The sequence below is a fragment of the Streptodolium elevatio genome (genome assembly GCF_053592165.1).
In genome coordinates this window covers 42,430-98,772 of sequence record NZ_JBSFVE010000024.1, presented here as the reverse complement: position 1 = coordinate 98,772, position 56,343 = coordinate 42,430, and the positions used below count along the sequence as shown (strand labels likewise).

The window sequence follows — 56,343 nt, the reverse complement described above, 5'->3', positions numbered from 1 at the left end:
CCCAAACGTCGAGGACCATGTCGGTGGTGACGTCCCCCTGCGCGTGGCAGGCCAGTTGCCAGCCTTCGGCGAAGTAGGCCTCGGCGATCGCCCGGTACGCCTCCCGGTCGTAGTTCGTCTCGCCGTGGTGCGAGCACGGCAGTCCGAGGACGACGCGTGTGGCATGCGTGTCCAGGTACGGGAACGACGTGGCGATGTTGCCGTTCCACGGCGACCCGTCCGCCCACGTCTTGATGCCCACCTGCCGCACCATGTCGTCGCCGTTCAGCAGCGGGACGGCGGTCGACAGCGTGGGGTCCGACGCCTCGTACAGCCGCAGGCGCGCGGTCAGTCCGCCTTCCGCACGCAGCGCGTCGACCATGGGGCGGCGGGACGCGTGGAACGCCAGTTCGCCGACGGTGGTCACTCCGACGCGGTTCAGCTCGGCCAGGTTCGTGCGCAGCGTGTCCGGCCCCGGTGGGCGCCGGGCGAGCGCCGACCCGACGATTGCCGCCAGCGCGCCGCCCTCCAGGCCCTTGCCGGTGGGTTCGCCATCGGCGTCGCGGACGAAGTGGGCACCGACCGGGTCGGGCGTGTCGCGGGTGATGCCCGACGCGCGCAGCGCCGCGGAGTTCGCGTACACCGCGTGTGCCGAGTTCGTGATCACGGCCAGCGGGCGGTCCGGCGACAGCGTGTCGAGCCATGCGCGCGTCGGCTCGACCAGGCCCCTCTGGAGCAGGCCGTCCCAGCCGAACAGGTACGCCCCGTGCTCCGGGTCGGCCGTCGCCACCGCCTCGCGTATCGCCGCCACGACGCCCTCGGCGGTACGCACCGTCGTGGGGCGGATGTCGCGGATCGGGCCGTCCGTGCCGAAGCCGAGGCTCACCGGGTGCCCGTGGGCCTCGACGAAGCCGGGCAGCAGGCAGCCGCCGGCGAGGTCCACGACCTCGGTGCCGGGCCCGACCAAGGCTCGGACGTCCGCGGCGTCGCCCACGGCGGCGATCCGGCCGTCGCGGACCGCCAGCGCCTCGGCCTGCGGTCGGGCGTCGTCGACCGTCACCACGGAGCCGCCGAGGAAAACCACATCTGCATCAATGCGCGACAAGGGAGGGCTCCTCGGTCCGGTGCGGGGCCGGCGCCTGTGCGGTGCGGCGCGGGCGGGGTATGGGCAGCAGAGGCGGGGGCGCCGAGGGCGGCGTTTCGTACGCCGTACGCGGTGCGGTCATGGGTCGTACGCCTTCCTCGTCGCTGCGGCGGAGAATGATCACGCTCGCAGGGCACTGGAACCGGAACAAGAACCACATCCGACCGCGATGACGGTGCCAGATGAAACATCGTCTGCGCCCGGCGGCGCCGCCGGGCGCGGGAAGACGCGAGCAAAATGTCACGGAAGCCCATATATGACAGCTAAGTGGACGTGCGACCGATGTGAGGCCGACCACGGCCCGGTCCCGGTCCGGCCCGCGACCGGGCACGATCGGCCTCGTGTACCTTCCGCTCGACCACGACTCCCCCGAGCCGCTGTACCGCCAGGTCCGCCGGCAGTTGCAGAACGCCATTTCGGCCGGCGACTTCGGTGCCCGGCGTCTGCCGTCTTCGCGCGAGCTGGCCGCCTCGCTCGGGGTCAGCCGCAATACGGTCAACCTGGCGTACCAGGAGCTGGTCGCGGACGGCTATGTGACGGCCGAGCCGCGGTCCGGGATGGTGGTCAACCCCGAGCTGGTCGCCCGGCTCGCCGCCGACGACCCGGGGAGCGCGCCGCGCCGTCCGCGTCCCGCGTGGCTGCGGGAGTTGGCGGCACGGCCGCCGCGCGACTCGTACCCGCACATCGCCAAGCCCGCCGACTGGCAGCGCTACCGCTACCGCTTCGTCAACGGGCACCTGCCGTTCGAGACGTTCCCGACCGCCGCGTGGCTGCGCTGCCTGCGTACGGCGCTGACCGCCGAGCACCGCGCCGCGAGCCTCCAGGACAGCCAGGACGCCGACGACCCGCTGCTCCTGCGCGCCCTGTGCCGCGACGTGCTGCCCGCGCGCGGCATCGCCACGACTCCCGACCGGGTGCTGGTCACGAGCGGATCCCAACAAGGCATGCATCTGCTGGCGACCGCGCTCGTCGCCCCCGGCGCGCGCGTCGCCGTCGAGGACCCCGGCTATCCCGACGCCCGGCACATCCTCGCCCGGGCCGGCGCCGAGTTGGTCGGGCTGCCGGTGGACCACTGGGGCGTCGTCCTCGACCCGTGGCCGGACGACATAGCCATGGCCGTCGTCACCCCGAGCCACCAGTACCCGACCAACGCCACCCTGTCGGCACCGCGCCGCGGCCACCTGCTCGACCTCGCCACCGCGCGCGGCTTCCCGGTCGTCGAGGACGACTACGACGGCGAACTGCGGTACGTCGGCCGCAGCACCCCCGCACTCGCCTCCGCCGACCCCGCGGCGGTGGTCTACCTGGGCAGCTTCGCCAAGTTCCTCGCGCCCGGGCTGCGCCTCGGCTACCTGGTCGGCGAACCGGAGCTCATCGCCTACCTGCGCGACCTGCGGCGGTACATGGTCCGGCACCCACCCGGACACCTCCAACGCGCGCTGGCCCTGCTGATCGGCAGCGGCGAGTACCGCCGCTGGGTGCGGACGCTGCGCTCGCTGCTTCGCGAACGCTGGCTCGCCGCGCGCCAAGCCGTCGACCGCCACCTGCCGGGCTGGCGGTACGACCCGGCGGCGGGCGGCGTCAGCCTGTGGCTGCGCGCACCCGCGGGGCTGGACACTCGGCTGCTCGCCGGGCGCGCGGCGGCGGCCGGGGTCCTGATCGAGACCGGTGAGGCGTCGTTCCTGTCCGACGAGGGGCCGTACGACAGCGTGCGCCTGGGGTTCACCGCCGTCCGCACGGCTGACATCGATCCGGGGATCGCCGCACTGGCCACCGAGGCCAGGGCGCTGCTGGGCGGTCGCTGAGGGGGCCGGCCGACGGACATCTGGACCCGTCACGATGCCGATCTCTGGATCTTTACCGGGTCCAGTACGGCCCGCCAGCCTCGATGACCATGACGACCCGAGCACCACTCCCTGGCGTACACCCTGCCGAAGCGAACGCGGAGGCGTGTGCGGAAGCGGCGGCCGACTCGCGCGCGGAGGCGGCGCGCCCGGGAACCTTTCCGGGACCTCTTCCGAGAACTTCTCGGGGGACACGTCCGGGAGCCGCCGTGCGCAGAGCACCCCTGCGCCGGACTACCGGACGGCTCGATACCGGGCGAGTAGCTGCCGGACACCGAACTACCGGACGGCACGTGGCCGGGCGGCGCGGCGCATGACGGCCGGTGTGGAACTCGCCTTGGCCGTCGGGGCCGTCGCCGCCGCGGCCGTCGTCCAGGGCGGCACCGGAGCCGGCTTCGGCCTGATCAGTGCGCCGCTGTTGGCGCTGATCGACCGGTCGTTCGTGCCCGGGCCGGTGCTGGCGCTCACGGTCGTCGTCTGCGGCGTCGGCGCTTGGCGGGAACGCGAGGCGCTGGTGGTCCGCGACCTGCGGGGCGCGGCGGTGGCGAGCGTACCGGGGATGGTGGTCGGCGTGTGGGCGCTGTCGGCCCTCGACGCCACACCGATAGCGCTGGTCACCGGGGTCGTGATCGGGGCCGCCGTCATCGCGGCGTGGTGCGGCCTACGCATCCCCGCGACCCCCGCCGCTCTCTCCTGCGCCGGGGGTCTGTCCGGCTTCCTCGGCACGCTTATCGCCGCGCCCGGCCCCCCGGTGTCGCTCGTCTACCGGCCGCCGGCAGCGCCGCGTCTGCGCGCCAACCTGTCCGCGTACTTCGCGGTGACCTCGGTCGTCGCGCTCGCGCTGCTCGCCGCCACCGGCCGCTTCGGCCGGGCCGACGCCGTGCACGCGGCGGTCCTGCTGCCCGCCGGGCTGGCCGGGGCCGCGATCGGAGGACGCCTCGGCAGCCGACTCACCGGCCGCACGGTCGGCCAGGCCGTCCTGGGCGTCGCGTTCGCGTCGGCGGTTGTCGTCACCGCCAAGGCGGTTGCCGCCTGACGCCGCGATCAGCCGGCGGTGGCCTCGATGCGCGAGAAGGTGCCGTACGGGCCCATCTCGCCCCAGGCCAGCCGTGCGGCAAACGGCGCCATCAGGTCCGTCGGCGGCAGCGGTGCGGCCACCCGATCGGCGGTCTCCAAGGCGGCCAGCGTCACGTGGGGGCGGAAGTTCTCGCCGGCGCCGCTCAGCACCGGCAGGTCGAGGTCTCGTGCGTGTTCGAGCACGCGGCGGTGCGCAGCTTCCAGCGCGGTACGCCGCAGCGCCTCCAGGCCGACGTACACACCACCCTGCGGCAGGTAGAGGTCACCCCGGGCCATCGCGCCGAACTGCACACCGGACGGCCGCACTTCGGTCACGGGCGCGATCGCCGCCACACTCCGGCCCCACAGTTCGGCGGCCGACCCCCGGGGCGCGTCGACGTGCAGCAACGTGATGTGCGGCAGGTACTGCTCGCCGATGCGCATGATGGTCGGCACGCCAGCGGTGATGCGCTCTGCGTACGCGCTCAGGGCGGCGTTGGTGTGGTCGTCGGGCAGCAGGATGATGCCGTACGGCACGGAGGCGGCGTCCCCTCTGTGTCGGGACCCAGGCGGATCCTTCGCGGTGGTGGCGGCCGGTCACAACGTGCCGCCGGTTCCCCGACGTTGCCAGATCCCCGGGCCTGCCGGTACGCGTTGTCCCGATCGCGCATGAGGGCGGTACGTCCGCCGCGCGGGTTCACATAGGCTCATCACCGGACGCAAAACGCAGTGCGCAGGACCGCGCGTACGCGAGACCGCAGGACCGGGCGTACTTGGGACCGGGCGTACGCGGGACCGCACGCACGCAAAACCCGCACGTACGGCAAGGGGAGACGGCAAGTGGATCCGGAGGCCATGTCCAAGCAACCGCACGCCGTCGGTGCGCGGCTGCGCGAAAGCGGGCCCGCGCACAAGATCGTGGCCCCGGACGGCAGCGCCGCGTGGCTGGTCACGCGCTACGAGGACGTCGCGCCCCTGCTTGCCGACCCCCGGCTGTCCCTGTCCAAGCAGCATGCCAAACCGGACGGCGGTTACCGCGGTTTCGAACTGCCACCCGCCCTGGACGCGAACCTGCTCAACATGGATCCGCCGCAGCACACCAGGCTGCGCCGGCTGGCCAGTCCGGCCTTCGGCGCCGGGCACGTTGCCCGCATGCGGCCCGCGCTGGAGAAGGCGGCGCATCGGCTCGCCGACGACCTGGCGGCGGCCGGGGAAGTCGACCTCGTCGCCGACTACGCCGCGCCCTTCTCGGTGCTCGTGATCTCCGAACTCCTCGGTGTTCCGGAGGAGTCCCGCCATCGGTTCAGGGCGTGGACGACCGGCCTACTGGGTGCGGGCGCGACCCGCGAAGGCATGCGCGAGATCGTCGGGGAAATGCTGCGCTTCTTCACCGGGCTGATCGCGGACAAGCGCACAGCGCCCGGAACCGACGTGCTGTCCGCGCTCGTTGCCGCCCGCGATGCCGACGACGACCGGCTCACCGAGGACGAGCTCACCTCATTGGCGTTCCTGCTCCTGTTCGCCGGATTCGAGAACTCGGCGAATCTGATGGCGAGTTGCCTGCACGCGGTACTGACCGACCCGGAACTGCGCCGGAGCGTACGCCCGCCGGCGGACGCCGCCTCCTCCCCCGACGCGACCGCCGCACTCGTCGAGGAGGTCGCGCGCCACGAGTCACCCGCGCTGCTGGCCATCCGCCGCTTCCCCGTCGAGGACATCGACGTCGGCGGCGTCGTGATCCCCGCCGGGGAGACCGTACTGCTGTCGCTGGCCTCCGCCAACCGCGACCCGCGGCGCTTCACCGCACCGGACGCGGTCGACCCGGTGCGGCCGGATCTCGCCCGGCACCTGAGCTTCGGCCAGGGCATCCACTACTGCATCGGGGCGCCGCTCGCCCGCTTGGAAGCGCGGATCGCCGTCGGCGTGTTCCTCGACCGCTTCCCGAACGCCCTTCTGGATCCCGGCAGTCCGCCGCGTTGGCAGCCCTCGCCGCGCGTACGCGGACTGGCGTCGCTTCCGGCGCTCGTCGACGGCTGACCGTCCGGGCCCGCGGCGGCGACGCACCGGACTCACCGGTCGGGGCACACCGTAACAAGATCGACAAATCCGCTCCGCACCCGGCGAACAGCGTTCCGTTTCCCCGTGACATCAGGCCAACTCCCGCGCCACTATTGACACATGGGCACGTCTGGTGAGCACGTTGACCACCGGCCGCGGGTCGCGGTGCGGTTCCGCGGCGCGCGCCAGGACGTCGAATTGCCCATCGTGCGCCTGGAGCAACGCGCCAACGGGCGCTGGTACGCGGTCGTGGAGCTGCCGCGGTGGTCGGACGACGGCCGCGAAGTCGTCCCCTGGGACGAGCAACTGACGCTCCCCCCGGGCAGCTTCCGCCAGTTGCCGGGCGAGGACTACAGCGCGCTGAAGCGCGTACGCCATCCGAACATGAGCCTGTAGCAGCACTCATGGATGTACATCCGGGGCCGGGACATCCGGGCCCGGGAATTCCGAGCCCGGGGTGACGCGGCGTCAGGCAGGCAGCGTGACGCCGCGCGTCGTGACGATGCGGGCGCTGCCCTCGGCCAGTTGGTACGACATCCCGACGACCGCGGCATGTTCCGCCTCGACGAGGTCCGCGAGCACGCGCGATCGGTCCAGCAGGACGTCGACGGTGTGCCGGACGTGCTCGTCGATGATGTCGCCGTCGCGCTCCAGCCCGGCCGCGCGGGCGGCGAGCACGCTGGGCGTCACCCGCTCCACGACATCGCGGACGTAGCCGGAGGTCGGCAGCCCCTCCTTGACCGCGAGCCGGGCGGCGGCGACGGCGCCGCAGGAGTCGTGGCCGAGGACCACGACTAGGCGGCAGCCCAGCACGCCCGTGCCGTACTCGATGCTGCCCAGCACCTCGGCGCCGAGGACGTGCCCCGCGGTGCGGACCACGAAGAGGTCCCCGAGGCCCTGGTCGAAGATGATCTCGGCGGCCAGGCGGGAGTCCGAACAGCCCAGCAGCACCGCGAAGGGCGTCTGGGCGGGCGCCAGGTGCGCGCGACGGGCGGCGTCCTGGTTGGGGTGCTTGGGCGCTCCGTCCACGAAACGGCGGTTGCCGGCGAGGAGCAGCTCAAGGGTCTCGGTGGGCGACGGCGCGGCGGGAGGCGTGGGGATGGACATGGGACGGAGCGTACGAGGGTGGAGATCATCGCGCGCGCCGGACCCGCCCCAGTGCGGCATGGGGAGGATGTGGTATGGCGTTCGGGTGACGGCGGTGCTCGCCGGGCACGTCGCTCCCGTGGCTTCGGCCACTCAGCCGAAACCGACCACCGGTTGCGGCGTGTACGGCGCTTCCAGGCGGGCCGCCTCGTCGTCCGTGAGGTCCACGGACAGCGCGGCCAGTGCGTCGTCGAGGTGGTCCGGCTTGCCGACGCCGACGATCGGTGCGGCGACGACGGGATTGCGCAGCAGCCAGGCGAGCGCGATCCGGGCCGGCGCCTCGCCGCGCTCCTCGGCCACCCGGGCGACCTCTTCGACGATGGGCCGGGCCGCGTCGTCGGCGTACAGCGTGCGGCCGAAGGCGTCGGTGCCGCTCCGCTCGGTCGAGGTACCCCACGGGCGGGCCAGTCGGCCCCGGGCGAGCGGGCTCCACGGCAGTACGCCCACCCCCTGGTCCGCGCACAGCGGGAGCATCTCGCGCTCCTCCTCGCGGTGCAGCAGGTTGTAGTGGTTCTGCATGGAGACGAACTTTGTCCAGCCGTGCCGCTCGGCGGTGTACTGGGCCTTGGAGAACTGCCACGCGAACATCGACGAGGCGCCGATGTACCGGGCCTTGCCCGCCTTGACGACGTCGTGCAGCGCTTCGAGGGTCTCCTCGATCGGGGTACGCCGGTCCCAGCGGTGGATCTGGTATAGGTCCACGTAGTCGGTGCCCAGCCGCCGCAGGCTGTTGTCGATCTCCGTCATGATCGCCTTGCGGGACAGCCCGGCCGCGTTCGGTCCGCCGCGCATGGGGCCGTGCACTTTGGTCGCGATGACGACCTCGTCGCGGCGGGCGAAGTCCTTGAGCGCCCGACCGGTGATCTCCTCGCTGGTGCCGTCCGAGTAGATGTTGGCGGTGTCGAAGAAATTGACGCCCGCCTCGACGGCCTGGCGGATCAGCGGGCGCGCCGCGTCCTCGTCGAGGGTCCAGTTGTGCGTGCCGCGCGCGGGGGTGCCGAAACTCATGCAGCCGATGCAGATCGCGGACACGTCCAGGCCGGTGTTGCCGAGCTTCGCGTACTTCATCCGCCCACCCTAGAGGGTGATCGGGCGCGGTCGCGGGTTCATCGGCGGCGTGGGCGGAACACCGGCACGGCTTCGCCGCCTTCGGGTTGGACGAAGTCGACGACGACCTCCTGGCCGGTGGCGACGGCCCTCGGGTCGGCGCCCAGGATGCGGGCGTGCAGCCATGGTCCTTCGGTCAGTTCGACGATCGCGATCACCGCGGCGGGGGCGTCCTCACCGTCGGCCGGGCGGCCGTGCACGACCGTCCAGGAGGCGATCGTGCCGGTGCCCTGGGCGGGCGTCCAGGCGAGGTCGGCGCCGCCGCAGCGGGCGCAGGCGGTGGTCTGCGGCGCGTTGCCATGGGCGCATTCGGAGCAGCGCCGGATGAGCAGTTCGCCGCGTGCGGTGCCGTCGAAGAATTCCTCCGTGGCGGGGTCCCGTCGGGTGATGCCGATGATCATGTGCGTGCTCCGGGTCGGCGGTGCGGGGTCGGATTCGGGGGTTGGGTGGCTTCGGGGGCGGGTGCGGGGGCGGCTGCGCGTACGGAAACGGACTGGGAGGTAACGGGGTTCACGGGCCGTGCGGGCTCAGGACGAGCGTCGAGTGGTGGTCCAGGATGCCGCCGTTGCCGCTCACCAGGACCACGTCGTTCGCGGGCGCCTGGCGTTCTCCGCCGTCGCCGCGCGCCTGGATGATCCCCTCCGAGAGCGGGGTCATTCCCCACATGTAGTACCCGGAAAGCTGGCCGCCTCCCGTGTTCAGCGCGAACGAGCCGCCGGGGCCCAGGATTCCGCCCGACACGAAGGCGCCGCCCTCGCCCTTCGCGCAGAATCCGTAGTCCTCCAGGGTGACGAGAACGGTGTACGTGTAGCAGTCGTACAGTTCCGCCACCGTCACCTCGGCCGGGGTGATCCCCGCCATCTTCATCGCCGCGGGCCCCGATGTGGCCGCCCCCGTCACCAGGCCGAAGTCGCTGCCCCGGCCCATCTCGTGCCCCGGGTGGCCCTGCCCCCAGCCGAGCACGTGCACGGCCGGGCGCGGCAGGTCGGCCGCGCGTTCCGCGGAGGTGACCACGACCGCGATGCCGCCGTTGGTCACCAGGCAGCAGTCCAGGAGGCGGAAGGGGTCGGCGATCATGCGGGACTGCTGGTGGTCCCGTAGGGTGATCGGCTCGCGCATTTGGGCAAGCGGGTTCGCGGTCGCCCACGCGCGCTGGGCGACGGCGATCTCGGCGAACTGCTCGCTGGTGGTGCCGTACGCGTCCATGTGGCGCCGTGCCGCCAGCGCGTACATGGGGTTGGCGCCGACGATGCCGCCGGCCGCGGCCAGGCCGTGCCAGCCGCGCGGGCTCCTGGGGCGCGCGTACGCCGCACCGGCCGACGCGCGCTCGCGCAGCGGGGCGTCCGCGAACACGCAGGCGACGGCGTCGGCGGTGCCGGACATGACGGCCATCGAGGCGTATTGCACCATCGCTCCGGCGGTCGAGCCGAACGCCTGCATCTCGGTCAACAGGCGCAGGTCCCGCAGCCCGAGGTCGCGTTGCAGGCCGACGCCGAAGCGGCCGGACAGCCCGGCTCCGGTGAGGAGCCCGTCGAGGTCGCGGACGCGCAGTCCGGCGTCGGCGGTGGCGCGGCGCACCGCGTCGGCGGCGAACTGCGCGGCCGTGCGGCCGTGGATCCGGCCCATCTCGGTGATCCCGAGCCCGGCGATGACCGGGCGGCGTCCGGCGGTGGTCGGCATGGCGCTCATGCGGGTTCGGCTCCTCGGCGACGACGGCGACGGTGACGGTGACGGTCGGGCGGGCCCGGATCCCGCTCATGTGTTTCCGGTGGCCCGAGGGCCAGGACGCGCCGCAGCGCCGCGGCCAGGGCGGGCGGTTCGGCCACCGGGACGACGGCGGCGATGTGCGCGTCCGGGCGGATGAGCCAGGCTTCGTCGTCGCCGGTGGCCAGCGCCTCGGCGAGGGTGCCGGTCGGGTCGAGGGCACCGATGTTCGCGACGGTGAGCGGCGCGGGGGTGACATCGCCCGCGGCGCGGCGCAGTTCGTCCGCTGCCGCGTCGTCGGGTGGGCCGCCGCAGAGCAGGGTCAGGCCGGTTCCGCGCACGAGTTGCCGCAGGCGGCTGACCTCCGGGCGCCCGGCCACGGTGACGGGGACGTCGGGGACGATCACGCCGGGTCCGGGGACGCAGTCGCGGCCCTTCTCGGGGCGACCCGCGCAGGGGCGGGTCGGATCGGGGGTGGTGAGCGGCGAGTCGGCGTACCAGAAGGGCTCGGCGAACCGGCCGGAGTCGATCGACGCGGCGGCGGACTGCGGGTTCTCGGCGGCGGCTTCCAGTGTGCGGCGGCGGTGCTCGGCCTGGTCGGGGCCGTGCGGGACGAGGAACCGCATGGTCGCGGCGGTGACGTCGACGTTCTCGCGCGCCGCCGCGTGGCGTTCGTCGTGGTACGAGTCGAGGAGCGCCTCCCCGGCCCATCCGCGCAGCACGAACGCCAGCTTCCAGGCGGCGTTGTCGACGTCGGCGACGCCGGAGTTGAGCCCGCGTGCGCCGAACGGGGCCAGCAGGTGCGCGCCGTCGCCGGCCACGAGCACGCGCCCGACGCGCATGCGGTCGACGAGCCGGGAGTGGAAGCGGTAGACCGAGCGCCACACCAGCTCGTACGGCCGCTCCCCCACGATCCGGCGGATGCGCCGGTCCAGTCCGCCGTCCGCCTCTTCCGCGGCGAGGTCGAATCCGGGCGGCACCTGCCAGTCGATGCGGTGCACGGAGTCGGGGCAGGGGTGGATGAGCACCTGGCGGCCCGGGTTCCACGGCGGGTCGAAGCAGAAGCGCCGTTCGTGTTCCCAGCCCGGCAGTTCGGTGCGGATGTCGCAGATGAGGAACTCGTCGTCGAAGGTCTCCCCGGGGAACTCGAGGCCGAGAGCGGCCCGTACGTCGGCACCGCGCGCGCCGGGGCACGCGACGACGTACGGGGTGTGCAGCACAGCGCCGTTGGCGCAGGTCACGGTGACGCCGCGCCTCCCTTCACCGCTGCCGGTGCCGGTGCCACCGGCACCGCCGACGCCGAGGCCGTTGCCGCGCTTCTGGTCGAGTGCGACGACCTCGTGCGCCCACCGCACCTCGATGCGCGGGTCGGCGGCGATGCACGCGTCCAGGAGCTCTTCGGTGCGGCTCTGCGAGATGTTGACGAACGGCGGCAGCGGCGAGTGTCCGCGTTCGGCGAACGTCCAGGAGAACAGCTCCTGTTCGCGGTAGTACGTGCGGGCGGTGGTCCAGGTGACGCCCTCGTCCGCGATGGCCTCGGCGCCCACCGAGGCCCAGATGTCGAGGACATCGCGCTGCTGGCAGATGGCCTTGGACCCGGCGGCGTCGCGTGCGGTACGCCGGTCGAGCACGATCACCGGCAGGCCCCGCCGCGCGAGCAGCAGCGCCGCCGTCTGGCCCACGGGACCGGCGCCGATGACGATCAGGGGTTCCGGCATGGATGTACGTGCCTCCTCGTCGGCGGGACCGCCTGTCGGCCGGTTCCCGGCGTACGGCCGACAGTTCGCGGACCGGTTCGTGTCGCGCGGTTTCAGTCCTGGAGTGCCGCCCACACCTCGCGGTCGCGCTCGGCGGTCCAGATGCGGGGTCGCTCGACGCCGGACAGTTCGTCCCAGAGGCGGGACACGTCGAACGGGAGGCAGTGCTCGAAGATCGGCCAGCGGCCGTACTGCGGGGCGAGTTCGCGATGCACCGCGGTGAACGCGTCCTTGAGCGTGCCGCCCTCGCGGCGTACGCCGTCTACGAGTTCGATCATGACCTCGAGGAAGTGCCGGGTCTGGGCGACCGCCGCTTCGACGGCGGTACGCCCGCGGGCGACCGCGCCGCGTCCGCCGACCAGTGTCTCGGCCGGGAACTCGGCGACTCTGTCCAGGGTTTCGGTCGCCCAGTCACGATGGAAGGCGTCTCCCGTGTAGAGCGCCGCCTGTGATTCCACGAGGTCGCCGGCGAACAGGATGCGCTCCTCGGGCAGCCACGCGACGATGTCGCCTTCGGTGTGCCCGCGTCCGCAGTATTCGAGGACGAGGGGCCCTCGCCCGACGCCGCGGCCGATGGTGAAGTTGTCGGCGAAGGTGAGGTTGGGCCGGGTGAGTCCCGGGATCGACCCGGGTTCCTTGAACAGGCGCGGCATGCGGGCGTACTCGGACTCCCAGTCTTGCCTGCCTCGTTCGTCGATCAGGTCCCGGGTGTTCCGGTGCGCGAGGACGACCTCGGCGTCGAACGCGCTTGCGCCGAGCGTGCGGACCGCGTGGTAGTGGGAGAGGACCACGAAGCCCACCGGCTTGTCGGTGTGCTCGCGCAGCATCGCGAGCCAGTCGCGGGCGGCGACCGGGGTCGCGAGCGCGTCGAAGCACACGACGAAGTCGTCGGCCTCGATCGCGCCGACGTTGGGATCCCCTTCGGCGGTCAGCGCGTAGACGCCGTCGGCGAGCACCTCCAGCGTGCGCTGCTTCTCGCCGAGGTCGGCGGACGACGCGAACGGCTTGCTCATGGGCGGGCACTCCTCGGCGTGGGCATTCTGCGGTGATAGGCGGCTCTCGCCCTGTGCTCCTACCCAACGCCGTACTTGGCCATGGTTCGTGATGGCCGCGGTCCGCCGAACGGTCGGCGGCCGTTCGGCGGACCGCGCGGCCGCGGGTGCGGGAGGCCGCGGCGGTCGAGCGCGTGCGAGGGGTCCGGCGCGGCAGGGCAACTACGGCAGGGCAACCGCGGCGGGCCGACGGTGGTCCGCGGTTGGCGAGCCGGGATGATGGAGGGGTGACGCGTACCCAGACCTCCGCCCGCGACCGGGTGCTCCAGACCGCCGCGGCGCTGTTCGCGGAGCGCGGGTTCCACGGCACGTCCGTCCGCGACATCGCCGACGCGTGCGGGATGCGGCCGTCGTCGCTCTACAACCACGTGAACGACAAGAACGACATGTTGCTGCACATCGTCGGCCGCTACCTGGACGCCCTGGACCGGGTGCTTCCGGACGAGGCGGGCGGGCCGGGCGACGGGGGCACCCGGCTCGCGGCCATGATCCGGGCGAGTCTGGGCGTGGCCGGGATGTACCCCGACGAGTTCCTGACGCTGTCGAACAGTTGGACGTACATCCGGCGGACGCCGGAGCTCACCGCGGTCGTCGCCCGCCGCGACGCCGGGCGGGCGCTGTGGGCGGACGTGCTCGCGGCGGGCATCGCCGACGGGTCGCTGCGCGGCGGGCTCGACCCGGGCGAGGTGCTGCGCGTGGTCTTCAGCGCGCTGCACGGGTCGCTGGACCGGCGCTTCGACGCCCCGTACGCGTCCGCGGCGCCGTCGGCCGAGGCCGGGACCGATACCGCTTCGGCTGCCTCGCCCTCAGGGGCGGAGACACTCGTCACCCTGCTTCTGGACGGACTCCGCCCGCGCGGTTGAGCACGGTCGGCTCAGCCGCCGGAGACTTCACGGGCCCGGGCGCGGCCGCACGCGGTCGCCGCGGACGGCATCCGGGGACGTGCAGCCGCAGAACGCGAGCGTGCGGCGTACGTCTTCCTGCAGTTCCCCCAGGTACGAAGCCAGCCCGTCGGTGCCGCCCGCGGCCAACGCCCACAGCGCCGGGCGGCCGACGAAGGCGGCGCGCGCTCCCAGCGCGAGCGCCTTGACGACATCGGGCCCGGTACGGATGCCTCCGTCGACGTAGACCTCGGCCCGCGCGCCCACCGCGTCCGCGATCTCGGCCAGGACGTCGGCCGTGGCCACGCAGCCGTCGAGTTGCCGGCCGCCGTGGTTGGAGACCGCGATGGCGTCCGCGCCGGCGTCCACACACTCCACCGCGTCGCGGGCGTGCAGCACCCCCTTGACGACCAGGGGCAGTCCCGACCACTCCCTGACGAGGGCCAGGTCGGCGAAGGTCACCGCGGGGTCGAACGCCGACACCACGGCGCCGAGTTCCACCCCTCGGCCACGAGCCGAGGCGGGTGCGAGGTTGGGGAACGGCATGCCGTCCGGTGGCACGAAGGCGTTCCCGTCCATGCGGGATCTGCGCGGCAGTGCCACACCGTCGACGCACAGGACGATCGCGCGGCTTCCGGACTCCTTTGCGTAGACCGCGAGTTCGCGGGTGAGGCCGCGGTCTCGCAGCATGTACATCTGGGTCCAGCGCAGGGCACCGGGGGCCGCGTCTGCGATCTCCTGCCAGGAGCGGTTCGCCGCCTGGGACGCGACCAGCAGCAGGCCGGTCCGTTCGGCGGCGCGGGCGGAGGCGGCTTCGCCCTCCGGGTCGGCAAGCAGGTGCATCGCGGTGGGTGCGAGCGCGACCGGAGCGGCTACCGGCGCGCCGAGCAGCGTCGTGGCGGTCTCCACTACCGTCATGTCGCGCAACACGCGTGGTTGCAGGGCGAGTCGGCGCCACGCGGCGGTGTTCGCCCGCAGCGTCTCCTCCTGCCCACTGCCGCCGTCGATGTACGCGAGCGTGCCCGCGTCCAACATCGCCGCGGCCGCGTGCCGCCGCGCCGCCGAGAGGTCGGGAGCTTCAGGGCCGACGGCGTTCACCCGGCGCCACCCGCTGGCGTCACCACGCACGGCAGGGAGCGCTGCCCGAGCGCCCAGAAGACCGGGTTGGGCCGAGGCACGAAGTCCGGGGCGAGTTCCAGGGATTCGACCCGCTCGCAGAGCTCGTGGAGAATCGCGGTCGCCTCGGCGCGGGCCAGCGCGGCGCCCGGGCACACGTGTGCGCCGGTGCCGAAGGCCAGGTGGTCGCGGGGGTAGGGGCGGTCGAGCCGGAAGGTGTCGGCGTCGGCGTGCCGCGACGCGTCGCGGTTGGCGGAGGCGATGCCGAAGACGACGCGTTCGCCGCCGGCCACGGGGCATCCGCCGAGTGACCCGTCGGCCAGCGCCTGGCGGGCCAGGATCTGGACGGGCGAGTCGTGCCGCAGCGACTCCTCGACGACGACGTCCACAAGCGCGCGGTCGGCGCGGACCGCGGCGTACATGTCGGGCCGTTCGGCGAGCGTACGCAGGCAGTTGCCGATCAGGTTCCGGGTGGTCTCGTTGCCCGCGACGATCAGGAACATGGTCTGGGTGCGCACGGCGGCGTCGGACAGCCGTGCGCCGTCGGCGGTTTCGCCGTGGATCAGTCGGGTGATGACGTCGTCGGGCGGGTCCGCGGCGGCCCGGCGGCTGTCGATCTCGCGTTGCACGTACGCGGCGAACTCGGGGTGCGTCCGGGCGAGATCGCCGTCGGCGCCGCGGCCCTGGGCGGCGAGGAGTTCGTCGGACCACTGCCGGAAGCGGTCCCGGTCGTCCGGCGACACCCCGAGCACGTGGGCAATCACCACGGTGGGCAGCGGATCGGCGAGTGCCTCGACCAGGTCGACGGGGCGGCCGTCGGACGCCGCGGCGAGGGCGGCCGCCACCAGTTCGGCGGAGGTGTCGCGGATGAACGGGAGGACGTCGTCGAGGTGGCGGGCGGCTATCACCGAGTTGACGATGGCGCGCAGGCGGCCGTGTTCGGGCTCCGGCACCGCGGGCAGGATCACTTCGTCCGGGGGGAGGGCCGAGGTGTCGACCATCGAGCCGACGAACCGGTCGACTTCGCGGAGCCCTTGGCGTACGGCTTCCTCGGTGGCGAAGTAGCGGCCCATGGCGGTGGCGACGTGCCCCGCGCCCGCGCGTACGTCGGCCATCGCCTGGTACCTGGCGGCGAGGTCGCCCGCGAGCGGGTCGGCACCCGGCGGGGGCGAGGGGCGGTGGTCGGTGGCCATGGCCGGCTCCCGGGGCTTGACGACAAATCGGACTAACGATCGTTCGTACCGCCCGGGACGATAGCCGTCCGCCCCGCAACCTTCAAGGTTTGCCGGCCAACACGTCGAGATCCGCAAACCCGCCCGGGACGGGGCGGATTCGCGGATCTCGAAAAGACCTGTCAGGCCACCGCCGCCTGGCCGTCCGCTCGGTTGCGGGCCATCCAGTCGATGCCGAAGGCCACCGCCGGGGCCAGCGGCACGAGCAGCGACCGGGCGGAACCGATGTACCCCTCGCCCGTCGCCAGGTGCTCCAGCATCGCGGCGCCGATCCGGTCGAAGTCGCGCAGGTCCAGGACCACGTCCTCGTACGTGAACCACATCGCACGCCCCAGCCCGTCCGGAATCACACACCGGTACTGCCGGGTGGCCAGCTTGGGCTGGAGGTACTCCGCCAGATGGAACGCGCTGAAGGTCACGAATGCCGTGCCCAGCATCAGCACCTTCGCGTCCGGCAGCGAGTAGAGCCGGGCCAGCGGCGACTGCTCACCGAAGTGCGACGCCGGATTGTGGTGGCGCATGATGCCGTCCGCCAGCAGCCCGATCGCCGCGAACGACGCCTGCGGATGCGAGCTGCGGACCGCCCCCGGGGTCCGGCGGAGCACTTCCGGCAACGCTCCCATGGTCCGCGACGCGGCCGTCCACATCGGATCGAACGGCGGCATCGCGCGCTTGTACGCCTCCCGCTCCGACTCGCTGAGCCCGTCCGTCGCGCGCAGGAACGCCCACGACGTGTCGGAGTTCTCCTCGGTATAGGCCGGCATCACCAGCGTGCCGCACGGGCCGACCGCTTCCAGCAGGGCCGCGAGCACCCCCTGCGCGCCGCCCTCCACCGGGCCGACGCCCCGCAGTGTGCTGTGCACCATCAGGACGTCGCCCGCGACGACCCCGATGTCCCGGAGCATCCCGACCAGTTCCCCGACCAGCCACGGCCGAGCCTCCGGGGGCTTGGGCGTCTCCACGTCGATCCGGGAGCCGAAGGCCGCCTCCACCAGCCGCGAGTCTCCGCCGCCGATTCCCGAACTCACGCCATTCCCTCCACGTTACGTGCCCCCACCAGATCCGCGGCCACACGGCCGCGTACGTGCTCGATGAACCGGATCAGATCCGGGCAGTACACGGACGGGCCGCCGAACCCCGTCCCCGCGCGGTGGCGGTGGGTGAAGTACCCGCCGCCGCAGACGTCGCGCACCTGACAGGCCCGGCACGTCGCGCCGAGGCCGGCGAGCCCCAACTGCCGTGCCGCCATCGACGGATGGCGCAGCGCGTCGTCGAACGAGTGGGAGCCCACCGACAAGCCGGTGACGGCCGCACCGTCGTACACGGCCTTGAGCGTGTCCACCTGCTCGATCATGCCGTCGGTGTCGACGACCACCACGGTGGCCGGGCCCGGGCCGAGCTGCTCGGAGCTGCTGGGGCCGCCCAGCAGCAGCGCGAGGGTGTCCTCGAAGAGGCGCACACTAGTTTCCGCCTGCTCCACGTCGTACCAGCGGTCGAACGCGGCGGCCAGCCAGTCCCCGTACGGCGCGGTCGACGGGTCGGCGTCTCGCCCCGGCGGCGGCGTGTCCCAACTTCCGTGCGGAAGAAGGAAGTCCATGGCGGGCGGGGCGTGCGAGAGCAGCGCCTCGTAGACCTCCACCGGATCGTTGGCCAGGTCGATCGTGCACAACAGGCCGCCGAACAAACCCGGCCGGGAGGGGTCCCGGAGCCGGTCGATGGCCTCCGCCACCGCGGCATGGCTGCCCCGGCCGTCGGCGTAGCGCCGATGCCGGTCGTTCGCGGCCTCGCCGCCGTCCAGACTCACACCGACGGAAATGCCGAGCGCGTGCAGCGCGTCCAGGCTCGCGTCGTCCAGCATCAGGCCGTTCGTCTGGATCGCCAGCGCTACACGTGTGTACTCCGGGACTTCCCGGCGCACCGCGTCGGCCAGCCGGCCGATCAGCCCCATGCCCGCCAGCATCGGCTCGCCGCCGTGCACGATCACCGTCACGCTGTCCACATGGTGCTCACGCGCGTGTTCGCCGATCCGGTACGCGGTGCGCTCGGCGACCTCGGGCGACATCGCCTTGCTGGCCCCACGCCAGGACTGGTCGGCCATCTCGTACAGATAGCAGTAGTCACAGGACAGGTTGCAGCGGCTGTGCACCTTCACAACGAAGTGCCGCAGGGGAACCAGCCGCCACAATGCGCCGAAGGTCCGGTGCGACGGGAGGTTCGCCGGCCATTCGGCGCTCCCTCGTGCGCGCGCCGGAGTGGGCAACAGCTCCACCCCGTACTCCTTTCACCTCACATGCCGAGCCCGGCCGCGCGTCGGCGGCCGGGCCAGTGAACCGGGACAGGGCTACAGGACGGCGGACTTTGCGTGTCGCTGCCGCGTCTAGCAGACCCGCAGACGGCAGTCGTCAGCTCTTGCCGACGTAGCTGTTGAAGCCCCCGGACACGAAGCTGTTGAAGCCCTTGGGCACGTAGCTGTTGAAGCCGCCGGACACGTAGCTGTTGAAGCCCTTGGGGACGAAGCTGTTGAAGCCACCTGAGACGAAGCTGTTGAAGCCGCCCGCGGCGCCCGCTCCTTCGCCTGCCCGGCTCAGTGCCCGGCCGAGCGGCGAGTCGGCTGAGCAGGCGGCGGGACGAGCCCGGCCGACCGTCTCCATCTGGCCCAATACCGGTGTGGTGTAAGGCATGTGCGACTCCCTGTTCGGCTGTCCGTCGAGCTGTGGCGTTCGTACGGTAGTTGCAGGCTTCGCAGGTTCGACCACGGATCGGCCCCGTCGCGTTCAACGGACACTCCGCCGCGCCCCGGGGACAGCCAACCGGCGCTCGGGGTGCACCGAGAAACCTTTGCCCGCCGGTAAGTTCACCCGGCTCGGGATCGGTCGGCGGCGGCGTCCGCGGGCTCGCCGGGGGGGGTTCGTACGCGAATCATCCCGATCTCGCCTCACACGCAAAGGCACCGTGTGCGGACGGGAGCTTTCGGCAGTGGCTGCGCGACCCGTGGCGGTCGCTCGAACTGCTGACGTCGGTCTGGAAGGCGCTGTTCGTGGTGGCCATCGCGGAGATCGGCGGCCGACTCGAGTTGCTGCCTTTCACCGGGTTGGCGGTCGCGGTGATGACCGGCGTCAAGCGCAAACCGATCGGAAGAGCGGGCTTCCGCGGCCCGGAACACCACATCGCGCCGGGCGGTCAGCCCCTCGAACGCTCCAGCGACGACATCGTCGCCGGTGTGTTCTCGATGTCGCTCTCCGCCCCTCACCAATTCGGCGACCGTCGAGCCGAGTTCGAGGCGGACCTGCGCAACCTCCTCCGCTGTTCCTCCCCCGGCGAACTCTTCTCCGAGCGCCAACCCGCCACCGAGGTCCACATCTGGCGGAAGGCCTCGTGAGCTGCCGATCAAACGAGGTGGCGCCGGACGCGCTACGCGCAGGACTGAACACGCCACCCCGGACGGCGACTTCACTCCATGATCCGGCGTGACGCGAGCCAGGCACCGGATCGGCGGACGCGAGCGCTCGGCGCAGCGGCCGGAGTTCACGTACCCGGACGAGCGCGCAGCGGCAGGGTGCGCTTCTGCCTGGCCGTGGCGGGTTCGGTGGGGGCTTGGTGACCGGCGATGGCGGGGCGGTATCGGCGTTGTGCCGCCTCGCGGGGCTCAACTCCCGTTAGGAGAAGTCTCGTTCGGTTTCGCGTCGGCGTCGCGCAGCGGGAAGGCCATGACGGTTCCGCCGATGGGGATGGCGCCTTCGCTGTGCGGTGCCTTCCCCGCCTCGTGGAGGCGGAGCACGATGGCCGCCAGTTCTTCGCGGAGCATTTCCCAGTCCTCGGGACTCAGCCACACCTCGACGTCGGAGGTGACGCCCGGGCCGGTGGGGGCACGGCGGGCGGCCCGCGCCCGGAGGTTCTGGGCGAGGGTCTCGGCCAGGAGCGCCGTGCCGCCCTCGGCTGCGGTGTCCGTTCCGCTGTCGGAGAGCGGCGTGCCGCGTACCGCCTGATAGCGGCGCTCGATGCCGCCGCGACGGCTGCGGGTCTCGGTGAGTTCGACGAGGCCCGCCGCGTCCAGGGTGCGCAGGTGGTGGCTGGCGAGGGCCTGGGACACGTCCAGTTCGCGGGCAAGTTCGGCGGCGGAGAGGGGTGTCGCCCACATCAGGGACATCATGCGCAGCCGGGTGGGGTGGGCGAGTGCGCGCAGAACCGGGTCCGTGGTGGTCACCCACGTCAGTAAATACCACGCGCGCGGCGGGAGACCGGGGGCCGTCCCGATGACCTCCAAGCATTGACTTGGCGGTCATCGGCGGGCAGGCTCGACGCAGTCGGCGAGCGTGATCGGAGGTGCCGTGTCCTGGGCCGTCAGCCGGGTGCTGCGCGACCGCGACGCCGGGCTCTATCTCACCGGCGTCGTCGTGTCCGGCTTCGGCACGTCGGCGATGGCCCTGGTGAGCGGCGTGTGGGTCAAGTCGCTGACCGATTCGAACAGCCTGGCCGCGCTCACCGGCGTGTGCCTGTGGGCCGCCACGCTGTTCGGCCCGCTCATCGGGGTCGCCGCGGACCGGGTCGGCCGCCGCACGTTGCTGGTCCGCACCAACCTCGCCATGGCGGTCGTACTGCTCACCCTCCTGACTGTGCGGTCCGCCGACCAGGTGTGGCTGGTCTTCGCGGTCATGACCCTGTACGGCGTGAGCGGCGTGCTGCTCGACGCGGCGGAGGCGGGCCTCGTCGGCACGACCGTTCGGGCCGAGCTGCTCGGCGAGTTCAACGGTCTGCGGATGTCGGCGAACGAGGGCATGAAGCTGCTGGCGCCCCTGATCGGCGCGGGCCTCTTCGTACGGTTCGGCGGGCACGGTGTCGTACTCCTCGACGCCGCGACGTTCGTGGCCGCCGCGGGCGTGTTCGCGCTCGTCCGGCCCGGCGAGGAGGCGAAGCGGCCGGAGGCGCGCAGGAGGTGGCTGCACGAGACCCGGGAGGGCGTACGCGGCCTGCGGCAGCGCCCCGCACCGCGCCGCCTTGTCCTCGCGGGCGCCCTCACTATGGCCGCCGCCGGACTGAACGGCGCCGCCATCTACGCCGTCGCGGACGAAGGACTGCACCAGGGGCCCGCCTTCGTCGGCGTGCTGTACGCCGTCCAGGGCGTCGGCTCGGTCGTCGCCGGTCTCGTCGCCGGGGCGGCGATGCGCAGGCTCCCGGAAGGGGTGTTCGCGGCGGCCGGAATCGTCGTGTTCGCGGTCGGCGTCGCGCTGCGCCTCGTCGCGTCGGTCGAAGTGGCCCTGGCGGGCAGCGCGCTGATCGGTCTCGGGCTGCCGTGCGTGCTGATCGCCGCGATGACGGCGGTCCAGCGCGAGACCCCGGACGCACTGATCGGACGCGTCGCCGCGACCGCAAGCACGCTGATGTTCGCCCCGAATGCACTCGCCGCGGCGGCCGGCGCCGGACTGATCGCCACCGCCGACCACCGGTTCGTCCTCGCAGGTGCGGCAGTTCTGGGCCTGGCCGCAGCCGCGTACGCAGCCCGCGCACCTGCCGAAGTCTTCCCCGAACCCGTCCAGTCCCCCGAACCTGTCGCGCGGTGAAGCCCCGGGCTCGGGTGAGCGCGCCGTGAGGAGCGTCGTGCCCGGAACAGGACGTGCCCCGTGTCGCCTTCGGGGACAAACTCCTCGCGGAGGACCGTCAGACCGGCCCGCGTGATCCACGAGCGGTTCGTGTCCGCATCCACCTGGCTCCGCCACGTCGCGGTTCCGCCCCCCAACACCACCGCGCCTACCCGATCTCCATACCGCGGCCGCACCGCGGAGAGATGATCTCGGCCGCGTTCGGCAATTGGTCACGTTTCGAAACGACGCGGCGTCCCTTGTGGATGGCGCGTCTATTGTGCGGATCCACCGCCGGCGGCGTGGGCGAGGCGGTCGCGGAGGCGGGTGAGGCGGTCGATCTCCGCGTCGAGTGCGGCGAGGCGGCGGGCGACGGCTGCGGACGCCGGTGAGGCGGTCGAGCCGTCGGGGGCCGTCGGGGCGGGGGAACAGCGCGGTTTTGCCGTCTCGGTGAACAGGTCCAGTCGCGAGGCGAAGCCGCGGACGTCCTCGATGGTGAGGCCGAGCCCCAGCAGTTCGCGGACCGCCCGTATGCGTATGACGTCGGTGAGGTCGTACACGCGCTGTCCCGAGGTGCTGCGGGCCGGCGGCGGGAGCAGGCCGCGCTCCTCGTAGAAGCGCAGCGCCCGGGGCGTCGTCCCGGCTGCCGCGGCGGCGTCCCCGATCCGCATCGTCTGCTCCCTCGCGTCCGACTCCGTCAGAGCGCCACCACGACCGTGCCGAAGTGGCGGCCCTCGATCAACTCCTGCAACGCCGAGGGGGCGCGATCGATGCCCGGGACGGTGGCGTACGGGAACCGGATCCGGTCCTCGCGCAACCACTGCCCGAACTGCCGCTCCCATTCGGCGGGTACGTCGGGATGGTCCGCACCGCGATAGCCGCGGACCGTGACGCCCTGCACGACCAGCCGGTAACTGTCCACCTCGGCCGGGGCGCTGCCGCCCGCCCGGTCCCCGGACAACTGCCCCGCCAGTGCGCCGACCAAAGCGATCCGGGCACCGGAACGGACGTTGGCCACCGCAGCGGTCAACTGCTCGCCGCCGACGGTGTCCACAACGACGTCGAGGCCGTCCGGCGCGGCCTCGGCGAGCAATCGGGCGAACGGCCCGGACCCACGTACGACGACCGCGTCGAAGCCGAACTCCTCGCGTAGTCGCGCGGCCTTCGCCGCCGACCCTGTACTGCCCACCACGCGTCCGGCCCCGAGCAGCCGGGCAATCTGGCCGGCGAGAACGCCGGTTGCCCCGGCCGCGCCGCTGACGAACACCGTGTCGCCCTCCCGGACGGGCGCCAGCCGAGTGAGGGCGCCGTACGCCGCCGACCCCGTGGACAGGTGCGCGACCGGATCCGGCAGCGATTCCCCGGCCGGGGCGCAGCGTTCGGCAGGCAGCAGCGCGAACTCACGCCAGCCGTCCAGGTGTACGACCAGCTCGCCCGGCCGCAACGCCACCCCCGCACCGACGGAGACGACCTCGCCCACCGCCGGTCCGAACAGCGTGTCGCCTGCCCGAAGCGGAGGCAGCGGAACGCCGTCGGTCTCGTCACCCATGAGCGTCCGCAGCCCGGGAAAGACCAGGAAGTGACGGTTCTTGACGAGGACTTCCCCCGCAGCCGGGCCGCGGAGCGGGACGTCGGCGACAGCCAGGTCCTCGACCGCGGGCAGGCCTTGCGGCTGCCTGACGAGTCGGACTTCACGGGACGAGCGGGGCTGGGACGAGGCCATCGGCGGACTCCTCGGAACGTGTGCCATGCCGCGCCACACCGTGGTCCGGCAGCGGCGCCGCGAAGACGCTAAACCCTGACGCGCACGTCAAAGGCAACCCCACCGCTGAAGCGAGACCTGCGTACGACGCTCCGATCATGAGCGGCGAGACCGCCTCCATTCCGGGCACCCATGCGGGATCGCCGGTCAGAATGGCATGCGAGCCCCAGGGGCGGCCGCCGTACCACGGCACCTGGCGACCTGGCTGAGCCCGCGAGACGCCGTCGGCTACTTCCGAGCGGCACTGGCCGCGCCGCCCTCGCTCCGCTTCGTCATCGCGTACGCCGTCTCCGCCAACAGCCGCCGCTTCTGGGAACTCCCGACCCGTCGGAACTGGCGTACGCCCCGTCGACAACGCCGAGCGACACGCCGCGGACATCCCCGGGGCGGATCTACCGGTGGACCCGTCGGTACCCCAGGGCGGTGCCTACGCCCTGCCCGAATTCACACTCAAGCACCTGCCGCCCTGACGGCCGCAGCCATCGTGGCACCGCCTCCGTGTCGTCAAGCCGTCGATCTGAAGTCGGCCAAGGTGTGCTGTGTCGCCTCGTGTGCCTCCGTCAGGGCTCGCTGTCTGACGTCGCCGAACAACTGAATCGTGGTGCCGGCAAGGATGTCGTCCCTGCCGATTGTCCGCCCGTCCCCACTGCGCACGGAGTAGGCCAGAGCGAAGTCCTTGGGGAAGGGGGGTGCGGCCGGTTTACCCGGTACCCCCAGGGTGACCGTACCGAAGCGTTTGACCCCGCCCTCCCGGACGACCATGGCCGCGGCCCGGGCGAGGTCCGTCAGGAACACACTCGCCATTCCGTCCAGTTCGCGGACCATCGCGGGGACGGCCGTCGCCTCTCGGCTCCGCAGCAGCTTCTTCACCCCGGCCTCGAACCTGTGCGCGCCGACCACAGCACTCGGTTTGCGCGACCTGCTGCGCTTGGGGGAAGGCACGATGACGCCCTCGGAGTCGTACACAACGCCGTTGAGGCCTCGAAACGTCGGGCTGTGGTCATACCAGATGCCACCCACCTCGAGTTCGACGTTCCGGCTGATCGCCGCGACAAAGTCCCCGGGAACCAGCTTCTTCCGAGCTTCCTCCGCCGCTGCGCTCTTCGCGGCGTCGATGATCTCCCTCAGAACAGTCCGCGCCACCGATGCGGCGGCCCAGGCGGCCGACCGGGAGACGTGCATCGACGTCACGTCCCTGAACACCGCCTTGACGAGCGAAAGTTTGAACGGCGGGACGTCCATGACGGAGGCGGTCTCGGGACCTCGGTGCTCGGGGCGTACGGGCTGTGCGGGCAGTACGGGCTGTGCGGTCATCGGAAGAAGCGCTCCCGGTCGTCGGAATTGTCAGAAGACCACACTTCACCACGCAGATCCGACACCAGGACCACCGGTTTGGCGCGGCACCTGGCCGGAGGCACCGGGGACGATCAGCCGGATTGTGCTGTTCCCTGAACGCTCGACGGCGCCCCCGCCCACAGACTCTCGGTCTGGATCGGGGGCCAGCCGTCCTCGTCCTGCTCCATGCCGAACAGCACTTTGACGTGGCCCTCGGCCGCCAATGGGACATGCTGGGACTCGATCACCCCCACAGCATCCCAGCCCATACGGACCAGATGCCCCTGGAGTGATGAAACGCTCCGCAAGGCCCCTTCGCCGTGTTCACCTGGAGGGAATGTTGCGCGGCCTGGGTCCGCGGCGGCGGCTCCTCCTGCGCGCGGTGTGCGCCTCTTGGACGCGTTCATCAGGGCGACTGGGGCGTACCACGGCGCCTTCCACCAGTGCGCTCGAGTGATGCAAACGGCCAACTCCCTTTTCCTCTCAGGACTTTCTCAGTCTCTGTGCAGGTCGTTCTCAGGTCCGTTCGCCAACGTCTGGTCCACTCCATTGGACGACGACGCGGGGATCGACATGGCGCACTCAGAACACCCTCACAACCTCAACCGGCGCGCGTTCGTACGTCGGGCCGGACTGGTCGGCGCCGCCGCGATACTGCCTGTCGCCGGGGCCACGCAGGCGTATGCGGCAGATTCGGCGGCCGACCCCGAAGGCCTTTTCAAGGCAGGTCGGTTCGCGGACGCGGACCGCGGATACGCGCGCGTGTTGCGCGCGGACCCCGCCAACGCCCGGGCTTTGGCGCAGCGCGGCTACATCGCCCTCCTGGCCAACCGGTTCGGCGACGCCGAGCGGTTCCTGACCGGAGCGCTCGCCGTGGCCCCCGGCGACGTCCCGTCCGCGCAGCGGCTGGCGGAGTGCTACGTGCGCCAGGACGCCCCTGCCCGCGCGATCCCGCTGTTGCGGAGCACCGGGAGGCAGCGGGACCTCGCGTACGCCGAGCTGTACTCACACGTCATCGGCACCCCCTGGCGGATCGGCGGCGCGGCGGCCGCGCGCGTACCCTTCCTGGGCATCGACCCCGTCCCGTCCGTCGAAGCCTCACTGAACGGGGGCCCGCCCAAGGGCTTCCTCCTCGACACCTACGCCACGCTCGACCTGTCGGCGGAGGCGGCCGAAGAGGCGGGCGTACGCGCAGTGGCGACGATCAGCGGCATAGTCGACGGCCAAACCGTCACGCTCTACCTGGGGATCCTCGACTCGTTCCGGATCGGCGGCATCGAGATCCGCAACATCCCCGTGCAGTGGAACGAGGTACGGCGCCCTCCCCTGCCCGACGGATCGGCCCCGGCGGGCGCCTTCGGGACGACGCTCTTCTACCACTTCCTGACCACGATGGACTACGCCGGCCGAGCGCTGGGCCTGCGCCGCAAGACACCGGCCCAGCAGCGCGAGTTCACCGGGCAGGCCGCCCGGGCACAGCTCTGCGACCGGCTTCCGCTCTGGCTCGCAGGCGACCACTTCCCCTGCACCGTGGGCAGCCTGCTGGACCACGGCCCGCGCATGGTCACAGTCGACACCGGCGGCATCGCGAGCGCCTTCGACACGACGGTGGAGATCGCCGAACGAGCCGGCATCGACGTGGACTACGCCCATCCCGTCGACCGCCCCGGGCCGCGGGTCTACCCCGCCACAGCCGACCGGATCAGCCTCGGCCGCGCCATCGGACGCAACGTCAGAGGCCACGCCGCCGAAGCGCCCTTCCCCGGCTTCCCCGGACCGGGTCAGTCCGGGATGTTCGGCTTCGACCTGATCGCCAACTTCACACACGAGTTCTTCAAGCCGTACGCCATCACCTTCGACTACGACAACATGCACCTGTTCATCACCGGCGCCACCCACCCCAGTTCGTAACGCGTGGCATATGGCGGCAGCGACAAGCCAAGCCGGCGCTGCCGCCGTGCCGCTGCCCGCAGAAGCCACGGTTCTGCGGCCGCGCCGCATCGCCGGTCAAAGAGCGGCCGTCAGCGCAACGAACCCGTCATCGGGCCCGCCGGGTCGGTGACGAAGCACGTCACGTTCCGGTCCCCGTCGAATCGCCACGCCGCGTCGGTCGGGTGGTAAAAGCGCATCGACAGCTTCGCCGTCTCCGGGGACACCTGGCCGAGGTACTCGGCGACGCGCTCCGGGCACCGCTCCCTGGCAAGCGCGCCCAGGCTCGCGCTGCCGGGGTAGTCGTCCTTGTCCGGCTGGGTGAGCACCGCGACGACCTCGGCGTCGTGCGGCTGGTCACACGACACCTTCCCTCGCGGGAGGTCGGGGCCGCCCTCCGGGCCGGCGAGGAAGTCGAAACAGTCGCCCGCGTCGAAGCGCGGTACCGCCGCCGACGGCAGGCCGTTGGTCTGGTCATCGGACGACGATCCGGACACGGCGAGCACCGCGATGACAACGCCCGCTAGCGCGGCCAGCGCGACGCCGACCACCACGGACGTGCGCCGCCACCACGGGCGAACAAAGACGGGGGCGGGCTCTGCCATGACCTGGGACTCCTGACGTACGGGAGCCGAAACCTATCCGTTGCCGATCTTCAGGCATCAACCACCCCACCTCAAGTTGCGGGCCCGCTCTTCGGCCCAGGTCTGGTCCAGGCTCTCCGGCAATTCGTGGCGGAGAGATCAGCAACCGAAACCCGACGCGGATGCACCACACTGACGCAAATCCTGGACCCGCAGCACATCTCCCAGCCGTCGCTCACACGTCCCGGACCGGACAGACCGGTGCTCTCGTCGATCCCGTGACGGGTCATGGGCGCGACGTAGTACGCGTACGCGGCGAACAGGACGACTTCGGTGCACAGGGCGACCACGGTCGCCGTCCGGATTGCCGCGGCCTGCCGGCAGCGCATCGTGTCCCTCTGCGTGAGTGTGTGTACAAAGCCGTCGCCGACGCCGGAACGCTTGACCCGGTGCAGCCGGTTGCGCCTGAGACGTACTTCAGATTCTGGGTCGCGCCGTCCACGCTCGTGTTCGAGGATGTGTGGGACCTTCAGGGTGACCTCGACGTCAAGGGCATTCGACCAGATTGGTCGTTCGGCGGCGGAGGGCGGCTGCGGTGCGCCGCGGTGGCACGTTGAAGGCCACTGCTTCGACCTCTTGTTCCGGGCTTCGGGGTTCCGCCAGTACGTGCGGCAGCAACCCCGGTATTCGCAGCGGCTTGTGCGTACTGGGGACGAGCGTGGGGGCTGTCGTTCGCGGAGACCGCCTTCGGGTGAACTCGCCGGTGGCACGTGTGGGCTGAAGGGCTCGGTCAGGCGCGGCGGTAGGTTACGCGGCCCATCCAGCGGCGGACTGCTTCGGTGAGGATGAACATGCCGGTGGTCGACACGGTCGCCGCGAGGAGTGCGCGGACGACGACCGGGAGGTCGGGGTAGTGGTTGCCCGCGTACATCGTGATCGCGGCGGTCGTCACCGCCACGGCGAGCAACTGGGCGGGGAGGTCGGTGAGTTTGGGGCGTCCCGGCCAGTGGCGGGACTGGAGGGTGGCCTCGACGTCGACCAGGAGCACGACGGGCGGGAACACCCAGGCGAGCCGTGTGTCGGAGAAGCGTCCGGTGAAGTAGAAGGTGTCGCAGGCCGCGTAGGCGACCAGGGCCAGGTACGCGAGGGCGAGGATGGTGAACAGCCCTCGGGCCGGGCCGGGTTCGGGGCGGCGGGTGGGGACCGCGCGTAAGCCGTGTGCGGCGGTGGCCCGGTGGCGTGGGGCCGAACCGCTTTGCGTGGACGGTGTCGTGGTGCTGCCAGGGCGCCCCGATGCGGGGCGCGGTGGTTCAGAGCCGGCTGCTCCCGAGCGGCGAGTTCCGGCGGGGGGTGTCGTGCCGCGCGGGGGCGTTGCGGAGCGGGATGTCGCGGGTCGGGGCGTACCGGGTACGGGTCTGCCGGACGCAGGTGTCCCGGTGGCGGGTGTACCGGAGGCGGGGGTGGCGGACCGGGTGGGGGCGGACGGCGCCGGGCCAGTACGTGCGCCCGACGGCGCGGGGGCGGAGACGGCGGAATCCGGCGCCTCGCCCGGCAGGCCGAGGCGTATGCCGCGCGGAGCGGTCTGATCCCGTCGGGGCTCGCGTGGCGCGGCCGGAAGCGGATAGCCCTCCAACGGAGTTCCGGAAGACGGCGGGCCGGTACGTATCGGGGTCACAGGGCCCCACGGCGGGGTCGGTGGCGGGGTCCGTCGGGGCTCCGATACGCGCGGGAAGCCGGTGGCCGGCGTATCGGCGCGCGGGAAGCCGGTGCTCGGCGTCTCCGCCCGGGGGAAGCCGGTGGCCGGGGTGTCCGCGCGGGGAAAGCCGGTCCGCGGGGTGTCGGCTCGGCGGAATCCGGCTCCTGGGGTGTCCGCGCGCGGGAAGCCGGTGGGCGGCGTGTCGGTGGTGGCCCGCCCCGGCCGGTCCCGCCGCGACGCGCGAGGCGGCCGGCGCTCCTCGGCGGTGCCGGGATCCGCACCCGTGGCAGGCCCCGAGTGAGTCCCCGGGACGGCCACCGGGCCAGTACGCGGATCGATGCGAAATCCGGTAGACGGGCCGGTGCGCGGATCCATACCCGTACCCGCGCGCGGATCCGTACCCGAGCCGGTGCGCGGATCCGGACCCACACCCGTACCTGCGCGCGGATCCGTCCGCAGGTCCGCGCCCGGCCGGATCGGGCCTCGGGGTCGCGGCACGAACACGCCTTGGAACGGTGACGGTTGCTCGGGCGGCGCGGCCATGTCGCCCTGCCCGTGCAGGCGCACGAGCGCCGCATCGAGGACGCCGGCGGCCCACGCCGCGGTCTGCATCGGGATCCGGCCGTAGTCGGAGAGTTCGACGATCGCGTCCCGACACAGCACGAGCCAGTCGCGGCCGCGGGCCGACGTCGTCTCGGCGGGCACCCATTCAGCGATCGGCACCAGGAGTTCGGCGGCCGCGGCCACGGCGCGGGCCGCCGACGCCACCAACTCCGGTTGGGTGGCGGCGCCGTGCACCAGAAGGGCCAGGGCCCGGTAGCGCTGCGGGTCGGTCAGGTGCGGGCTGCTCAGCAGGGCGGCGAGGAACGTACCGTCGCCCGCCGCCTCGACCTCGGCTACCAGTGCCGACGCGAGGGCGTCGGGGCCGATCGCGCCCCAACGCGCGCCGTCTCCGGAGGGATAGGCGGCGGACAGTATGTCCTCGTACGCGGCAAGCACCGGCACTTGCGGCTCCGCGATGTCGCCCCGGCCCCGGTGGTGCACCTCGAACCCGGCCCGAACCGCCCCCAGCGCGTCGTCGAACGTCGTTGCGCCCACGAGTTGTTGTACCGCCAGCAGGGTCCGCAGGAGACCCGCGTCGACGAGGCCGGACGGCATGCGGGTGCGGGCGATGCGTCGTACATGTTCCTCCTCGCGGTGCAGGAGGACGTCCAACGGCCTTTGGTGGTAGGCGAGCTCGCGGTCGACCCTGGTGAGTACGTCGGCCAGTGCCGCCATATGCAGGGTCCCGACCGACAGTCCGCGGGCGTCCCCCTCGGGGACGGTGTAGCGGCGCGGGCGCTCCGGGTCGGGCGTCGCCGCGCGGTCGGGGAGGTCGTCGTCGATACCGGCGTGCCGCAGCAGGCGTATTCGGTCCGCGAAGGCGCGGGCCGCGCGTTCGTACAGGGCCTCGGCGCCGACGTCGACGAAGGCGTCGGTGGTGGCGACCCGGAAGGTCTCCCCGCGGCCCATGACCGTGCTGCCGGTCCAGACGGCGCGCAGGCGCGGCCACCAGTCCTCGCGGCCGCGCACGATCAGCAGCACGCGGACCGGCTGGCCCGAGCGGCGCTCGCCGAGTACGTCGAACAGGGCATGCACATGGTCGAGCCGCGCCTCGGCGCCGTCCACGACCAGCAGGAGCGGCTGGCGTACGGTCGTGAACAGGGCGAATCCGGGCTCCTGTTGGCGGGGTACGCGGGCGACGAACCCGCCGGTCCACGCGGCCCGCCCGCGCACGTCGCGCGTGAGGTGGCCGAGCAGTTCGTGGGCCAGCCGGGTTTTCCCGGCGCCGTCCGGCCCGGTCATCGCGGCGACGTCGGTACGCCGCCCGTTGAAGCACCAGGCGCGCAGCGCCCGCACCGTCGCGGCGTCACCGGACATCGGCACCACCTGCGCGGCCGGGTCCAGCAGATAGGACGCGGACAGATGCGGGTCGGGGTGGTCGGTCAGCATCGGCCCGAGGTCGGCGGGCCGCAGCCGGGGCCGCATGCCGGTCGCGGCGGCCACCGCGTCGGCGAACCCGGGGGCGCCGAGCAATCGGAACGCCGGGAGTACCAGCAGGGTTTCGCCGCGCCAGTAGTCGGCGGCGTTGGTGGCCACCCCGACCACCGCGTCGTCGCAGTAGACGGCCGCGCCGGACATGCCCTGCCACAGGTCGAAGGAGACGTCGTCGGGCTCGGCGAGTTCGAAGGCGTACATCCCGGAACGCGCCCGGCCGCGCGGCGCGATGGCGCCGTGCAGGGTCTGCGCCTGGGTGGCGGACCGGGGGCCGCCGGGGACCTTGCGGTAGAGCGACTGGGGGAAGCCGATCGTCGTGCAGACCGGGCGGGCTCCCGGGTGGTCGCCGGTGAGCGCGCCCCAGCGCACGATGCCGAGGTCGGCGCCGAGCAGGGTGCGGTCGGCCTGAAGCAGTGCGACGTCCAGCGAGGTGTCGATCCACAGGACCGATGCCTCGTGCTCCGCGCCGCCCTCGAGGGCGCGGACGACGACGGGGCCGCTGTCGCGGTTCGGGCACGCCACGTGCCCGGCGGCCAGCACGAGTCCCGGTCCGATCAGGCATCCGGATCCGCGTACTCCGGCGCGCGGGTTGACGACCTCGACGGTGCGCTGCGGCGGCGTGTCCCCCATCCCCGCGCGGTTGAGCACACAACCCCCCGATCGTCGCCCGAAAAGCGGAGACCAGTCTGCCGGAAACTCTCTACAAACAGTCTTGTTTCCAGAGACAACCTTCCCCGTCGGCTTGATCATGACGCCCGCCGTGATCAAGCCGACGGAACATGCGGGCGGAGCCGGTACGTTGGGCCGTCGTCCGGGGAGCAGAGAAGGGGTGTGCATGCGCAAGCGCTCGGTCGCCGCTCTGGCCACCGGCCTGCCGCAGTGCGTTCAGGCGGCGGGCACGCTGTTGCGCTGCCTGCCCGCCGACGTGCGGGCAGGTGTCCTGGAGCGGCTCGAACCGGGGCACCGGATGTCGGTGCTGGCGTACGGCGGGCTTCCCGCACACGAGGTCGTGGCCCTCGCGCTGCGCACGGGCGGCAACAGGCGGCACGCGGACCTGCTGCGCCAAGTGCTGGCGTCCGACCACCGCTTGCGCGAGGACAACCTGCAACAGTTGGCCGCCCAGGACGACTTCCTCACGCACGCCGTCCTGCTCGCCCATCCCCACCTGCCCGCGTCGCTCGTGGCCCCGCTCATCCGGCGGACCGCCCACGATCCGGTCGGGCTCACGCACACGATCGACACCCACTCTCCCGGCCGGCTCCGCGTTCTGCTCGGCGCGGACGACCCGGCCGTCGCACTCCAGGCGCTGGTCTCGGTACGCCTTCCCGCGCCGCTGCACGACAGCGCCTTTCTCGGGGCGGCGCTGCGGCTGTGGGAAGGGCTCGGCGCCGCGGGCCTGCGCGACGCGCTGGACCGGTACCTGGGGATCCCTCGGTCGGCGCGCCTGCACCCGAAGGGGATCCGGCAGCTGCGGCCGTTCCTCGACGCACCGCACGGCCGTGCGCAGCTCGCGCGCCTGCACGAGGTGGCCGTACGCGACGGCGAGTCGGCCCGGCGGCTCCGGCTGTCGAGCAACCGGTACCCGGCGCACGACGTACTCGCCGGAACGGTGCCGATCGACTGGGGCGCGCTGATGCGGGCCGACCTCGCGGAACCCTTCCGGGGCAAGGCCCGCTCGGCGTTGCTCGCGCACCCGGACTGCCCACGGGAGTTCGTGCCGCGCCTGCTCCGGGGCGTGTCACCCGACCGGGTCCTCGCCGAGGCGCTGGACGCGGGCACGACGACCGCCGATGAGGTCGTCCATACCGCAGCCCCGGCGTGGTGGCTGCTGGACTTCATCGACGAGACGACGGAAGCAGTTGCGCCCGAGCAGGGCAGACCATCGGCGGCGGGCACCGATCCCCAGTTGTTCTCCTCGCTACCGTTCGTGTACGCGCTGCTGGACCTCGACCCCGCCGGGACCGTCGGCGGGGACCCCGACGCGTGGCTGCGCCTCCTCCGCGCCGGCCCGCGGTTCGGCGGGACGGTCCCGGAACTGCTCGCGTACGCCGCCCGCCCCGGCCCGGTGCCGCCGCCGCGGCCCCCGTTCCGGCGCAACCCCCGGCACGGGGCGGCCTCGCTCGTGATGACGTTGGCCCCCGCCGAGGTCGCGGCGCAGGTGGCCGCGCGGCTCGAGCCGGACGAACGGGCCGACCGGCGCCTCGCGCCGCGCACCGGCCGGTGCGGCAGCCCGCTCACCGGGTGGCGTGAACCACTAACACGCGAGACCTGCCTGCGTCTGCTGCGCGGCAATCCGCTCGAACTCACCGAGGCGGCCCGGCCGGGTTCGCGGTGGATCTGGGCCGCGATCGGGATGCGGCTCATCGGCGCGGACGATCTGCTGCGGTACGCCCGGCCCGCCGCCGCGGCTCTCGAAGTCGCGCTGCGCTGCAAGGCGTTCGCTCCCGCTCTTCACGACAACGCCGAGGACCGGCTGCGGGCGATGGCCGCCGGGGACCCGGGCCGGGACTCTGTGGACGCATGGCTGGCGGCGGTCACGCTGCTCGCCGACGATTTCTCCGGCACGGTGGTCGAACTCACGGCCACCGCCCGTGCCGCGGCCGTGCGGAATTGAGTAGTTGTCCCCATGTCCGGCTCGGCCGGACCGGGCAGGCTGAAGGGGAACCGGATCGTCCGGTGGACCGCGGTGTGCCGGACGGCGACCGGGCAACTTGGGGAGGACGGCAATCGTGCGTTTCGTCCGGCAGTGGCTACTGCGGATCGTCAGCTTCGCACTCACCGCGCTGTACCGCGGATATCGGGCGCATCCCGCCGTGTGGCGTTGGACCGCGACGCACTACCACCCCCGCATGGAGCGATTCGCCCGGCGGCACGCGTGGATGACGTGCCAGTTCGCGGCCCTGGACGTGCCGGCGTACCGGGACTTTCTGCGGCGGCAGGGCTGGCGGTTCCGGTGGTTCAAGCTGGAGTCGTACCCGGAGACGGCGAAGGACACGTACGTCCGCGCGTACCCGGAGGAACTGCGGTGCTGGCAGGGCGAACTGGAGATCGCCGGGACTGTCGTGGACGAGTCCTCGGGGTCGTCGGGGACGCCGTACAACTGGCTGCGCTCGCGACGTGAGCTGAACTCGGTGCACAAGAACGTCGCCGGGTACACGTCGATGGTGTTCCCCCGCAAGCGGTTGTTCGTCATCAACGCCTACTCGATGGGCGCGTGGGCGACCGGGACCAACACGGGTATTGCGATGGCGCGCATCGCGATGGTCAAGAACACCGGGCCGGACCTCGACAAGATCGTGGACACGATCCGGCACTTCGGGCCGCGCTTCAACTACCTGGTGACCGCGTACCCGCCGTTCCTCAAGCACCTGCGCGACCGGCTCGACGCGGAGGGCTTCGACTGGCGGCGCCATCGGCTGTTCGGGTTCGTCGGCGGCGAGGGGATGACCGAGGCGCTGCGCGACTATCTGGAGGAGCGCTTCGTAAAGGTGCGCTCGGGGTACGGCGCGTCGGACCTGACGATCGGCATGGCGGGCGAGAGCGACCTGACGGTGTGGCTGCGGCGTCGCCTGCTGACCGACGACCGGCTGCGCGACGCGCTGCTCGGCCCCGACGAGGGCCGGGTGCCGATGGTGTTCCAGTACAACCCGCTGGAGACATACCTGGAGATCAACGACCGGGACGAGATCGTGTGCACCATCAACTCCACGGCGGTGCTGGCCCCGAAGCTGCGCTACAACATCGGCGACGAGGGCCGCCTGCTGGGCTACCCGGCGCTGGAGGCGGTGGTACGCGAGGACCCGGACGCCTGGGCGGAGTGCGAATCGGCGTTCCGGAGCGAGGGCATGCGCCTGCCCCTGCTCCTGCTATACGGGCGCAAGGACAGCACGATCTCCTACATGGGCGCCAACATCTACCCGCAGGACGTCGAGTACGGCCTCTACCAGGACAACCCCATGGCCGGGCACCTGGAGGGCTTCTGCCTGACCATCGACGAGTACGCCGACCTCGAGTCGCGCCCCGTGGTCAACCTCCAACTGCGCGACGGCGCGGAGCTGGACGACGCGGAGCGCGAGAAGCTGTCGGCGGTGTGCCGCGACGGCGTGGTCGGCCATCTGGCCCGGGTGAGCCGGGACTTCGCCCAGTCGCTGGCCGAGGACCCCTCGACCGCGGATGTCCAGGTGCGCGTCCACGCGTTCGGCGAGGGCCCGTTCGCGCGGGGCACCAGCAAGATCAAGAACGTGTACCTGGTCACTGAGGGGAAGAACGCGGCATGAGGACGACCGACTTCTCCAAGGCACCGCCGCAGGCCCGCTCTGGCGCGATGTTCATCGGCGCCACCAAATACTCCGGCCCGCTCTCGCTGATCCGGCTCGGCCGCACCTGGTCCAAGCTCGTACGCGACATGAAGCGCATGGACGGATACCGCTGGCACAAGGTCTGGTGGGAGTTCCCGTTCACGCTGGGCACCATCGCGTTCTTCGAGGACACCGACGCGCTCTTGAAGTTCGCCCGCTCACGGCACCACCGCGACCTGATGTGCTGGGTCACCGACAACGGCACGAAGTACGCGAGCGGCGGATGGATCCGGATCTTCACCGCGGAGCCGGGCGGCTACAGCAACGGCGTCTGGCGGGCCGAGGACGGCACGATGGCACACATCGAGGACTTCACCGCGCTGTCCTCCGAGCAGGCCGGCCCCCCGGTGCACCGCGCGGGACGGAGCGGCGGCGCATGACCGCGCGCACCACCCGGACCGGCGGTCTGACCGTGGAACGCGTTGCCACCCGAAAGGCGTTCGCCGAGTTCTGCGACCTCCCGCTGCGCCTCCACCCGCGCGACCGGTACATCCCGCCGATCCGCCAGGTCCTCGCCGACCTGTGGCGCGGACGCGGCCCGCATGCCCGGTACGGCCCCGTCGAGTTTCACCTCGTGCGCGACGCGCAAGGCCGCGCGGTCGGGCGCACGTGCCTGCACACGAACCCCAAGTTCGACGAAAAGCTCGGCGCTCGGCACCAGTTGTTCGGACTCACCGAGTTCGCCGAGGACCCGAAGGTGGCCGCCATTCTCGTGCACCTCGCCGAGGAGCGCGCCCAAGCCGAGGGCCACGACGCTCTGTTCGGCCCGGTAGCCCTGCTACCGAACCAGACGGGCGGCGTCATCACGTCGGGGTTCGAGGCCCGCGGCTTCGTGGACTCCGCCTGGAATCCGGCGTATTACCCGAAGGCGTACGAAAGCCTCGGTTTCACACGAAAGTTCGAGGCCGCGACCTGGATCTGCGACGACCTCGGGAAGCGCGGCGTCGACGTGGACGAGGCCTTCCGCTTCGACGACGCACGGCTCAGGGGCGAGCAGTTGACGATCCGGCACGGGTCGCGGCGCCATCTCGGCGATCAACTGCCCGTGCTGCGCGAAATGCTCAACGCGAGTTTCGCGCAGCTCGGCTACTACACGCCCATCGACGCGGACGAGTTGCGCGCGCAGACGGACGGCCTCGCCTACCTGCTCGACGAGTCGCTGCTCATGTGGCTCGAACGGGCGGGCATGCCGGTCGCGTTCGTGCTCGTGGTGCCCGACATCTCGGAGTACCTGGCGAAGGTGGGCGGCGACCTGGGTATGGTGAACCAGGTCCGTCTGCTGGCCACCCGCAAGCGCTACCGGCGCGAGGCTGTGCTCATCGTCAAGGGGACCGTGCCCGACGCCCAGGGCCGGGGCTATCTGACGCTGCTGGCACGCGAGTTGTACCGCAATCTGCGGGTCGGGGGGTACACGGCGCTGCGCAGTACCTGGGTAGAGGACGACAACGCGGCTTCCGCGGCGCAGTATGTCCGTATGGGCGGACGTGTTCTGCACGGCCACACGTTCTACGGGCGGGAGGTACGCGCATGACGGCGTCGCCGGCGGGGCCGGAATGGGCCGCTGCCATGCGCGCGCTCGCGGCGCAGTGCGGGCGGGCGCCCTCCGCACACAACACGCAGCCGTGGCAACTGCGGTACGAGGACTCGGGCGTGGGCGTGTACTGGGATCCCATGCGGGCCCTGCCGGTGTCGGACCCGACCGGGCGCGACCTGTTCCTCGGGCTCGGGGCGTACCTGGAGACGTGTCTTGTGGTGGCCGCGGGGGCGGGGTTGGGTGCGGACGTCGTGGTAGACGTCGACCGGGCCGCGCGCCGGGTGGCGTGGCTGGTCCCGGCGGCGGAGCCGTACGCCACCCGCTTCACCGCGGACGACGTCGCCTCGCGCCGCAGCGCACGCGGACCGTACGCCGCCGGCCCGCTGCCCGACGACGTGCTCGACGAGGCCGCCGCCCTGGTCGAGGACGCGGGCGGGATCCGGCACCTGCCGGCCCGGGCGCTGGCCCCGCTGCTGGCGCGCGCGGACCGGTGGATGTTCGCGGCTCCCGAGGTGACCGCGGAGCTGCGCGAGTGGCTGCGGCTGCGGCCGAGCCACCCGCGGTACGCCCAGGACGGGCTGACCGACCGGGCACTCGGCCTCTCACGCGCCGAGGCTGCGGGCCTGGAGATGATGCTGCGCCCGCGCGTGTACGGCACGTTCCGCCGAGCCGGGCTTCCCGCGGCCCTGGCCGCGTCGTCCCGCGGACTGCTGCGCGGCGAGGGCACCGCCCTCGTCCTGGTCGGCCCCGCGGCGGCGGGCCCCGCGGAGCTGGTGGCACTCGGGCGGGCGCTGATGCGCAGCTGGCTGGCCCTCGCGGTGCGCGGACTGGCCACACACCCGCTCAGTCAGATCCTCGACTGCCCCGCCACGGCGGCAGAGTTGGCCACTCTGCTGGACCTCGCCGCGCACGAGCGCGCGGTGGCGGTCTTCCGCACCGGGCGCCCGCTGATCGAGCCCCCGCGCTCCGCCCGCCGCGGCGGGTAGACCGGGCGGAAGCGGCAGCCGGTGACACCGAACCCTCCCGCGGCGCGCGACGACCGGGCCGCGGGAGGGTTGCGTCGTGGTCAGCCCTGCGGGGTCGCCGGCTTGGCCGCGGTGTAGAGCCAGGCGTCGAACAGCGGCTTGACGTTGTCGTGCGAGATTGCGCGGGCCAGGTTCATCAGGTCCCGGGTGTCGGCGTTGTCGTAGCGGTATTTGTCCGCCCACACCTTCAGGAGCGTGAAGAAGTCGCGGTCGCCGATGGTGGTGCGCAGCGCGTGCAGGGCCATCGCGCCGCGCAGGTACACGGCGTTGTAGTTGAAGAGTTCGCCGCGTCCCGGGTCGGCCGTCTTCAGGTGCCAGAAATCGTCGGTCGCGGGGGTCGCCCAGAGCTGGTCGAACACCGACTGCGCGGTCGGTCCACCGCGCTCTTCCTGCCACAGCCACTCGGCGTACGTGGCGAAGCCCTCATTGAGCCAGAGGTCCGCCCACGTCTTGGGGGTGACGCTGTTGCCGTACCACTGGTGTGCGATCTCGTGCACGATCGTGGCCTCGTCGGGCTCGCCGTCGTACACCGGGCGGGCCTGGGTCTCCAGGGCGTAGCCGACGTCGATGCGGTCGATGATGCCGCCGGTCGAGTCGAACGGGTAGCGGCCGATCCGCTCCTGACCCCAGCGCACCGCGTCGGCGGTGGTGCGGTGCAGGGCGGCGTCGTCGCCGTCGCCCGTCGGGTCGTACGCGGTGATGTTCGGCAGACGGCCGACGCGGCCGTCGGTGACCGTGAAGCGGCCGATCGCGACCATGGACAGGTAGCTGGACATGGGCTTGCGCATCGACCAGACCGCGGTGGTGCGGTCGCCGACCGTGCGCGGCTTGCCCTGCGGCTCGCCGTTGGCGAGCGCGGTCAGTCCGGCGGGGGCGGTGATGCGGAAGGTGTAGGTGGCCTTGTCGCGTACGTCGTCGTTCACCGGGTACCAACTGCGGGCCCCGTCGGGCTCGTTGAGGGCCACCGCGCCGTCGTCGGTGTTGATCCAGCCGTACACGCCGAGCGCCGGGTCGTCGATCGGCGCCGCGGTGCCCCGGTACCAGACGGTCACCGTGAAGTCGCGTCCGGCGCGGATCTTGCCGGCCGGGACGATCGTGAGCTCCTGCCCGTCGCGGGAGAACGCCGCGGAACGCCCGTCCACGACGACGCGTTCGACCGCGGGGCCGGAGAAGTCGAGGGTGAAGCGTGTGAGGTCGCGGCGTGCCTCGGCCTTGATCGCGGCGCGGGCGACGAGGAGGTCGGTCGCGGGGGTGAAGTCGAGGTCGAGGTCGTAGTGGTCGACGTCGTAGCCCTGGTTGCCGGCGAGCGGGAAGTACGGGTCCGGCGCGGCGGGCGGGCCGCCGGAGCCGGCCGAACCCGGTGCGGCGGTGAAGACCACCATCACGCAGGCGAGGCCCAGGGCCGCGGCACCGTGTCTTCCTGTCGTCCTGCGCGTCTTCCGGGTCAGGTGGTGCCGGATCCGCTTCCAAGTCGTCATGCATCGCAATCATGCGTGGGCCAACCTCTCTGCGGTAGACGACACTTCGTTCGAGTGGGAATCGTCCTGCGGATGCCTTACTCCATCCGGATGGTTTTCCGCGCCAACCGTCGCGTTCGGGGGCCTGGGAGGTCGACGATCGATCATCGGACGGCGGTCAGGGGGACCCGATGGCGGTTGCACGTACCGGCGAAGCGACGACTGAGGCGACGGCCGAGGCGACGGCCGACGACACGGCGGACCACCTGACCGCGGCACTGGCCGAGGAAATGTCCGAAGAGATCGCGGTGGACTGGGCCTACGTCCGCGACACGATCCGCGTGAACGACGCGTTGCTCGCGGAGATCCGCGCGGAGGCGGCGTTCCGGGGGTTGTCACCCACCGCCACCCTCGCCCTGGTGGCACGCGAGATCGTGCACGACCCGGGGTATGTGCTGACCGGGCTCACCGGGCACCCGCTCGTGCTGGTCGCCGAGACTTACCGCGGCAACGGCGGTGCCGTCGTGGCGGACGGCGCGACCGGGCCGTCCGGGCCGTCGGGCGCCCAGGGCAAGAGCGGCCAGGGTTTGTCGGGGCGGCCCGGCGGCCCGGGCGGGAACGGCGGCAACGGGCAGCCGGGCCTGCCCGCCTCACCGGTGACCGTCATGGCGGCGAACTTGTCCGACCTGCGCATCTCCGCCCGCGGCGGCCTCGGCGGCGCGGGCGGGCAGGGCGGCTCCAGGATTCCCTGGCCGCGGCCGGAGGCGCCTGACCGGCGGTTCGCGGCGGTTCAACCGGCGGCACAGGAGAGCGGTGGTCCGCCCGCGGTTCACGGACGAACCGCGGGCGTTGCACGGGCGGTCCCGGGGCCGGTTCACGGGCGCAACGTGGCCACCGCGCACCGGGAATCGCGCTCGGCCGCCGGCCAGGGGGTCGGCTCGCCCTTGCTCCGGTAGTGGGCGTGGAGCCACGTGTCGAGCACCCGGCGGGTGACCCCGAGTGCCTCGGCCGCGCGGTCGGCGCCGGGAGCGACGGTCAGGAGCTTGCGTACGGAGCGTCCGTCGACGAGCCGCTCGGCGGCGCCGAGGTCGGCGAGGCGCTCCCGCTCCACCGCGTCGGCGTCGGCGTCGGCATCGGACGGCTCGGGCGTGATGAGGTGCTGCACCTGGTGTGCCAGGATGCAGCGTTCCTGCACACGGGTGAGGCCGGCCGCCACGACGACCGCGCTCTTGTCCGGAACCCAGATCGCCCACGCCGTCCGGAGGTCCGTTCTGCGTACGTGCACGCCGAGTCCGCGCAATTCGTCCACCGGGTCGTACATCCCCCACACCATCCCCCACACCACCCCCGTGCCCCGTGCCGCCGACCGTCCCGGAACGCCCTTGGCGGTGGGCGTCCGGGCTGATCATCGTCACAAGGAAGAACCCCCCGCGCAACCGCACAGTCAATGTGCGGTCACCGGTGATCCGCCGGTCGTCCCGGCCGAGTCCGCCGGGGTGTTCCCGTCTCCCGGGTGTTCCCGTCCCCCCTGCCCCGGGCCCTGACCGCGAGGGGACCCTCGGGCGCGATCGGGGCCCGGGGCTCCCTCCGACGTGCAACCGATGAAGGTGCGTCTTGGACCGACCTGACGGCCGCCGCGAACTGCCCCCCGCGGCTGTGCTGCTGAGTCAGCTGCGGGCCTCCCGGGGGCTGCGGCCGAGCGACGCCGAGCGGACGATAGGGCTGGCGTCGTACCGCGAGTACGAGAAGGGCCGCCGGCCGCTCACCGCGGAGTCGCTGCGGCAGATCATCGCGGACCTCGGACTCACCCGTGAGGAGACCACCGCGCTGGCGGGCGCGGCCCGGCTGCCGCCTCCCCCGATGGCGTGCGGCGACGTCCCGGCGTCGCTGCCGGGCCTGGTCGACTACGTGCGCGCCAAGGTCACCCCGACGTACGTGAGCGGCCCGTCCGGAGAGATCGTGGTGAGCAACGACGCGGCGGGCACGTGGGTTTCCCCGCTGGTGGGGCCCGACCATCCGGGCGGCGTCACACACAACGCGATCGTCATGCAGTTGACGGAGCACCGCCGGCACGTGATCCCGGCGTCGCGGGTGCGGCCGCATCTGGAGGCCGTCATGGCCAGCTACAAGGCGGTCATGCTCCGGCACTGGGACCACGAGGAATGCAGGCCGAAGTTCGACGCGGTGGTGGAGTACCTGTCGGACTTCCATCCGCTGTGGCGCGAGCGGTGGCCGGTGATCCCGGCACGTGAACGCCGCACCGGCGCCGGGACGTACGTGATGGCGGCGCTGTGGGACAAGGACCCGGACCACCCGTGGCACGATCCGGACCACGTGCAGCACTACCGCGTGCACACCATGGTCGCGGACCCGTTCCTCGCGGCGGCGCGGACCGACTTCCAGGTGGTCGACATCGTGCCGGTGCCCGCCGAGGGCGGCGACCCCATGCAGGTCACAGGTCGCTTCGGCGGCTCGTGATGGTTGCCGACGACGGGCGCGCGTGCGGATCGGCGGGCGAGCGACGCCGCGAGTGCGGTACGGCTGCGGCGGCGTCCTCGCCGGTGACCTCGGGGTCGCCGGACACCTCGGTACGCGCGTCCGCCGACCTCCCGCCGACCTCCCGGCCGGACGGCGTACGCGGCACGTCGGGCAGGTCGGCGGTCGCCGCGAGGGCCCGTACGGCGTCGTCGTCCGCGGGCGGGCCGCCCGCGGGGCTGTTCGCGGCGAGGCCGTGCGCGGCACCGATGCCGGACCCCGCGGTGGCAGCCTCGAGGAGGTCGCCCGCGGCGTCCGAGAAGCGGCGCACCGAGGGGGCGGGCGCGCCGAGTTCGACGGCGAGCACCATGAAGTCCTGCACGCCGCGGTACGCCGCCACCAGCTCTTCGGCGCCGATCCCGCGCGCCTCGCTCATACCGGTCGGCGTCGAGTCGGCGGCCGTCGAATCGGTATCCGCCGGCCCGGTGCCGACCGTGCCCGGCTCCGGTCCGAAGAGGTACTCCTCGACGGTTCCGCGCCGCCAGCCCAGGGCGCGACCGACGGCGAAGCACCCGGAAGGCACCGCGTCGCCCGTCGGCCCTTCCCCGCGCTCGTACTTCCCGATCGTGCGCAGCGCCAGGCCGGCCCGCTCGGCCAGTTCCTCCTGGGTCCAGCGGCGGGCCCGCCGGTCCCTGCGGACGCACGCCCCGAGGAACGCCCAGTCCGGCCTCGGCTCCTCGGCCGTCATCCGCGCTCTCCCTCGCCGTACGACACAACAGCCGGTCCCGCGACGGGCGTTGAGACCGGTATGACCAGTGCTTCAGAATCGCAGACCGCCCTGACGGCCGGTTGCCCGGACCGTCGCGTTGCGGCACGCCGGTGACATCAATACCCAGGAAGAGGCACTGTAGTGCCTAAGATCGGTTGTGCATCGGCATTGTGTTGCCTATCGTCAGGGGCGTGTCGAATGGCCTCCGCACCGTGCCCGACGCGTGGGGGCCACGATGATCCTCGGTATGGGCGGGCCCCTGCGCCCGTGGACACCGTCTCCCCCCAAGCTGTTCCCCCCGGCGCCGCCTCCGCTGACCTGCAAGCCGCGCGCAGGCGTCGCGGACGCCCGCGTCATCGCCGCCCGCATGGACAACTGGTGGCCGCTGCCCGCACACGTCGGGCAGTACCAAGCGCACTGACGCGCAAGGCGGATACGACGCGGGGCGCCGCGACGCGTATGCCCGCAAGGCAGGGTGGCGCCCCGCGTCCACCGCGAGGCGCCATGTGCACGACCACCGACGAGCCGAAGCCGACGTCAGAGCCGAAGCCGAAGCCGAAGCCGAAGCCGACAACGACGAACGATCCGCTGAGCTACCAGAGTTGCCTCTACGCGTAGTTGTGGAACCCGCGCCCGGACTTGCGGCCGAGGAGACCGGCGTCGACCATGCGCAGCAGGAGCGGCGGCGCGGAGTGCAGCGGCTCCTTGAACTCCTCGTACATCGACGCCGCGATGGCCGCGAGGGTGTCGAGGCCGATCAGGTCGGCGAGGCGCAACGGGCCCATCGGGTGCGCGCAGCCCAGTTCCATGCCCGAGTCGATGTCCTCGGGCGACGCGAATCCCGACTCCAGCATGCGGATCGCGGACAGCAGGTACGGCACCAGCAGCGCGTTGACGACGAAGCCCGCGCGGTCCTTGGACCGGATGACGTGCTTGCCCAGTGAGCCGTCGACGAACTCCTCGGCACGGACCAGCGTTTGTTCCGCGGTGAGCAGCGACGGCACCAGCTCGACCAGGTCGAGCACCGGCACGGGGTTGAAGAAGTGCACGCCGACGACCGTTTCGGGGCGTCCGGTGGCCATGCCGAGCTTCATGATCGGGATGGACGAGGTGTTGGACGCGAGGATCGCGTCGTCGCGGGTGACTGTCTTGTCGAGTGCGGCGAACAGCTCGGCCTTGGCGCCCTCGTCCTCGGCGATGGCCTCGACCACGAGGTCGCGGTCGGCCAGGTCGGCCAGGTCGGTGGTGAACCGGAGGCGGCGTACGGCGGCGTCGCGTTCCTCCTCGGCGAGCTTGCCGCGGCGTACCGCACGGTCGAGGGATGAGGTCACGCGGTGCTCGCCGGCCCGGGCCGCTTCGGGGTTCACCTCGCGGACCACGACGTCGAGGCCGGCCCTGGCACAGACCTCGGCGATGCCGGATCCCATCAGGCCGGACCCGACGACGCCCACCCGTCGGATCGCCTCGTGGGCGACGGCGTCGGGCGTTTGGGACATGGTTGGTGTCTCTGTCATCGCATCATTCTCGCCGCCCGCACCGCGACGACGCGCCGGGGCGCTCGATTGACCCGTCCGTGGGCGCGCCCCGGCGACGCGCCGCCCATACGGCCCGCTGCGCAGGCCGAAGGGCCTTGAGCGGCTTAGCATCCGAAGCATGGCGAAGAACAACCCGAAGGTTGCCGACGGTCGGGACCGGCGGATCACAGCGCGTCAGATCGGCACGGTCGTGATCCTCGTCCTGAGCCTGTGGTTCATCGCGGCCAACACCGAGTCCACGACGATCCGGTTCTGGGTCCCCGAGGTCGAGGCCCCGCTGTGGCTGGTGCTCGCGGGCGCGTTCGTGGTGGGCGGGATCACCGTGTGGCTGGTCGGCCGCAACCGCAGGGCCCGGTGAGGGTCCCGCCGGACCGCGAGGCAGGCGTCATGACGACCACCGCGACGGCGGTTCCGGCCGCGACCGTGGGCAACCTCCGCGATCTGGGCGGCATTACTCTGGCGGACGGGCGGCAGGTGGCGCCCGGCGTGCTGTTCCGCTCGGGGCAGTTCAGCCACTTCGATCCGACGGTGGACCCGCACGTGGTCGCCCTGGGCCTGCGCACGGTGGTGGACCTGCGGACCGCCGAGGAGCGCGAGGCGGAGCCGGACCGGGTGCCGGGCACCGCGCATTTGCTGGTCGAGGACGTGCTCGGCGACGACCCTGAGGTCGCGCCGGCCCGCCTGCACGCCCTGCTCGCCGATCCCGGGCTGGCCGAGCGGGAACTCGGCGGAGGCCGGGCGACGGAGATGTTCGCGGCGACGTACCGGCGCATGGTGCTGTCGGCGCAGGCCCGGGAGGCGTACCGGGCGCTCGTGCTGGCGGTGGCGGACGCGCGGCCGGTGCTGTTCCACTGCACGGCAGGCAAGGACCGCACGGGCTGGGGTGCGGCGCTGGTGCTGATGGCGCTGGGTGCCGACCGCGGCGTCGTGCGCGACGAGTTCCTGGCCGTCAACCCGGCGGTGCGGGTGGGATTCGCGCCGTTCCGCGACGAGTTCACCGCCGCCGGAGGCGACCCCGGGATCGCCGACGCCATCATCGAGGTGCACGGCGCCTACCTGGACGCCGCGCTGGACGCGATGGACACGACGTGGGGCGGCGTGGACGGGTACCTGCGCGAGGGGTTGGGCGTGCCGGACGAGACCGTGGCGCGCATGCGTGCGGAACTGGCCGTTCCCGCCTGGCGGTGAGGCGTACGGGCGGGCCGGACGGGTAGGCCGAACGGGTGCCCGTGGTCGGCGACGGACCCCGCTCCGGTGCGCCATACTCTGCGGGTGCCGACGCCGATTGACGCACCGGAGGTACCGCCGTGCAGTACCCGCTGACCGTCCGCGACTTCCTCGACCGCGCCGTACAGGTCTACCCGGACCGCGTCGCCGTGGTGGACGAGCCGGACCAGCCCGGTCCCTCGCTCGGGGAGCTCGACTACCGCCGGGTGGGCGAGCTGGCGGCCGCGCAGGCCGCCCGGCTGGACGCGTTGGGCGTGCCCGAGGGCGGGCGCGTCGCGGTGGTGTCGCAGAACGCGGCACGGCTGTTCACCTCGTTCTTCGGCGTCTCCGGGTGGGGGCGCGTGCTGGTGCCGATCAACTTCCGGCTGACGCGCCCGGAGATCGAGTACATCGTGGGCCACTCGGGCGCGTCCGTCGTGTACGCCGACCCGTCCTGCACGGGCGTCCTGGACGGCCTGGACGTGCCCCACAAGTTCGTCCTCGGCGACGACGACGCGCTGTACCTGCCCGGGGTCGAGCCGCGGCCGTGGAGTGAGCCCGACGAGTCCGCGACGGCCACCGTCAACTACACCTCGGGGACGACCGCGCGGCCCAAGGGCGTCCAGCTCACGCACCGCAATCTGTGGCTCAACGCCACGACGTTCGCGCTGCACGCGGGGATCGGCGACCGCGACGTGTACCTGCACACCCTGCCGATGTTCCATGCGAACGGCTGGGGGATGCCGTACGGCGTGACCGGCATGGGCGGTCGGCACATCGTGCTGCGCCAGGTCGACGGCGCGGAGATCCTGCGCCGCGTGGAGCGCCACGGCGTCACCCTGATGTGCGCGGCGCCGGCCGTCGTCAACGCCGTGCTGGACGCGGCCGCCGACTGGGAGGGCGAGATCCCGGGCCGCGACCGGGTCCGGGTCATCTGCGCGGGAGCCCCGCCGCCGACCCGCACGATCGAGCGCATCCTCGAGGAACTGGGCTGGGAGTTCATCCAGATCTACGGCCTCACCGAGACGTCGCCGCTGGTCACGGTCAACCGGCACCGCTCCGAGTGGGACGGCCTGGCGGTCGGCGAGCGCGCCCGCCGACTGGCCCGGGCGGGGGTGCCCGCGCTGGGCGTACGCGTGGACCTGGATGTCGACGGCGAGGTGCTGACCGCGTCCAACCACAACCTCGCCGGTTACTGGGAGCAGCCCGAGGAGACCGCGAAGGCGCAGGCCGGCAACTGGTTCCACACGGGCGACGGCGGCTACTTCGACGACGAGGGCTACCTCGTGATCACCGACCGCAAGAAGGACGTCATCATCTCGGGCGGCGAGAACGTGTCGTCGATCGAGGTCGAGGACGCCCTGACGGCGCATCCCGGGGTCCGCGAGGCCGCGGTGATCGGCACTCCCGATGAGAAGTGGGGCGAGCTGGTCACCGGTCTGGTGGTCGCGGACGACGGGATCACGGCGGAGGAGCTGATCGCGCACTGCCGGACCCGGTTGGCCGGGTACAAGTGCCCCAAGCGCGTCGAGTTCGTGGAGTCGCTGCCGCGCACCGCGACCGGCAAGCTGCAGAAGTTCCGGCTGCGGGAGCCGTACTGGGCCGGCAAGGAGCGCCGGATCAACTGACCCGGCGGCGGTCAGGCATCACTTCCTCGGGATGCGGGTACGGTCCGGCCCATGCGTATCGTCATCGCCGGTGGACACGGACAGATCGCCCTGCGTCTCGAACGCCTGCTCGCGGCCCGCGGGGACCGCGGCGTGGGCCTCATCCGCCGTCCCGAACAGGCGGCGGCGCTCGAGGAGGCGGGCGCCGAGCCGGTCGTCTGCGACCTGGAGTCCACGTCGGTGGACGACCTGGCCGACCGCCTCCGGGGCGCCGACGCCGCGGTGTTCGCCGCGGGCGCGGGGCCGGGTAGCGGCCTCGCGCGCAAGGAGACCGTCGACCGGGGCGCGGCGACGCTGCTCGCGGACGCGGCGGAGAAGGCCGGCGTGCGCCGGTTCATCGTGGTCTCCGCCATGGGCGCGGACAACGACCCGCCGGCCGGGACCGACGAGGTGTTCGCCGCGTACCTGCGTGCCAAGGGTGCCGCAGACGCCGACATCCGCAGGCGCAAGGCCCTCGACTGGACCATCCTGCGCCCCGGCCTGCTGACCGACGGCCCCGGCACCGGGCGGGTGGCGCTGGCCGCCACGACCGGGCGGGGCGAGGTGACACGCGATGACGTCGCGGCCGTGATCGGCGGGCTGCTGCGGCACCCGGAGACGGCCGGCCTCACCCTCGAACTGATCGGCGGTGACACGCCGGTCGAGGACGCGGTACGGAACGCGGCGGGCGGGTGAGCGGCATGGAGCAGGTCGAGGCGTACGACCGTGCGCTCCGCGAGTTCGACGACCGCGTGCACCACGTCGGCGTCGGCCGGTGGAACGCGGACACCCCGTGCGAGGACTGGTCGGTACGCGACCTGGTGAACCACCTGACGAGCGAGCACATGTGGGCACCGTGGCTGCTGCGCGGCTCGACCCTTGCCGAGGTCGGCGACCGCTACGACGGTGATCTGCTCGGCGACCACCCCGTGCGCGCGTGGGAGCGCGCCGCGGCCGGGTCGCGCGAGGCGTTCCACGCGCCCGGGGCGTTCGAGGGGACCGTCCATGTCACCGGCGGGCGCACGGCCGCGTCCGAGTACGGCTGGCAGATCATCACCGATCTCACCGTGCACGCCTGGGACCTGGCCCGGGGCATCGGCGACGACGACACGCTCGACGAGTCCTTGGCCGAGCTGGTGTACGAGCGCATCGCGCCGCACGTCGACGCCTGGCAGGGCGCGGGCATCTTCGCACCGCCCGTCGAGGTGCCCGCGGACGCGCGGGCCCAGGACCGGTTGGTGGCGCTGCTCGGCCGTCGGCCGTAGCGCTCGGCGCGGTCGGACCGGCGGGCACGGCTCGATCGCCCAGTCCGGTCACCCGGTCCGATCGTCCAGTCCGGTCGTCCAGTCCAGTCGTCCAGTCCGGTCGTCCAGTCCGGTCACCCGGTTTGGCCGCCCGTGCGGGTCACTCGGATCACTCGGTCCTGCGTACCGCCATCAGCGCGGTGTCGTCGGCGAGTTCTCCGCCCGAGAACGCACGGACCTGGTCCCCGACGAGCCACAACAGCTCCGACAGGTCCACCGGCACGATGCCGGCGAGGGCGTCGGCGAGGTCGAAGCAGGCTCCCGTCTCGTCGCGGGCCTCGCTGACACCGTCGGTGTACAGGAGCAGCGTGTCGCCGTTCCCGAACGGCACGACGTCGACCGCGGCGGGTCCGGTCGTCCCGGCGGGCGCGAGCCGCCCGAAACCGAGCGGCAGGTCGGGCCGGCTCGGTTCCAGGACGCACAGCCGGCCGCCGCCCCGCAACAGCAGCGGAGCGATGTGGCCGCGGTTGACGATGCGCAGGTGCGCCTCGTCGCGCCGCAGTTCGACCAGCACGGCGGTGGCGAACCGCTCGTCGGCCTCGGAGTCCTGTGAGGAGGCGTTCCAGCGTTCGGTGGACTCCTCCAGGTACTCCGCGAGTTCCGCGAGTGCCGGCACGTGGTGCGCGGCTTCGCGGAACGCCCCGACGATCTGCCCGACGGTGCCGATGCCGTCGAGGCCCTTGCCACGCACGTCGCCGAGCAGGAGGCGTACGCCGTACCGGGTGTCCTCGGCGGCGTAGAAGTCGCCGCCGATGCGGGCCGCGCTGCGTGCGGTGGCATACCGCACGGCGACCTCCAGGTGTCCGAGGCGGCGCGGGATCGTGGGCAGGACGGCCCGCTGCGCGGCGTCCGCGACGGCACGTACCTCGATCAGGCGGTCCTCGCCCCGGGCGAGCAGGGCGGCGATGAGCACGCTCAGCGCGAGCACCGCGCCCAGCGACACGAGGTCCAGCCAGACGTGGGCGTCGGGGTCGGACGTGTGGCCGAGCGCGAGCAGGACGCCGACGCCGCCGTCCGCGAGGACGGCCGCGACGGCGGCCCGGAACCGCAGGGTCACCGCCGCGAGCGGCCCGGCCGCGGCGAGCATGGGCCCGGCGCGGTACGGGTCGGGCGTCGCGAACTCGAACACCACGCCGGACACGATCATGAGCGGCACCAGCCACCGCATCCAGGCCGGTCCGGCCGGCGGCCCGGGGGTGCGCGTGTTCTCCGAAGCCCAGCCGTCCATGGCACGGCCGTTTGCCGCCCGCCACCCGACGTAACCCGACTGCCGGGAGAATCACCCGGTCACCGGTTTCCCCGAGTCAGGAAGCCGTCACTTTCTCGGCCAGGTCGTGGTGCCGGTCGGCGCGTACCAAGGCCGCCGCCAGGGAGGAAAGTTCGTCGTCGGGCACCAGGCTCGCCAGCTTGGCGGCGTCGGACGGCAGACCGACGCGTTCGGCTCCGGCAAGGGCCCGGCGGTCGAGTGCGGGCCGGAGGAAGGGCCAGACGGCCTGGGCTTCGCGGCAGAACACCGCGGCGCCCGTCGGTCCGATACCGGGGAACTCGGTCAGGAGTTCGCGTACGCGGGCCGGGTCGTCGTCCGCCTCGCGGGCCAGGCGCCGCAGGTCGCCCGCGTAGCGGTCGCGGACCAGGTCGGCGCATTCGCCGAGCCGGGTGGCGGTGCCTTCGTCGTAGCGGACGTAGTGGCCGCGTCCGAGGGCGTCGACGCGTTGCTGCCAGGTGAGTTCGGCCATGCCGTGCGGTGTGCGGCCGCCCGCGCGAAAAAGCTCGCGGGCCGCGGCCACGGCGATGTCGGCGCTGATGCGCGCGGACAGCAGGTTGCTCAGGACGAGCAGTTGCCACAGCGGGGCGGGTTTGTCGGCGAGGCGGATCCCGGCGTCTTGGGCGTAGGTGCTCCCTGCCAGGCGCAGGAGTGTGCGTACGCGGTCGCGCGTCCCGTCGCTCGTGCGGTGGCTTCGCTTCTTCGCGGTCGTGCTCATGACGCCGCCTCTCCCTTCTTCCCCTCCTTGGGCCCGGCGTTCTCCTGCGCGGCGTCGTCGGCGACCTGCCGGAGGGTGCGCCCGGTGAGCACCGACTTGGCGCGCCGCGGATCGGTGCCGTCGCCGCCCTTCGCGTGCTGGTCCTTGCGCTTGACGAGGATCCAGGCCTCCTGCTCGCCCGGCCCGCCGCGCGTGCGGGTCAGGGCGAACCCTCCGTGCAGCTTGCCGCCGTCCATCCAGAACGACGCGTGGCCGCGCTCGATCGCCTCGTCGAAGGGGATCTCGTTGCCGCGCTTGTCCGTCGCCATGCTGCGGTACGTGCCCTGGTCCCACACGATCACCGTGCCGCCGCCGTATTCGCCCTTGGCGATGACGCCCTCGAAATCGCGGTAGTCCATCGGGTGGTCCTCGGTCGGCACGGCGAGGCGCTTGACGGCGGGATCGTGCGATGGGCCCTTCGGAACGGCCCACGACTTGAGGACGCCGTCGACCTCCAGGCGGAAGTCGAAGTGCATGCGCGTCGCGTCGTGGATCTGCACGACGAACTCCGGCGCCTCGCCGGGCTCACCCGGTTCGTGGCCGCCCTGCGGCTCGGTGGTCTTGGCGAAGTCGCGCTTGCGCCGGTACTCCTTCAGGGCGTCGGACTGGGCCACGGCTTCCTCCGGCGGTGCTGGTGGTGCTGATCGTGCCCGGTGGGGCGTCGTACGCGGGGCCGCTACCCGCTCGGCGCCGGGGCAACCGTCGGCTGCAACCGCCTGTTTCGGCCGCGCGTCCCAGCCGCCTGTTTCGGCCGTACGCACGGCCCGGCCCGGCCAGCCGCCCGCCCTTGGCTCGACCTACTCTCGGCGGCCTACTGACGCAGCGCGTCGAGGCGGCGCCGGGCCGCTCCGAGGCCTTGCCCGCGGCTCGGGGCGTCCGCCCACGGGTCGTCGTCCAGGCGTTCGAGCACGGTGGCGATGGTCCACTTCCGCGCGGTCAGGCCGGGCTTCTCGACCTCGTCCCAGGTGACCGGGGCGGCCACGGGCGCGCCGGCGCGGGCACGTACCGAATAGGGTGCCACGGCGGTCTGCGCGTACGCGTTGCGCTGCACGTCGAGGTACAGCCGTCCGCCGCGGGCGTCCTTGCGCGGCGCGGTGGTGAGTGCGTCGGGGTGCCGCGCGGCCAACACCTCGGCGGTGTCGTGGGCGAAGGTGCGGACCGTGTCGAAGTCGGCGCGGCGGTCCAGGGCGACGATGACGTGCAGGCCGCGCGACCCCGTGGTCATGACGCTGCTGTCGAGTTGCAGCTCGTCGAGCAGCTCCCGCAGCCCGAGGGCCGCTTCGCGGACCGCGGGGAAGTCGTCGCCGGAGGGGTCGAGGTCGAAGACGAGCCGGTCCGGGTGCTCGGTTTTGTCGGCCTTCGACAGCCACCGGTGCAGCGTCACGGAGGCCTGGTTGGCCAGGTAGACGAGCGTCGCGGCGTTGTCGGCGATCGGGTGCTCGACGGTTCCGCCGACCTTGGTGACCTCGGCGCGCCGGATCCAGTCGGGGAAGTAGTCCGGCGCGTTCTTCTGCATGAGCGGACGCTTGCCGATGCCGTCCGGGTAGCGCTCCATCATGAGCGGTCGGCCGCGCGTGTGCGGCAGCATGCGCTCGGCGACGGCCGCGTAGTACCGGGCGAGGTCGGCCTTGGTGATGCCGTCGTCCGGGAAGAGCACTTTGTCGGGGCGCGTGAGGGCGACCGTACGCCCTCCGACCCGGACATCCGTCTTGGCCGCCATGGTGACCCGCTCCGTTCCCCGGCACCGGCCGGACTTCCTGAGCGCCTGCCCGTTCCGCGCGTTTCCACACGCGGAGAGGCCCGGCCGGTGCTGAGAGCGGCTTGCGGGTCTTGCGGGTGTTGTCGGTCTCGCTGGTCTTGCTCGTCCTGCGGCAAGGCCCTGCCGGAGCAGCGCTACCGCGGCCGGCCTACCAGAGCTCGTCGACGTACTTGTCCGTGCCGGGGTGGGTGCGGTGGAACGGCGCGGCCAGGCGTACGTCCGCCAGTCCGGCCGCCTCGATGCCGTCCGTGTAGGCGCGGAGTCCGGCGAGGGTGTCGGTGATGTCGCCGTGCGCGAAGAAGAGCTGCACGAGGCGTCCGGCGCCGCCGGGGGCGCTGCCCAGCGGCATCGGCTGCTTGGTGCGCACTTCCTCCTCGCCCGGGGAAGGCGCCCAGGCCGAGGCGATCTCGATCGCGGAGTCCTTGAGCAGGGCCGGCAGGTGGTCGGCGGTCAGGGACGCGAGGAGGTCCGCGGAGGTGCCGGTGCGCGCGTCCAGCCACAGGGCCACGATGCCCTCGTACCCGTGGTCCAGGGCGAGGTCGACGGGGACCGGGTCGTCGTCGCGGTACGAGGCGCCCAGGTGTTCGAACAGCACGGTGTGGACGTGGGTGCGCTCCGGGAAGCCGCGCCCGTTGCCGTACAGGTAGGCCACCTGCGGGCGCGCCCAGTCGTCGAAGTGGTCCTTGTGGCGGCCCTTCTCGACCCAGTAGATGCCGACGTAGCTGCCGGCGTCGGCGGGTTCCGCGACCTCGGTGCCGTCGCCGGGCCAGCGCAGATCCTTCAGGGCGCGGGTGGCGACCCAGCGGCTGCCCGCGAACAGGTGCGGGCCGACCATGCAGCCACCGTAGAAGTGGTCGCGCTCGTACCAGCGGTTGTAGGCGCGCTCGTACCCCTTGTGCGGGTCGACCAGCGTCAGCAACATGCTGCCGACCTTGACCGGGTAGTCGTCGACTCCGCCCACTTCCAGAGGCTGGTATGTCATCGGGTCCTCCTGGCTGCCGCGTCTCGGGGACGCCGTGCATGCCGCGCCCCGGCCCTCGGAACCTAAACTGATGATCCGTCAGTTTCAAGAGAAACCGGCGTCCATGATCAGGTGCGGTCCGCGAGCCACCCGGCGACGAGGTCGGCGGCCCGGGGCCGGGCGGTCGGCGGGTCCTGGAGGTAGTGGTCGGCCTTGACGAACTCGAGCGACTTGTCGGGGGCGGCGAGCGCGTCGTACAGGGTCCGGGCGTCGCTGCCGTACACGCAGGTGTCGGCGGTGGCGTGCACGACGAGCGACGGCACGGTGATCCGGGCGAGGTGGGGCGCGGCGGTGCACTGCGAGGTCCGCAGGCTCCACATCGAGAGCCAGGTCCGCAGCGTGCACGAGTCGGCGATGCCGAAGACGCCGTAGTTGGCCTTGGCAGGCTCGCCCTGGTAGCACCAGTTCGGGCGGCGGTCGGAGGGTTCGATGGCCGGGTCGATCATGCGCAGGTCGGCCCAAGTGCGCGGGACGGCGAAGAGCCGGTCGCGGGCCCGGCCGCCGCGCAGCGCCTCGAGTTCGGTGAGTGCCCAGTCGGTGATGCGGTCGTTGCGGGCGCGTTGCGCGGTCCGGTAGCGGTGCTGGAAGTCGGCGTCGTACGGCGGGCCGTGCCGCGGGTCGAACGGGTCGAGGCCGGGGTCGACCGAGAGCGGGTCGGTCTCGTCGGTGACGGACGGGTCCATCCAGGTGGTCAGCACCTCGGGGCGGCCGGCGTGCGCGGCTAGGGCGACGAACAGGTCGCCCGACGGGAGCCCGTACGCCTGTTCCAGCGGCCGCATCCCCGGCACCGGGGTCACGTTCGGCTTGACGGCCTGCGACTGGTACGCGGCCATCAGCGATCCGCCGCCGGAGTTGCCGAGCAGCACCACCCGTTCCGCTCCGGCCTGTTCGCGCAGCCAGCGCACGCCCACACCAATCTCGACGAGCGCGTGGTCGAGCAGGAAGTACGCCTCGTTGCCCCGGAAGCGGGTGTTCCAGCCGAGGAACCCGTACCCGCGCTCGGCCAAGTACTCGGCGAGGTAGTGCTCGGAGAAGTCGACGTTGTAGTGCGTCGCGATGAACGCGGTACGCGGCCGCTCCCCCGCCGGGCGGTGGTAGACCCCTTGGCAGGGGTGGCCGCCCGCCCCCGCCCGGCCGACCAGCGGCGACGGCAGACCGACGAACTCCCGGTGGATCTCGGCCATCACGGTCTCCCCGGTACGCGACTGCGGATCCGAATGCCGGCAACGCTAGTACGGAAACTGAACTGACGTTAGTTTCGGAACCAGAACTCGCCGAGTGGCCCGGGGAGGCCTTCATGGCTTGGCGGAACCCGGAGTTCGCGCTGAGTGGCGTGAACCACCTCGCCCTGGTGTGCTCCGACATGCGGCGCACCGTGGACTTCTACTCGGGGGTCCTCGGGATGCGCCTGGCGAAGACGATCGACCTGCCCGGCGGTGCCGGCCAGCACTTCTTCTTCGACATGGGAGGCGGCAGCTACCTGGCGTTCTTCTGGTTCGCGGACGCCCCCGACTCGGTGCCCGGTATTTCCACGGCTGCGACGGTGCCCGGCGTCGGCGACTTCCGTACGGCCGTGGGCTCGATGAACCACCTTGCCATCTCGGTTCCCGAGGAGCGGTTCCTCGCGTACCGCGAGAAGCTCAAGGGCAAGGGGGTCCGGGTCGGGCCGATCATCGACCACGACGACAGCCCGCTCGGCTTCTCCCCAGACGTACACGAGGGCACCTACGTGCGATCGTTCTACTTCCAGGACCCCGACGGCATACTGCTCGAATTCGCTTGCTGGCGACGCGAGATCGGCGGCCCGGGCGATGTGGGCCACGAACCCCGCACTGCGGCCGACCGGGTGGCACCCATCGTCCCCGCCGCTCGCGTACGGTGAGCCGATCCGATCCGGAGGGCCGCGTCAGGCGGCCGCGACGACGTGGGCCGGGGTGTTGGCGTGGACCGCGTGCGGCACCGGAACCGAAGCCGCTTGCGGCTGCCCGGACTTCGTACCGCGCGCGAACACCATGACCTTGAGCGCCACGAACCGGCCGACGCCTGCCAGGCCTGAGGCCGCGAGGTAGACGACCTGGCGGGTGAGCGCCCCGGCTCCGCCGTCGATCGCGTCGAGGGCCAGCAGGGCGGCCGTGGTGACGAGGTACGCCGCGACCGCCGTCGCCGTGGACTCCAGGTGCACCCGGACACTGGCCGCCCCGTGGCGGAAGGTGATGCGGCTGTGCAGCTCGTTGGCGACCACCGTGGACACGACAGTGACGATCGCGTTCGCGACCGCGATCGACATGGCCCCGGTCATGAGGAGCAGGGCGCCGCTGGAGAGTAGGCCGACCCCGCCGCCACAGACGACGAAGCGGGCGAACGAGGCGACTGCGTGCCGGTCCATGAGTGCCCCCCAGTGCCTGCCGAGTCCCAAGTGGAGAATTAATCTCCGGTTGAGAAGAGAGACTAGCAGTAGTGGAGAGATTTCCTCCACTAATTATTTCGTGCCGGACGGGACGGCCGGGGCAGGGAACTGGAGTCCTGGCCCGGGGCGGCCATGACGTAGCGGCACCGACGGCACGGACAGCCGCGGTCGCCCAACATGAGGGCAGGGGCTACCGAGCGCAGACGCACGTCCCGGGAGGCCGCGGACGCCGGCGCGCCGGCGGGAAAGCGGGCCCGACTTGGCGGTGATGCGGGCATGGAGGATCGGGGGGTCGTATCTAGACGTGACCCCGGGCCCAGCGGGCCTAGACCCGGGGCGGCAGCCATGCAAGCGTCCGCGAGGACGGGGCAGGTGCGGATGTCGGGCGTCGAACCTGGGACGCCGGGCTCAGAACGCAGCGCGCGGTCGGAACCTGCGTCTGCCTACCCGCTGCCACGCCTGTGGCAGCGGGTAGGCAGACGCGATCCGGGCGCGATCGAGCTTGCGACAAGGAAACGTGCGGCGGCCGACGCGACGGCTGGGCCGGATCGGCAGCGGGTGGGAGCTTGGCGCGGTCGCGCCGAGGCGGTCGGCGGGCCGACTGCGAGCAGGAGGCAGTCGAGCGTCGGCGGGCCTTCGGGGCGGGCCATTCGGGGTGGGTTTATACCGTACATATACGGCGTATATCTACAGGCTTGCACCGCCGTTGGCGGACCGCAAGCGGCGGCTTCCGCGAAATGCGCCGTGGGGGGGCGGGGGGGGGGTGCCGCGGGCCCCGGCCGGGGGAGAGCGGGGGGGGTTGGGGGGTGGGGCCGGCGGGGGGCCTCGCGG

General features: G+C 72.4%; 53 protein-coding genes (1 of these 53 only partly in view). 22 read left to right on the top strand and 31 right to left on the bottom strand.

Annotation, left to right across the window (positions count from 1 at the left end; translation table 11 throughout):
• Window positions 1-1,084, bottom strand: partial view of an amidohydrolase gene (locus tag ACWD12_RS33710; RefSeq protein ID WP_450102752.1) — the 5' portion only. Its footprint begins 536 nt before the window's first position; only the first 1,084 of its 1,620 coding nucleotides appear in the window; its start codon is at window positions 1,082-1,084; its stop codon lies beyond the left edge, outside the window.
• A gap of 380 nt (window positions 1,085-1,464) precedes the next feature.
• On the opposite strand from ACWD12_RS33710, the gene pdxR reads away from it, so the two are divergent.
• Entirely contained in the window at window positions 1,465-2,928 is a 1,464-nt protein-coding gene (gene pdxR, locus ACWD12_RS33705; protein ID WP_450102751.1) for a MocR-like pyridoxine biosynthesis transcription factor PdxR, read from the top strand.
• A gap of 352 nt (window positions 2,929-3,280) precedes the next feature.
• Window positions 3,281-4,003, top strand: coding sequence for a TSUP family transporter (locus tag ACWD12_RS33700; RefSeq protein ID WP_450102750.1), 723 nt, complete (start codon window positions 3,281-3,283; stop codon window positions 4,001-4,003).
• An 8-nt stretch (window positions 4,004-4,011) separates the two neighbouring features.
• Here the strand turns inward: ACWD12_RS33700 and ACWD12_RS33695 are convergent, their stop codons facing one another.
• The gene (locus ACWD12_RS33695; protein ID WP_450102749.1) at window positions 4,012-4,560 is read right to left on the bottom strand and encodes a hypothetical protein; all 549 of its coding nucleotides are present in this window, start codon (window positions 4,558-4,560) and stop codon (window positions 4,012-4,014) included.
• Between the two features lie 318 nt (window positions 4,561-4,878).
• Here ACWD12_RS33695 and ACWD12_RS33690 point away from each other — a divergent pair, with 318 nt between their 5' ends.
• Window positions 4,879-6,060 carry a cytochrome P450 family protein gene (locus ACWD12_RS33690; protein ID WP_450102748.1) on the top strand — a complete coding sequence of 394 codons (1,182 nt, stop codon included), beginning with the start codon at window positions 4,879-4,881 and terminating at the stop codon, window positions 6,058-6,060.
• 141 nt (window positions 6,061-6,201) lie between these two features.
• Complete coding sequence (locus ACWD12_RS33685) at window positions 6,202-6,477, top strand: hypothetical protein (protein WP_450102747.1); 276 nt, start codon at window positions 6,202-6,204, stop codon at window positions 6,475-6,477.
• Window positions 6,478-6,549: 72 nt separating this feature from the next.
• On the opposite strand, the gene ACWD12_RS33680 is transcribed toward ACWD12_RS33685, so the two are convergent.
• From ACWD12_RS33680 to ACWD12_RS33655, 6 genes are all read right to left on the bottom strand, one after another.
• Entirely contained in the window at window positions 6,550-7,188 is a 639-nt protein-coding gene (locus ACWD12_RS33680; RefSeq protein WP_450102746.1) for a carbonic anhydrase, read from the bottom strand.
• A gap of 132 nt (window positions 7,189-7,320) precedes the next feature.
• Window positions 7,321-8,295 carry an aldo/keto reductase gene (locus tag ACWD12_RS33675; RefSeq protein WP_450102745.1) on the bottom strand — a complete coding sequence of 325 codons (975 nt, stop codon included), beginning with the start codon at window positions 8,293-8,295 and terminating at the stop codon, window positions 7,321-7,323.
• 38 nt (window positions 8,296-8,333) lie between these two features.
• The gene (locus ACWD12_RS33670; protein WP_450102744.1) at window positions 8,334-8,735 is read right to left on the bottom strand and encodes a Zn-ribbon domain-containing OB-fold protein; all 402 of its coding nucleotides are present in this window, start codon (window positions 8,733-8,735) and stop codon (window positions 8,334-8,336) included.
• 109 nt (window positions 8,736-8,844) lie between these two features.
• Window positions 8,845-10,023, bottom strand: coding sequence for a thiolase family protein (locus tag ACWD12_RS33665; RefSeq protein WP_450102743.1), 1,179 nt, complete (start codon window positions 10,021-10,023; stop codon window positions 8,845-8,847).
• Window positions 10,020-11,870 carry an FAD-dependent monooxygenase gene (locus ACWD12_RS33660; protein ID WP_450102742.1) on the bottom strand — a complete coding sequence of 617 codons (1,851 nt, stop codon included), beginning with the start codon at window positions 11,868-11,870 and terminating at the stop codon, window positions 10,020-10,022. The genes ACWD12_RS33665 and ACWD12_RS33660 overlap by 4 nt, the downstream gene beginning before the upstream one ends.
• Window positions 11,849-12,808, bottom strand: a complete 960-nt coding sequence (locus ACWD12_RS33655) for an MBL fold metallo-hydrolase (RefSeq protein WP_450102741.1) — start codon at window positions 12,806-12,808, stop codon at window positions 11,849-11,851. Before ACWD12_RS33655 ends, ACWD12_RS33660 begins: the two co-directional genes overlap by 22 nt.
• A 266-nt stretch (window positions 12,809-13,074) precedes the next feature.
• Between ACWD12_RS33655 and ACWD12_RS33650 the strand changes: the two genes are divergently transcribed.
• On the top strand, window positions 13,075-13,710 hold the full coding sequence (locus tag ACWD12_RS33650; protein WP_450102740.1) for a TetR/AcrR family transcriptional regulator: 636 nt from the start codon (window positions 13,075-13,077) through the stop codon (window positions 13,708-13,710).
• Between the two features lie 27 nt (window positions 13,711-13,737).
• Here ACWD12_RS33650 and ACWD12_RS33645 read toward each other — a convergent pair whose 3' ends face one another.
• The 5 genes from ACWD12_RS33645 to ACWD12_RS33625 all read right to left on the bottom strand — a co-directional run bounded on the left by ACWD12_RS33645 (window position 13,738) and on the right by ACWD12_RS33625 (window position 18,757).
• A complete protein-coding gene (locus ACWD12_RS33645; protein ID WP_450102739.1) occupies window positions 13,738-14,826 on the bottom strand; it encodes an alpha-hydroxy acid oxidase in 1,089 nt (362 codons plus the stop codon).
• On the bottom strand, window positions 14,823-16,037 hold the full coding sequence (locus tag ACWD12_RS33640; RefSeq protein WP_450102738.1) for a cytochrome P450: 1,215 nt from the start codon (window positions 16,035-16,037) through the stop codon (window positions 14,823-14,825). Before ACWD12_RS33640 ends, ACWD12_RS33645 begins: the two co-directional genes overlap by 4 nt.
• A 161-nt stretch (window positions 16,038-16,198) precedes the next feature.
• Window positions 16,199-17,104, bottom strand: a complete 906-nt coding sequence (locus tag ACWD12_RS33635; protein ID WP_450102737.1) for an aminoglycoside N(3)-acetyltransferase — start codon at window positions 17,102-17,104, stop codon at window positions 16,199-16,201.
• Window positions 17,101-18,345 carry an FxsB family cyclophane-forming radical SAM/SPASM peptide maturase gene (locus tag ACWD12_RS33630; protein ID WP_450102736.1) on the bottom strand — a complete coding sequence of 415 codons (1,245 nt, stop codon included), beginning with the start codon at window positions 18,343-18,345 and terminating at the stop codon, window positions 17,101-17,103. The genes ACWD12_RS33635 and ACWD12_RS33630 overlap by 4 nt, the downstream gene beginning before the upstream one ends.
• A gap of 133 nt (window positions 18,346-18,478) precedes the next feature.
• Complete coding sequence (locus ACWD12_RS33625; protein ID WP_450102735.1) at window positions 18,479-18,757, bottom strand: hypothetical protein; 279 nt, start codon at window positions 18,755-18,757, stop codon at window positions 18,479-18,481.
• Window positions 18,758-19,113: 356 nt separating this feature from the next.
• On the opposite strand from ACWD12_RS33625, the gene ACWD12_RS33620 reads away from it, so the two are divergent.
• Window positions 19,114-19,455, top strand: a complete 342-nt coding sequence (locus tag ACWD12_RS33620; RefSeq protein ID WP_450102734.1) for a hypothetical protein — start codon at window positions 19,114-19,116, stop codon at window positions 19,453-19,455.
• A gap of 267 nt (window positions 19,456-19,722) precedes the next feature.
• Here ACWD12_RS33620 and ACWD12_RS33615 read toward each other — a convergent pair whose 3' ends face one another.
• A complete protein-coding gene (locus ACWD12_RS33615; protein ID WP_450102733.1) occupies window positions 19,723-20,280 on the bottom strand; it encodes an ArsR/SmtB family transcription factor in 558 nt (185 codons plus the stop codon).
• A 124-nt stretch (window positions 20,281-20,404) separates the two neighbouring features.
• Between ACWD12_RS33615 and ACWD12_RS33610 the strand changes: the two genes are divergently transcribed.
• Complete coding sequence (locus ACWD12_RS33610; protein WP_450102732.1) at window positions 20,405-21,634, top strand: MFS transporter; 1,230 nt, start codon at window positions 20,405-20,407, stop codon at window positions 21,632-21,634.
• Between the two features lie 293 nt (window positions 21,635-21,927).
• On the opposite strand, the gene ACWD12_RS33605 is transcribed toward ACWD12_RS33610, so the two are convergent.
• The 4 genes from ACWD12_RS33605 to ACWD12_RS33590 all read right to left on the bottom strand — a co-directional run bounded on the left by ACWD12_RS33605 (window position 21,928) and on the right by ACWD12_RS33590 (window position 24,997).
• Window positions 21,928-22,323: a MerR family transcriptional regulator gene (locus ACWD12_RS33605; protein ID WP_450102731.1), complete on the bottom strand. Its 396-nt coding sequence runs from the start codon at window positions 22,321-22,323 to the stop codon at window positions 21,928-21,930.
• A gap of 26 nt (window positions 22,324-22,349) precedes the next feature.
• The gene (locus ACWD12_RS33600) at window positions 22,350-23,375 is read right to left on the bottom strand and encodes an MDR family NADP-dependent oxidoreductase (protein WP_450102730.1); all 1,026 of its coding nucleotides are present in this window, start codon (window positions 23,373-23,375) and stop codon (window positions 22,350-22,352) included.
• Between the two features lie 543 nt (window positions 23,376-23,918).
• Entirely contained in the window at window positions 23,919-24,656 is a 738-nt protein-coding gene (locus ACWD12_RS33595) for a hypothetical protein (RefSeq protein WP_450102729.1), read from the bottom strand.
• Between the two features lie 185 nt (window positions 24,657-24,841).
• Entirely contained in the window at window positions 24,842-24,997 is a 156-nt protein-coding gene (locus ACWD12_RS33590) for a hypothetical protein (protein WP_450102728.1), read from the bottom strand.
• Window positions 24,998-25,322: 325 nt separating this feature from the next.
• On the opposite strand from ACWD12_RS33590, the gene ACWD12_RS33585 reads away from it, so the two are divergent.
• A complete protein-coding gene (locus tag ACWD12_RS33585; RefSeq protein ID WP_450102727.1) occupies window positions 25,323-26,660 on the top strand; it encodes an aspartyl protease family protein in 1,338 nt (445 codons plus the stop codon).
• A 110-nt stretch (window positions 26,661-26,770) separates the two neighbouring features.
• Here the strand turns inward: ACWD12_RS33585 and ACWD12_RS33580 are convergent, their stop codons facing one another.
• Complete coding sequence (locus ACWD12_RS33580) at window positions 26,771-27,283, bottom strand: septum formation family protein (RefSeq protein WP_450102726.1); 513 nt, start codon at window positions 27,281-27,283, stop codon at window positions 26,771-26,773.
• Between the two features lie 769 nt (window positions 27,284-28,052).
• Entirely contained in the window at window positions 28,053-31,625 is a 3,573-nt protein-coding gene (locus ACWD12_RS33575) for a trypsin-like peptidase domain-containing protein (protein WP_450102725.1), read from the bottom strand.
• 205 nt (window positions 31,626-31,830) lie between these two features.
• Between ACWD12_RS33575 and ACWD12_RS33570 the strand changes: the two genes are divergently transcribed.
• From ACWD12_RS33570 to ACWD12_RS33550, 5 genes are all read left to right on the top strand, one after another.
• Window positions 31,831-33,609, top strand: a complete 1,779-nt coding sequence (locus ACWD12_RS33570; RefSeq protein WP_450102724.1) for a hypothetical protein — start codon at window positions 31,831-31,833, stop codon at window positions 33,607-33,609.
• Between the two features lie 115 nt (window positions 33,610-33,724).
• A complete protein-coding gene (locus tag ACWD12_RS33565; RefSeq protein WP_450102723.1) occupies window positions 33,725-35,272 on the top strand; it encodes a phenylacetate--CoA ligase family protein in 1,548 nt (515 codons plus the stop codon).
• Window positions 35,269-35,733: a DUF4188 domain-containing protein gene (locus tag ACWD12_RS33560; RefSeq protein ID WP_450102722.1), complete on the top strand. Its 465-nt coding sequence runs from the start codon at window positions 35,269-35,271 to the stop codon at window positions 35,731-35,733. Before ACWD12_RS33565 ends, ACWD12_RS33560 begins: the two co-directional genes overlap by 4 nt.
• Window positions 35,730-36,884, top strand: coding sequence for a hypothetical protein (locus ACWD12_RS33555; RefSeq protein ID WP_450102721.1), 1,155 nt, complete (start codon window positions 35,730-35,732; stop codon window positions 36,882-36,884). The genes ACWD12_RS33560 and ACWD12_RS33555 overlap by 4 nt, the downstream gene beginning before the upstream one ends.
• The gene (locus tag ACWD12_RS33550; protein WP_450102720.1) at window positions 36,881-37,873 is read left to right on the top strand and encodes a hypothetical protein; all 993 of its coding nucleotides are present in this window, start codon (window positions 36,881-36,883) and stop codon (window positions 37,871-37,873) included. Before ACWD12_RS33555 ends, ACWD12_RS33550 begins: the two co-directional genes overlap by 4 nt.
• Window positions 37,874-37,953: 80 nt before the next feature.
• On the opposite strand, the gene ACWD12_RS33545 is transcribed toward ACWD12_RS33550, so the two are convergent.
• Complete coding sequence (locus ACWD12_RS33545; RefSeq protein ID WP_450102719.1) at window positions 37,954-39,390, bottom strand: M1 family metallopeptidase; 1,437 nt, start codon at window positions 39,388-39,390, stop codon at window positions 37,954-37,956.
• Window positions 39,391-39,560: 170 nt separating this feature from the next.
• On the opposite strand from ACWD12_RS33545, the gene ACWD12_RS33540 reads away from it, so the two are divergent.
• A complete protein-coding gene (locus tag ACWD12_RS33540) occupies window positions 39,561-40,325 on the top strand; it encodes a hypothetical protein (RefSeq protein WP_450102718.1) in 765 nt (254 codons plus the stop codon).
• On the opposite strand, the gene ACWD12_RS33535 is transcribed toward ACWD12_RS33540, so the two are convergent.
• Window positions 40,244-40,702, bottom strand: coding sequence for a hypothetical protein (locus ACWD12_RS33535; RefSeq protein ID WP_450102717.1), 459 nt, complete (start codon window positions 40,700-40,702; stop codon window positions 40,244-40,246). The genes ACWD12_RS33540 and ACWD12_RS33535 overlap by 82 nt on opposite strands.
• A 281-nt stretch (window positions 40,703-40,983) precedes the next feature.
• On the opposite strand from ACWD12_RS33535, the gene ACWD12_RS33530 reads away from it, so the two are divergent.
• Window positions 40,984-41,847, top strand: coding sequence for a helix-turn-helix domain-containing protein (locus ACWD12_RS33530; protein WP_450102716.1), 864 nt, complete (start codon window positions 40,984-40,986; stop codon window positions 41,845-41,847).
• On the opposite strand, the gene ACWD12_RS33525 is transcribed toward ACWD12_RS33530, so the two are convergent.
• Window positions 41,822-42,592 carry a helix-turn-helix domain-containing protein gene (locus ACWD12_RS33525; protein WP_450102715.1) on the bottom strand — a complete coding sequence of 257 codons (771 nt, stop codon included), beginning with the start codon at window positions 42,590-42,592 and terminating at the stop codon, window positions 41,822-41,824. The genes ACWD12_RS33530 and ACWD12_RS33525 overlap by 26 nt on opposite strands.
• Before the next feature lie 268 nt (window positions 42,593-42,860).
• Here ACWD12_RS33525 and ACWD12_RS33520 point away from each other — a divergent pair, with 268 nt between their 5' ends.
• Window positions 42,861-43,034, top strand: a complete 174-nt coding sequence (locus ACWD12_RS33520; RefSeq protein ID WP_450102714.1) for a hypothetical protein — start codon at window positions 42,861-42,863, stop codon at window positions 43,032-43,034.
• 187 nt (window positions 43,035-43,221) lie between these two features.
• Here the strand turns inward: ACWD12_RS33520 and ACWD12_RS33515 are convergent, their stop codons facing one another.
• Window positions 43,222-44,127, bottom strand: a complete 906-nt coding sequence (locus ACWD12_RS33515; protein ID WP_450102713.1) for a 3-hydroxybutyryl-CoA dehydrogenase — start codon at window positions 44,125-44,127, stop codon at window positions 43,222-43,224.
• Window positions 44,128-44,266: 139 nt separating this feature from the next.
• Between ACWD12_RS33515 and ACWD12_RS33510 the strand changes: the two genes are divergently transcribed.
• From ACWD12_RS33510 to ACWD12_RS33490, 5 genes are all read left to right on the top strand, one after another.
• Window positions 44,267-44,506: a LapA family protein gene (locus ACWD12_RS33510; protein ID WP_358354489.1), complete on the top strand. Its 240-nt coding sequence runs from the start codon at window positions 44,267-44,269 to the stop codon at window positions 44,504-44,506.
• Window positions 44,507-44,535: 29 nt separating this feature from the next.
• Window positions 44,536-45,336: a tyrosine-protein phosphatase gene (locus ACWD12_RS33505; protein WP_450102712.1), complete on the top strand. Its 801-nt coding sequence runs from the start codon at window positions 44,536-44,538 to the stop codon at window positions 45,334-45,336.
• Window positions 45,337-45,455: 119 nt separating this feature from the next.
• Entirely contained in the window at window positions 45,456-46,982 is a 1,527-nt protein-coding gene (locus ACWD12_RS33500) for an AMP-binding protein (protein ID WP_450102711.1), read from the top strand.
• Window positions 46,983-47,033: 51 nt separating this feature from the next.
• Entirely contained in the window at window positions 47,034-47,696 is a 663-nt protein-coding gene (locus ACWD12_RS33495; RefSeq protein ID WP_450102710.1) for an NAD(P)H-binding protein, read from the top strand.
• 5 nt (window positions 47,697-47,701) lie between these two features.
• Window positions 47,702-48,265 (top strand): TIGR03086 family metal-binding protein, encoded by a 564-nt coding sequence (locus ACWD12_RS33490; protein ID WP_450102709.1) that lies wholly within the window; start codon window positions 47,702-47,704, stop codon window positions 48,263-48,265.
• Window positions 48,266-48,413: 148 nt separating this feature from the next.
• On the opposite strand, the gene ACWD12_RS33485 is transcribed toward ACWD12_RS33490, so the two are convergent.
• From ACWD12_RS33485 to ACWD12_RS33460, 6 genes are all read right to left on the bottom strand, one after another.
• Window positions 48,414-49,532 carry a PP2C family protein-serine/threonine phosphatase gene (locus ACWD12_RS33485; protein WP_450102708.1) on the bottom strand — a complete coding sequence of 373 codons (1,119 nt, stop codon included), beginning with the start codon at window positions 49,530-49,532 and terminating at the stop codon, window positions 48,414-48,416.
• A 76-nt stretch (window positions 49,533-49,608) separates the two neighbouring features.
• Window positions 49,609-50,286: an endonuclease gene (locus ACWD12_RS33480; protein ID WP_450102707.1), complete on the bottom strand. Its 678-nt coding sequence runs from the start codon at window positions 50,284-50,286 to the stop codon at window positions 49,609-49,611.
• On the bottom strand, window positions 50,283-50,939 hold the full coding sequence (locus ACWD12_RS33475) for a DNA polymerase ligase N-terminal domain-containing protein (RefSeq protein WP_450102706.1): 657 nt from the start codon (window positions 50,937-50,939) through the stop codon (window positions 50,283-50,285). The genes ACWD12_RS33480 and ACWD12_RS33475 overlap by 4 nt, the downstream gene beginning before the upstream one ends.
• 197 nt (window positions 50,940-51,136) lie before the next feature.
• Complete coding sequence (ligD, locus tag ACWD12_RS33470; RefSeq protein WP_358354468.1) at window positions 51,137-52,045, bottom strand: non-homologous end-joining DNA ligase; 909 nt, start codon at window positions 52,043-52,045, stop codon at window positions 51,137-51,139.
• Between the two features lie 187 nt (window positions 52,046-52,232).
• A complete protein-coding gene (locus ACWD12_RS33465; RefSeq protein WP_450102705.1) occupies window positions 52,233-53,066 on the bottom strand; it encodes a hypothetical protein in 834 nt (277 codons plus the stop codon).
• Between the two features lie 107 nt (window positions 53,067-53,173).
• Window positions 53,174-54,289 (bottom strand): hypothetical protein, encoded by a 1,116-nt coding sequence (locus ACWD12_RS33460; RefSeq protein ID WP_450102704.1) that lies wholly within the window; start codon window positions 54,287-54,289, stop codon window positions 53,174-53,176.
• 113 nt (window positions 54,290-54,402) lie between these two features.
• Between ACWD12_RS33460 and ACWD12_RS33455 the strand changes: the two genes are divergently transcribed.
• Window positions 54,403-54,987, top strand: coding sequence for a VOC family protein (locus tag ACWD12_RS33455; protein ID WP_450102703.1), 585 nt, complete (start codon window positions 54,403-54,405; stop codon window positions 54,985-54,987).
• A 24-nt stretch (window positions 54,988-55,011) separates the two neighbouring features.
• Here ACWD12_RS33455 and ACWD12_RS33450 read toward each other — a convergent pair whose 3' ends face one another.
• On the bottom strand, window positions 55,012-55,491 hold the full coding sequence (locus ACWD12_RS33450) for a GtrA domain-containing protein (RefSeq protein ID WP_358354459.1): 480 nt from the start codon (window positions 55,489-55,491) through the stop codon (window positions 55,012-55,014).
• Between the last annotated feature and the right edge of the window lie 852 nt (window positions 55,492-56,343).

Bases quoted from the DNA above. Each gene is read 5' to 3' on its own strand.
- ACWD12_RS33465 (WP_450102705.1), bottom strand. From the start codon at position 53,066: ATGACATACCAGCCTCTGGAAGTGGGCGGAGTCGACGACTACCCGGTC.
- ligD (WP_358354468.1), bottom strand. From the start codon at position 52,045: ATGGCGGCCAAGACGGATGTCCGGGTCGGAGGGCGTACGGTCGCCCTC.
- ACWD12_RS33655 (WP_450102741.1), bottom strand. From the start codon at position 12,808: ATGAGCAAGCCGTTCGCGTCGTCCGCCGACCTCGGCGAGAAGCAGCGC.
- ACWD12_RS33535 (WP_450102717.1), bottom strand. From the start codon at position 40,702: ATGGTGTGGGGGATGTACGACCCGGTGGACGAATTGCGCGGACTCGGC.
- ACWD12_RS33570 (WP_450102724.1), top strand. From the start codon at position 31,831: ATGCGCAAGCGCTCGGTCGCCGCTCTGGCCACCGGCCTGCCGCAGTGC.
- ACWD12_RS33680 (WP_450102746.1), bottom strand. From the start codon at position 7,188: ATGTCCATCCCCACGCCTCCCGCCGCGCCGTCGCCCACCGAGACCCTT.
- ACWD12_RS33665 (WP_450102743.1), bottom strand. From the start codon at position 10,023: ATGAGCGCCATGCCGACCACCGCCGGACGCCGCCCGGTCATCGCCGGG.
- ACWD12_RS33510 (WP_358354489.1), top strand. From the start codon at position 44,267: ATGGCGAAGAACAACCCGAAGGTTGCCGACGGTCGGGACCGGCGGATC.
- ACWD12_RS33485 (WP_450102708.1), bottom strand. From the start codon at position 49,532: ATGGACGGCTGGGCTTCGGAGAACACGCGCACCCCCGGGCCGCCGGCC.
- ACWD12_RS33670 (WP_450102744.1), bottom strand. From the start codon at position 8,735: ATGATCATCGGCATCACCCGACGGGACCCCGCCACGGAGGAATTCTTC.
- ACWD12_RS33625 (WP_450102735.1), bottom strand. From the start codon at position 18,757: ATGCCTTACACCACACCGGTATTGGGCCAGATGGAGACGGTCGGCCGG.
- ACWD12_RS33545 (WP_450102719.1), bottom strand. From the start codon at position 39,390: ATGACGACTTGGAAGCGGATCCGGCACCACCTGACCCGGAAGACGCGC.
- ACWD12_RS33685 (WP_450102747.1), top strand. From the start codon at position 6,202: ATGGGCACGTCTGGTGAGCACGTTGACCACCGGCCGCGGGTCGCGGTG.
- ACWD12_RS33525 (WP_450102715.1), bottom strand. From the start codon at position 42,592: ATGACGGCCGAGGAGCCGAGGCCGGACTGGGCGTTCCTCGGGGCGTGC.
- ACWD12_RS33640 (WP_450102738.1), bottom strand. From the start codon at position 16,037: ATGGCCACCGACCACCGCCCCTCGCCCCCGCCGGGTGCCGACCCGCTC.
- ACWD12_RS33495 (WP_450102710.1), top strand. From the start codon at position 47,034: ATGCGTATCGTCATCGCCGGTGGACACGGACAGATCGCCCTGCGTCTC.
- ACWD12_RS33450 (WP_358354459.1), bottom strand. From the start codon at position 55,491: ATGGACCGGCACGCAGTCGCCTCGTTCGCCCGCTTCGTCGTCTGTGGC.
- ACWD12_RS33690 (WP_450102748.1), top strand. From the start codon at position 4,879: ATGTCCAAGCAACCGCACGCCGTCGGTGCGCGGCTGCGCGAAAGCGGG.
- ACWD12_RS33600 (WP_450102730.1), bottom strand. From the start codon at position 23,375: ATGGCCTCGTCCCAGCCCCGCTCGTCCCGTGAAGTCCGACTCGTCAGG.
- ACWD12_RS33540 (WP_450102718.1), top strand. From the start codon at position 39,561: ATGGCGGTTGCACGTACCGGCGAAGCGACGACTGAGGCGACGGCCGAG.
- ACWD12_RS33580 (WP_450102726.1), bottom strand. From the start codon at position 27,283: ATGGCAGAGCCCGCCCCCGTCTTTGTTCGCCCGTGGTGGCGGCGCACG.
- ACWD12_RS33605 (WP_450102731.1), bottom strand. From the start codon at position 22,323: ATGCGGATCGGGGACGCCGCCGCGGCAGCCGGGACGACGCCCCGGGCG.
- ACWD12_RS33480 (WP_450102707.1), bottom strand. From the start codon at position 50,286: ATGAGCACGACCGCGAAGAAGCGAAGCCACCGCACGAGCGACGGGACG.
- ACWD12_RS33555 (WP_450102721.1), top strand. From the start codon at position 35,730: ATGACCGCGCGCACCACCCGGACCGGCGGTCTGACCGTGGAACGCGTT.
- ACWD12_RS33460 (WP_450102704.1), bottom strand. From the start codon at position 54,289: ATGGCCGAGATCCACCGGGAGTTCGTCGGTCTGCCGTCGCCGCTGGTC.
- ACWD12_RS33575 (WP_450102725.1), bottom strand. From the start codon at position 31,625: ATGGGGGACACGCCGCCGCAGCGCACCGTCGAGGTCGTCAACCCGCGC.
- ACWD12_RS33505 (WP_450102712.1), top strand. From the start codon at position 44,536: ATGACGACCACCGCGACGGCGGTTCCGGCCGCGACCGTGGGCAACCTC.
- ACWD12_RS33700 (WP_450102750.1), top strand. From the start codon at position 3,281: ATGACGGCCGGTGTGGAACTCGCCTTGGCCGTCGGGGCCGTCGCCGCC.
- ACWD12_RS33515 (WP_450102713.1), bottom strand. From the start codon at position 44,127: ATGACAGAGACACCAACCATGTCCCAAACGCCCGACGCCGTCGCCCAC.
- ACWD12_RS33585 (WP_450102727.1), top strand. From the start codon at position 25,323: ATGGCGCACTCAGAACACCCTCACAACCTCAACCGGCGCGCGTTCGTA.
- ACWD12_RS33550 (WP_450102720.1), top strand. From the start codon at position 36,881: ATGACGGCGTCGCCGGCGGGGCCGGAATGGGCCGCTGCCATGCGCGCG.
- ACWD12_RS33490 (WP_450102709.1), top strand. From the start codon at position 47,702: ATGGAGCAGGTCGAGGCGTACGACCGTGCGCTCCGCGAGTTCGACGAC.
- ACWD12_RS33455 (WP_450102703.1), top strand. From the start codon at position 54,403: ATGGCTTGGCGGAACCCGGAGTTCGCGCTGAGTGGCGTGAACCACCTC.
- ACWD12_RS33595 (WP_450102729.1), bottom strand. From the start codon at position 24,656: ATGGACGTCCCGCCGTTCAAACTTTCGCTCGTCAAGGCGGTGTTCAGG.
- ACWD12_RS33675 (WP_450102745.1), bottom strand. From the start codon at position 8,295: ATGAAGTACGCGAAGCTCGGCAACACCGGCCTGGACGTGTCCGCGATC.
- ACWD12_RS33520 (WP_450102714.1), top strand. From the start codon at position 42,861: ATGGGCGGGCCCCTGCGCCCGTGGACACCGTCTCCCCCCAAGCTGTTC.
- ACWD12_RS33560 (WP_450102722.1), top strand. From the start codon at position 35,269: ATGAGGACGACCGACTTCTCCAAGGCACCGCCGCAGGCCCGCTCTGGC.